This window comes from Halomonas sp. ATBC28 (genome assembly GCF_005937175.1).
GTDB lineage: Bacteria > Pseudomonadota > Gammaproteobacteria > Pseudomonadales > Halomonadaceae > Vreelandella > Vreelandella titanicae.
In genome coordinates, this window is the sequence record NZ_VCQL01000005.1 from 169,759 (window position 1) to 227,429 (window position 57,671).

General features: G+C 54.7%; 48 protein-coding genes and 2 tRNA genes (2 of these 50 only partly in view). 36 read left to right on the plus strand and 14 right to left on the minus strand.

Going from position 1 to position 57,671, the window contains the following annotated elements; all coding sequences use genetic code 11:
* Positions 1 to 431, minus strand: the 5' portion of a protein-coding gene (locus E0L35_RS07355; protein ID WP_171051130.1) for a CoA pyrophosphatase. The gene continues 241 nt to the left of window position 1, outside the view; the window shows 431 of its 672 coding nt (coding positions 1-431); the start codon lies at positions 429 to 431; its stop codon lies off the left edge, out of view.
* Positions 432 to 525: 94 nt separating this feature from the next.
* Between E0L35_RS07355 and E0L35_RS07360 the strand changes: the two genes are divergently transcribed.
* Positions 526 to 1,083 (plus strand): NUDIX hydrolase, encoded by a 558-nt coding sequence (locus E0L35_RS07360; protein ID WP_041157854.1) that lies wholly within the window; start codon positions 526 to 528, stop codon positions 1,081 to 1,083.
* 20 nt (positions 1,084 to 1,103) lie between these two features.
* Here the strand turns inward: E0L35_RS07360 and E0L35_RS07365 are convergent, their stop codons facing one another.
* Positions 1,104 to 1,415, minus strand: a complete 312-nt coding sequence (locus E0L35_RS07365) for a hypothetical protein (RefSeq protein ID WP_022520501.1) — start codon at positions 1,413 to 1,415, stop codon at positions 1,104 to 1,106.
* A gap of 141 nt (positions 1,416 to 1,556) precedes the next feature.
* Here E0L35_RS07365 and E0L35_RS07370 point away from each other — a divergent pair, with 141 nt between their 5' ends.
* The 12 genes from E0L35_RS07370 (at position 1,557) to E0L35_RS07425 (ending at position 14,146) form a co-directional block, all read left to right on the plus strand.
* On the plus strand, positions 1,557 to 2,507 hold the full coding sequence (locus tag E0L35_RS07370; RefSeq protein WP_022520500.1) for a sugar-binding transcriptional regulator: 951 nt from the start codon (positions 1,557 to 1,559) through the stop codon (positions 2,505 to 2,507).
* A 192-nt stretch (positions 2,508 to 2,699) separates the two neighbouring features.
* Positions 2,700 to 4,019 carry a sugar ABC transporter substrate-binding protein gene (locus tag E0L35_RS07375; protein ID WP_138799957.1) on the plus strand — a complete coding sequence of 440 codons (1,320 nt, stop codon included), beginning with the start codon at positions 2,700 to 2,702 and terminating at the stop codon, positions 4,017 to 4,019.
* A 70-nt stretch (positions 4,020 to 4,089) separates the two neighbouring features.
* Positions 4,090 to 4,980 (plus strand): sugar ABC transporter permease, encoded by an 891-nt coding sequence (locus E0L35_RS07380; RefSeq protein WP_009287276.1) that lies wholly within the window; start codon positions 4,090 to 4,092, stop codon positions 4,978 to 4,980.
* A gap of 29 nt (positions 4,981 to 5,009) precedes the next feature.
* Complete coding sequence (locus E0L35_RS07385) at positions 5,010 to 5,876, plus strand: carbohydrate ABC transporter permease (RefSeq protein ID WP_035538561.1); 867 nt, start codon at positions 5,010 to 5,012, stop codon at positions 5,874 to 5,876.
* A gap of 12 nt (positions 5,877 to 5,888) precedes the next feature.
* Positions 5,889 to 7,040 (plus strand): sn-glycerol-3-phosphate ABC transporter ATP-binding protein UgpC, encoded by a 1,152-nt coding sequence (gene ugpC, locus E0L35_RS07390; RefSeq protein ID WP_138799958.1) that lies wholly within the window; start codon positions 5,889 to 5,891, stop codon positions 7,038 to 7,040.
* Positions 7,037 to 7,720, plus strand: coding sequence for an HAD-IA family hydrolase (locus E0L35_RS07395; protein ID WP_138799959.1), 684 nt, complete (start codon positions 7,037 to 7,039; stop codon positions 7,718 to 7,720). The genes ugpC and E0L35_RS07395 overlap by 4 nt, the downstream gene beginning before the upstream one ends.
* Before the next feature lie 13 nt (positions 7,721 to 7,733).
* Positions 7,734 to 8,519, plus strand: coding sequence for an L-iditol 2-dehydrogenase (locus E0L35_RS07400; protein WP_053856844.1), 786 nt, complete (start codon positions 7,734 to 7,736; stop codon positions 8,517 to 8,519).
* 7 nt (positions 8,520 to 8,526) lie between these two features.
* Positions 8,527 to 9,147 (plus strand): nucleoside triphosphate hydrolase, encoded by a 621-nt coding sequence (locus E0L35_RS07405; RefSeq protein WP_022520494.1) that lies wholly within the window; start codon positions 8,527 to 8,529, stop codon positions 9,145 to 9,147.
* Positions 9,148 to 9,262: 115 nt separating this feature from the next.
* Complete coding sequence (locus tag E0L35_RS07410; protein ID WP_138799960.1) at positions 9,263 to 10,750, plus strand: mannitol dehydrogenase family protein; 1,488 nt, start codon at positions 9,263 to 9,265, stop codon at positions 10,748 to 10,750.
* Positions 10,750 to 12,237, plus strand: coding sequence for a xylulokinase (xylB, locus tag E0L35_RS07415; protein WP_022520492.1), 1,488 nt, complete (start codon positions 10,750 to 10,752; stop codon positions 12,235 to 12,237). The genes E0L35_RS07410 and xylB overlap by 1 nt, the downstream gene beginning before the upstream one ends.
* A 20-nt stretch (positions 12,238 to 12,257) precedes the next feature.
* On the plus strand, positions 12,258 to 13,211 hold the full coding sequence (tal, locus tag E0L35_RS07420) for a transaldolase (RefSeq protein ID WP_022520491.1): 954 nt from the start codon (positions 12,258 to 12,260) through the stop codon (positions 13,209 to 13,211).
* A gap of 92 nt (positions 13,212 to 13,303) precedes the next feature.
* Positions 13,304 to 14,146 carry a fructosamine kinase family protein gene (locus E0L35_RS07425; RefSeq protein ID WP_022520490.1) on the plus strand — a complete coding sequence of 281 codons (843 nt, stop codon included), beginning with the start codon at positions 13,304 to 13,306 and terminating at the stop codon, positions 14,144 to 14,146.
* Positions 14,147 to 14,149: 3 nt separating this feature from the next.
* Here the strand turns inward: E0L35_RS07425 and cynS are convergent, their stop codons facing one another.
* Genes cynS through E0L35_RS07445 form a run of 4 tightly spaced genes read right to left on the minus strand, consistent with a single transcriptional unit; the run spans position 14,150 to position 17,859 of the window.
* Positions 14,150 to 14,590: a cyanase gene (gene cynS, locus E0L35_RS07430; RefSeq protein WP_022520489.1), complete on the minus strand. Its 441-nt coding sequence runs from the start codon at positions 14,588 to 14,590 to the stop codon at positions 14,150 to 14,152.
* Positions 14,583 to 15,542 (minus strand): ABC transporter ATP-binding protein, encoded by a 960-nt coding sequence (locus E0L35_RS07435; RefSeq protein ID WP_022520488.1) that lies wholly within the window; start codon positions 15,540 to 15,542, stop codon positions 14,583 to 14,585. Before E0L35_RS07435 ends, cynS begins: the two co-directional genes overlap by 8 nt.
* Before the next feature lie 42 nt (positions 15,543 to 15,584).
* Positions 15,585 to 16,445 carry a nitrate ABC transporter permease gene (ntrB, locus tag E0L35_RS07440; protein WP_022520487.1) on the minus strand — a complete coding sequence of 287 codons (861 nt, stop codon included), beginning with the start codon at positions 16,443 to 16,445 and terminating at the stop codon, positions 15,585 to 15,587.
* Between the two features lies 1 nt (position 16,446).
* A complete protein-coding gene (locus E0L35_RS07445) occupies positions 16,447 to 17,859 on the minus strand; it encodes a CmpA/NrtA family ABC transporter substrate-binding protein (protein WP_022520486.1) in 1,413 nt (470 codons plus the stop codon).
* A 311-nt stretch (positions 17,860 to 18,170) separates the two neighbouring features.
* On the opposite strand from E0L35_RS07445, the gene E0L35_RS07450 reads away from it, so the two are divergent.
* The 5 genes from E0L35_RS07450 (at position 18,171) to E0L35_RS07470 (ending at position 27,188) form a co-directional block, all read left to right on the plus strand.
* Complete coding sequence (locus E0L35_RS07450; protein ID WP_249362102.1) at positions 18,171 to 20,096, plus strand: sigma 54-interacting transcriptional regulator; 1,926 nt, start codon at positions 18,171 to 18,173, stop codon at positions 20,094 to 20,096.
* A gap of 228 nt (positions 20,097 to 20,324) precedes the next feature.
* Entirely contained in the window at positions 20,325 to 21,794 is a 1,470-nt protein-coding gene (locus E0L35_RS07455) for a TolC family outer membrane protein (protein WP_022520484.1), read from the plus strand.
* A gap of 76 nt (positions 21,795 to 21,870) precedes the next feature.
* Entirely contained in the window at positions 21,871 to 23,142 is a 1,272-nt protein-coding gene (locus E0L35_RS07460; RefSeq protein ID WP_022520483.1) for an efflux RND transporter periplasmic adaptor subunit, read from the plus strand.
* Positions 23,142 to 26,327, plus strand: coding sequence for an efflux RND transporter permease subunit (locus tag E0L35_RS07465; RefSeq protein WP_022520482.1), 3,186 nt, complete (start codon positions 23,142 to 23,144; stop codon positions 26,325 to 26,327). The genes E0L35_RS07460 and E0L35_RS07465 overlap by 1 nt, the downstream gene beginning before the upstream one ends.
* Positions 26,328 to 26,501: 174 nt before the next feature.
* The gene (locus tag E0L35_RS07470; RefSeq protein WP_022520481.1) at positions 26,502 to 27,188 is read left to right on the plus strand and encodes a hypothetical protein; all 687 of its coding nucleotides are present in this window, start codon (positions 26,502 to 26,504) and stop codon (positions 27,186 to 27,188) included.
* 56 nt (positions 27,189 to 27,244) lie between these two features.
* Here the strand turns inward: E0L35_RS07470 and E0L35_RS07475 are convergent, their stop codons facing one another.
* Together E0L35_RS07475 and E0L35_RS07480 are read right to left on the minus strand one after the other, a co-directional pair.
* Entirely contained in the window at positions 27,245 to 28,189 is a 945-nt protein-coding gene (locus E0L35_RS07475; RefSeq protein WP_022520480.1) for an alpha/beta hydrolase, read from the minus strand.
* A gap of 75 nt (positions 28,190 to 28,264) precedes the next feature.
* The gene (locus tag E0L35_RS07480) at positions 28,265 to 28,876 is read right to left on the minus strand and encodes a TetR family transcriptional regulator (RefSeq protein WP_022520479.1); all 612 of its coding nucleotides are present in this window, start codon (positions 28,874 to 28,876) and stop codon (positions 28,265 to 28,267) included.
* Positions 28,877 to 29,090: 214 nt separating this feature from the next.
* Here E0L35_RS07480 and E0L35_RS07485 point away from each other — a divergent pair, with 214 nt between their 5' ends.
* On the plus strand, positions 29,091 to 30,122 hold the full coding sequence (locus tag E0L35_RS07485; RefSeq protein WP_022520478.1) for a succinylglutamate desuccinylase/aspartoacylase family protein: 1,032 nt from the start codon (positions 29,091 to 29,093) through the stop codon (positions 30,120 to 30,122).
* A 207-nt stretch (positions 30,123 to 30,329) separates the two neighbouring features.
* Positions 30,330 to 31,802, plus strand: coding sequence for a catalase (locus E0L35_RS07490; protein WP_022520477.1), 1,473 nt, complete (start codon positions 30,330 to 30,332; stop codon positions 31,800 to 31,802).
* Positions 31,803 to 31,852: 50 nt separating this feature from the next.
* Here the strand turns inward: E0L35_RS07490 and dusA are convergent, their stop codons facing one another.
* Both dusA and E0L35_RS07500 read right to left on the minus strand, forming a co-directional pair.
* Positions 31,853 to 32,890, minus strand: a complete 1,038-nt coding sequence (gene dusA, locus E0L35_RS07495; protein WP_249362103.1) for a tRNA dihydrouridine(20/20a) synthase DusA — start codon at positions 32,888 to 32,890, stop codon at positions 31,853 to 31,855.
* Positions 32,891 to 33,088: 198 nt separating this feature from the next.
* Positions 33,089 to 33,895: a sulfite exporter TauE/SafE family protein gene (locus E0L35_RS07500; protein ID WP_138799961.1), complete on the minus strand. Its 807-nt coding sequence runs from the start codon at positions 33,893 to 33,895 to the stop codon at positions 33,089 to 33,091.
* A 220-nt stretch (positions 33,896 to 34,115) separates the two neighbouring features.
* On the opposite strand from E0L35_RS07500, the gene E0L35_RS07505 reads away from it, so the two are divergent.
* Entirely contained in the window at positions 34,116 to 34,712 is a 597-nt protein-coding gene (locus E0L35_RS07505) for a hypothetical protein (protein ID WP_022520474.1), read from the plus strand.
* A gap of 5 nt (positions 34,713 to 34,717) precedes the next feature.
* On the opposite strand, the gene E0L35_RS07510 is transcribed toward E0L35_RS07505, so the two are convergent.
* On the minus strand, positions 34,718 to 35,242 hold the full coding sequence (locus E0L35_RS07510; protein ID WP_022520473.1) for a helix-turn-helix domain-containing protein: 525 nt from the start codon (positions 35,240 to 35,242) through the stop codon (positions 34,718 to 34,720).
* A gap of 300 nt (positions 35,243 to 35,542) precedes the next feature.
* Between E0L35_RS07510 and gltX the strand changes: the two genes are divergently transcribed.
* From gltX to E0L35_RS07525, 3 genes are all read left to right on the plus strand, one after another.
* On the plus strand, positions 35,543 to 37,027 hold the full coding sequence (gene gltX / locus E0L35_RS07515) for a glutamate--tRNA ligase (RefSeq protein ID WP_022520472.1): 1,485 nt from the start codon (positions 35,543 to 35,545) through the stop codon (positions 37,025 to 37,027).
* Between the two features lie 134 nt (positions 37,028 to 37,161).
* Positions 37,162 to 37,237, plus strand: a tRNA-Ala gene (locus tag E0L35_RS07520).
* A 48-nt stretch (positions 37,238 to 37,285) separates the two neighbouring features.
* Positions 37,286 to 37,361 (plus strand) — tRNA-Glu (locus E0L35_RS07525).
* A gap of 620 nt (positions 37,362 to 37,981) precedes the next feature.
* On the opposite strand, the gene gltA is transcribed toward E0L35_RS07525, so the two are convergent.
* Positions 37,982 to 39,268 carry a citrate synthase gene (gene gltA / locus E0L35_RS07530; protein ID WP_009287293.1) on the minus strand — a complete coding sequence of 429 codons (1,287 nt, stop codon included), beginning with the start codon at positions 39,266 to 39,268 and terminating at the stop codon, positions 37,982 to 37,984.
* 501 nt (positions 39,269 to 39,769) lie between these two features.
* Between gltA and sdhC the strand changes: the two genes are divergently transcribed.
* The 9 genes from sdhC (at position 39,770) to sucD (ending at position 51,590) form a co-directional block, all read left to right on the plus strand.
* The gene (gene sdhC, locus E0L35_RS07535) at positions 39,770 to 40,147 is read left to right on the plus strand and encodes a succinate dehydrogenase, cytochrome b556 subunit (protein ID WP_196518187.1); all 378 of its coding nucleotides are present in this window, start codon (positions 39,770 to 39,772) and stop codon (positions 40,145 to 40,147) included.
* Complete coding sequence (gene sdhD / locus E0L35_RS07540; protein ID WP_022520469.1) at positions 40,141 to 40,488, plus strand: succinate dehydrogenase, hydrophobic membrane anchor protein; 348 nt, start codon at positions 40,141 to 40,143, stop codon at positions 40,486 to 40,488. Before sdhC ends, sdhD begins: the two co-directional genes overlap by 7 nt.
* Before the next feature lie 4 nt (positions 40,489 to 40,492).
* A complete protein-coding gene (sdhA, locus tag E0L35_RS07545) occupies positions 40,493 to 42,265 on the plus strand; it encodes a succinate dehydrogenase flavoprotein subunit (protein WP_022520468.1) in 1,773 nt (590 codons plus the stop codon).
* A gap of 27 nt (positions 42,266 to 42,292) precedes the next feature.
* Positions 42,293 to 43,003, plus strand: a complete 711-nt coding sequence (locus E0L35_RS07550) for a succinate dehydrogenase iron-sulfur subunit (protein WP_009287296.1) — start codon at positions 42,293 to 42,295, stop codon at positions 43,001 to 43,003.
* 388 nt (positions 43,004 to 43,391) lie between these two features.
* Positions 43,392 to 46,226 carry a 2-oxoglutarate dehydrogenase E1 component gene (locus E0L35_RS07555; protein WP_027959716.1) on the plus strand — a complete coding sequence of 945 codons (2,835 nt, stop codon included), beginning with the start codon at positions 43,392 to 43,394 and terminating at the stop codon, positions 46,224 to 46,226.
* 38 nt (positions 46,227 to 46,264) lie between these two features.
* Entirely contained in the window at positions 46,265 to 47,839 is a 1,575-nt protein-coding gene (gene odhB / locus E0L35_RS07560) for a 2-oxoglutarate dehydrogenase complex dihydrolipoyllysine-residue succinyltransferase (protein ID WP_027959715.1), read from the plus strand.
* A 126-nt stretch (positions 47,840 to 47,965) separates the two neighbouring features.
* Positions 47,966 to 49,405 (plus strand): dihydrolipoyl dehydrogenase, encoded by a 1,440-nt coding sequence (gene lpdA / locus E0L35_RS07565; RefSeq protein ID WP_022520465.1) that lies wholly within the window; start codon positions 47,966 to 47,968, stop codon positions 49,403 to 49,405.
* A 146-nt stretch (positions 49,406 to 49,551) separates the two neighbouring features.
* On the plus strand, positions 49,552 to 50,718 hold the full coding sequence (gene sucC / locus E0L35_RS07570) for an ADP-forming succinate--CoA ligase subunit beta (RefSeq protein ID WP_009287299.1): 1,167 nt from the start codon (positions 49,552 to 49,554) through the stop codon (positions 50,716 to 50,718).
* Positions 50,718 to 51,590, plus strand: a complete 873-nt coding sequence (gene sucD, locus E0L35_RS07575) for a succinate--CoA ligase subunit alpha (protein WP_009287300.1) — start codon at positions 50,718 to 50,720, stop codon at positions 51,588 to 51,590. The genes sucC and sucD overlap by 1 nt, the downstream gene beginning before the upstream one ends.
* Positions 51,591 to 51,680: 90 nt before the next feature.
* Here the strand turns inward: sucD and E0L35_RS07580 are convergent, their stop codons facing one another.
* Together E0L35_RS07580 and E0L35_RS07585 are read right to left on the minus strand one after the other, a co-directional pair.
* Positions 51,681 to 52,706: a lysylphosphatidylglycerol synthase transmembrane domain-containing protein gene (locus E0L35_RS07580; protein ID WP_022520464.1), complete on the minus strand. Its 1,026-nt coding sequence runs from the start codon at positions 52,704 to 52,706 to the stop codon at positions 51,681 to 51,683.
* Positions 52,684 to 53,802 (minus strand): glycosyltransferase, encoded by a 1,119-nt coding sequence (locus tag E0L35_RS07585; protein ID WP_035538532.1) that lies wholly within the window; start codon positions 53,800 to 53,802, stop codon positions 52,684 to 52,686. The genes E0L35_RS07580 and E0L35_RS07585 overlap by 23 nt, the downstream gene beginning before the upstream one ends.
* A gap of 115 nt (positions 53,803 to 53,917) precedes the next feature.
* Here E0L35_RS07585 and E0L35_RS07590 point away from each other — a divergent pair, with 115 nt between their 5' ends.
* From E0L35_RS07590 to E0L35_RS07600, 3 genes are all read left to right on the plus strand, one after another.
* Complete coding sequence (locus tag E0L35_RS07590) at positions 53,918 to 54,274, plus strand: PHB depolymerase family esterase (RefSeq protein ID WP_027959714.1); 357 nt, start codon at positions 53,918 to 53,920, stop codon at positions 54,272 to 54,274.
* Between the two features lie 317 nt (positions 54,275 to 54,591).
* Entirely contained in the window at positions 54,592 to 56,217 is a 1,626-nt protein-coding gene (locus tag E0L35_RS07595; protein WP_022520461.1) for a methyl-accepting chemotaxis protein, read from the plus strand.
* Between the two features lie 815 nt (positions 56,218 to 57,032).
* A protein-coding gene (locus tag E0L35_RS07600) for an SDR family oxidoreductase (protein WP_022520459.1) crosses the window boundary here: on the plus strand, positions 57,033 to 57,671 show its 5' portion. The gene runs 462 nt beyond the window's last position; the window shows 639 of its 1,101 coding nt (coding positions 1-639); its start codon is at positions 57,033 to 57,035; its stop codon lies off the right edge, out of view.

Sequence of the window (57,671 nt, forward strand, 5' to 3'; positions counted from 1 at the left end):
GTATGGGTGCGGTGATCTTCTAGAAAGTGACTTAGCGGCACTTCAAAAATAGCGTCTAGCTCGCCGGGGTCGGCAATCAGCGGTAAATCCGGCGGAATAATGCCCACCCAGGGGGTAACGCGAATACCGTGCAGCGAAATAACGTCCGACAGCCGCCCCAGGGGTTGCACCAGAGCGGGGTCGAGGGCAATCTCCTCTTCTGCCTCGCGCAGTGCCGTGGCGTAAAGGTCGCTATCAAAGGGCTCGCGCTTGCCGCCTGGGAACGCCACTTGGCCGCTATGGGTGCTCAAATGGCTGGCCCGCCGGGTAAACAGCAAGGTAGGCGCTGGGCGCTCGACAATCGGCAACAGCACGGCGGCCTCGGGCATCACGATGTGATCCAAGCGTTGAGGAGTCAGCTGTTGCAGCTGTTTACGCAGTTTCTCTAACATGGGGTATCCCGTTACTTTGTTCTCTTTTACCCAGCAGCGGTCATTGACGTCAAGCGCGTCGAGGCTTCTATTCACTAGCCGTTGAGAATACGCGATGAACTTTTGCAGCCAGTGTGGTGATAAAGTACGTTTTGCCGTCCCGGAAGGCGATGACCGGCCTCGCTACTTGTGCGATGCCTGCGGCACGATTCACTACCAGAACCCACGCATCGTGGCCGGCACGCTGCCCGTCAGCGGTAGTAAAGTACTGCTCTGTAAGCGGGCGATTTCACCGCGCAAAGGCTACTGGACACTGCCCGCCGGCTATATGGAAAATGCCGAATCAACCCAGCAGGCAGCTTCCAGAGAGACCCGTGAAGAGGCCTGTGCCGAGGTCGAACTGGCCAACCTCTACACCCTGATTGACCTGCCGCATATCAATCAGGTGTATATGATTTTTCGTGCCGAGCTAGTCGGCGGCTTCAGCGCCGGGTCGGAAAGCCTTGAAGTCGCGCTGTTCGAAGAGCATGAAATCCCTTGGGATGAGCTGGCCTTCATGACGATTGAACGCACCCTCAAGCATTTTTACGCCGACCGCCCCCGCAATGAATTTCCGCTGCATATCAGCATGGTAACGCCAGAAGATCGTGAGCGTTACTTTGGTAGTGCGTAATACTTTATTTAAAAGTCTGGTTATAGGTCGGCGAGTTGCCACACATCATAAGCGACTTCTTCGTAGGGGTGGGCAAGCTTCAAGGCCGCGATGGCGCCGTGAATGTGCGCTTCATCGCAGAGCAGTTCGACTTTGAACTCTTCGACCTTTTCCAAGCTGCCCACCGAGCCGATGTGCGGGTGGGCGCCTTCCGTTGGGCGAAACTGCCCCGTGCCTCGGGTTTGAAAACAGGCGTGTTCGTACGCTCCTATACGCCCGGCTCCGGCTTCGAATACCGCCTGCTTAACGCTTTCGGCATCTTCTACGGGGACAAAAAATGCGAGCTTATACATACTGTACCTCCAAACGATCAATCCAGTGTGAAACGTTGAACTCTGGCTATGTTAGCGGATAGGCGACTACTGGTCGCGGGCTTGGCTTTGTATGATGATGCTTTTATGACGTTTACCCACGACTGTTAGATGAGCCATCCTATGGATAAATTTGAGGTAAAGCTGGATCAGGCGGCCAGAGCCGCGTGGATGTCCTATGTAGGTGGAATGACTCAGGATGAGATCGCCAGCCAACTGGGTGTCTCAAGACCCGGTGTGCAGCGTTTATTGGCGTTGGCTCGCCAGGAGGGGTTAGTCAAAGTACATATTGATCATCCTATCTCTAACTGTATGGCGCTGGGCAGCACGCTGCGTGATCACTTTGGCTTGACCTTCTGTGAAGTGGTACCTGCCGATAGCCACGCAGCCGACGGCGCCGCCTCCTACCTGGCAGTCGCCGCTGCCGAGCGCATTGCGCAGCTGGTTGAACGCAGCGAACCGTTGACTCTGTCGCTAGGCACCGGGCGTTCGGTGCGGGCAGCGGTGGAAGCACTTAGTCGTGTTGAGCGGCCCCAGCATCGCTTTGTGTCGCTGGTGGGTAATGTCGCCCGAGATGGTTCGGCCAACCGCTACGATGCAGTAATGGTGATGGCGGATAAAACCGGTGGTGAGCGCTTTTTACTGCCCGCGCCGGTGGTGGCAGAGTCGCTGGCTGAAAAAGAGGCAATGCTGGCCCAGCGTCTCTTTACGGCGATTGCCGATGTGGCGCGGCAGTCAGAAGCTGCCTTTATCGGCGTTGGGCGCATCGACCGCCAGGCCACGCTGTTTCAAGACCATTTTATTAGCGAAAGCGAGCTGGATGAACTGCTGGGACTGAAAGCGGTAGGGGAGTTGCTAGGCTGGCCGCTGAACCGTGACGGCGAGGTGATCGACTGTTCGATTACGCGGCGAGTTACCAGCCTTCCCCTGGAACGTTTTGGTAAGCATCATATGGTGGCGATTGCCGGTGGCCGCGAAAAAGCCCCGGCGATTCACGCCGCGTTGCGCGGCGGCTGGCTGAAGGGCTTGGTGACTGACGAAGTGGCTGCTCGGCAGATCGTTGAAGCACTCTAGGGCTTTCAAACCGCTCTAGGTCTTTAAAACCTAAGTGGGTGCACTGCAACATGCGTTAGGGGTAATGAATTAGCGTAAAGTCTAAGCTAATCGGCTTTGCTTTTTTTGGGCTTACGTACGATCATTTGTTCGATAGATGATCAATAAGATCAAGGCGACAACAATGCCAATACCAGCCCATAGGAGTGCTTTATGCGACTCGCACGTCACTTGCCCGTTACCACGCTAGCGGCCGCCATTACCATATCGGGCCATGCCCAGGCGCAAACCGAAATTACCGTGGCTACGGTCAATAATAACGATATGGTGATCATGCAGAGCCTCACCGAGGCTTTCGAAGAAGCTCACCCCGATATCACCCTGGACTGGGTGGTGCTCGAGGAGAACGTGCTGCGTCAGCGGATGACCACCGATATTGCCACCGATGGTGGCCAGTTCGACGTGATGACCATCGGCACTTACGAAGTGCCTATCTGGGCAGAGCGTGGTTGGTTGTCCCCCCTGGATAACCTGCCCGACGACTATAACGAAGACGATCTACTGACCTCAGTGCGCGATGGTTTGAGCTTGGATGGCACGTTGCATGCGCTGCCTTTCTACGCCGAAAGCTCAATGATGTACTACCGTCAGGATCTGTTTGAGAAAGCGGGTATTGAAATGAGCGATCAGCCCACCTGGGAAGAGGTGCGTGAGTGGGCGGGCGAGCTGCACGGCAGTGAAGAGGGGGTAGCAGGGATCTGCCTGCGTGGTAAACCAGGTTGGGGCGAAAACATGGCCTTTGTTTCCACACTGGTGAATACCTACGGCGGTCGCTGGTTTGACGAAGAGTGGAACCCTGAACTCAACTCTGAAGCCTGGGTCAACGCTATCCAGTTCTATGTCGATCTGCTCAACGACTACGGCCCGCCAGGCGCTAGTTCCAACGGCTTTAACGAAAACCTGGCGCTGTTCTCCCGCGGTAATTGCGCGATGTGGGTAGATGCCACCTCGGCAGCGGGCAAGCTGTATGACGGCAATGAGTCCGATGTGGCGGACAGCTTAGGCTTTGCCCCAGCACCCGTGGCAGAAACACCCAAAGGCTCACACTGGTTGTGGTCCTGGGCGCTAGCTATCCCAGCCTCTTCAGAGAATCAGGAAGCGGCGCTTGAGTTTATTACCTGGGCGACTTCACAAGAGTACATTGAGCTGGTCGGGGAAACCGAAGGCTGGACCAGTGTCCCCCCCGGTACTCGTGAGTCGACCTACGCCAATGAGCAGTACACCGAAGCAGCCCCCTTTGCAGACTTCGTGCTGAAGGCTATTCAAGACGCCGATCCTACCGACTCCACCCTGGAACCCAATCCCTATGTGGGCGTGCAGTTTGTGGGCATTCCAGAGTTCCAGTCGATCGGCACTCAGGTAGGCCAAACCATTGCCGCGGCGTTGACCGGTGACACCACGGTGGAGCAGGCGCTAGACAGTGCTCAGCGTGCCACCGAACGCACCATGCAGCGTGCCGGTTATCTAGACTGATGTGACCCGCAGTGCCTGCCTTGGCTAACCCGGCAGGCATTGCCCCCACACTGTTTCTGCAGGTATTTCCATGAATAAAACACGTGCTTCTGGCCGGACGGTCGGCGGGCTACGGACGCTTTCGCTTCAAGCGCCTGCTGTAACGTTGCTATTGCTTTGGATGATTGTGCCACTGGGTATGACGCTATGGTTCTCCTTCCAGCGTTATAACCTGCTAATGCCCGGTATGACTGGCTTTGCCGGGTTGGAAAACTATGAATACCTTCTCACCGACCCTGCCCTATGGGCCGCTATGGGCAACACGCTGTTGCTGGTGGGATGGGTACTGGCGATTACCGTGGTGGGCGGTACCCTGCTGGCGGTGCTGTTTCAGCAGGAGTTTGCGGGACGCGGGATCGCTCGTGTGCTGGCGATCTCACCGTTTTTTGTAATGCCCACCGTGAGTGCCCTGGTGTGGAAAAACATGATGATGCATCCCTCTAACGGGGTGCTGGCGTGGCTGTCTGAGTCCATTGGCCTGCCCGCTGTCGATTGGTTCTCCTCGCTACCGCTGACGTCGATTGTGATCATCGTTGCATGGCAGTGGCTGCCATTTGCACTGCTGATCCTGCTCACTGCGATGCAGTCGCTGGATGAGGATCAGGTGGAAGCGGCGCGGATGGACGGTGCAGGGCCGGTGGCGATTTTCTTCTTTATCACTCTGCCGCATCTAAAGCGTGCCATCAGCGTGGTGATCATGATTGAGATGATCTTCCTGCTGACCATCTTTGCCGAAATTTTCGTCACCACCTCCGGTGGGCCTGGCTTGGCGACGACCAATCTGGCTTACCTGATTTACATTCGTGCGTTGCTGGATTTTGACGTAGGCACTGCTTCCGCCGGTGGGGTGATTGCGATCATTCTCGCCAATATCGTGGCGATCTTCCTGGTTCGTATGGTAGCCAAGAACCTGGAAGATTAGACCGGCACTTGTGTCTTGGGAGTACTTCGATGACAACATTAAGTTCCAAAACCGCAGCGCCACGCTCGGTGTCAGGGTGGCGGTCGGCGCAAAGCAAGCGCATCTTGCTGACACTTTTGGGGTGGTCGGTGGCGCTGGTGATCTTCTTTCCGATTTTCTGGATGATCCTGACTGGCTTTAAAACAGAAACAGCGGCGATTGCCGACCCCTCGCTGATTTTTTCGCCCACCTTAGAGAGCTACCAGGATGTGCACGCGCGTTCCGGCTATGCACGCTTTGCGCTCAACAGCGTTGCGGTGGCATTTGGCTCAACGTTCTTCGCGCTGCTGATTGCGATTCCTTCAGCCTACGCCATGGCCTTTTTGCCCACTAAACGCACCAAAGGCACGCTGCTGTGGATGCTCTCCACCAAAATGCTGCCCTCAGTGGGCGTGCTGGTGCCGATTTATCTCATTTTCCGCGACGTTGGTCTGCTCGACACCCGCACCGGGCTAATCATCATCTATACCCTGATGAACCTGCCGATTGTGGTGTGGATGCTCTACACCTTCTTCAAGGATATGCCCAAAGACATTCTTGAAGCAGGGCGTATGGACGGCGCCTCCACCTTCCAGGAAGTGTTCTTTCTGCTGCTGCCACTCACGCTGCCGGGTATCGCCTCAACGGGCCTGCTATCGGTCATTTTGAGTTGGAACGAGGCGTTCTGGAGTCTCAACCTAACGACCTCAAGTGCTGCGCCGTTAACCGCCTATATCGCCTCATTCTCAAGCCCTGAGGGGCTGTTCTGGGCCAAGCTGTCTGCCGCTTCCACCATGGCCATTGCGCCGATTTTGATACTCGGTTGGATGACACAAAAACAGATGGTGCGTGGTCTGACCTTTGGTGCCGTCAAGTAAAGGATCTTCCTCATGGCAACACTACAACTACACAATATTACCAAGCGTTTCGGCGACACCGAGGTCATCAAGGGTATCGACCTTGAGGTCAATGACCGAGAATTTGTGGTCTTCGTTGGCCCCTCCGGCTGCGGTAAATCGACCCTGATGCGCATGATCGCCGGGCTTGAAAGCGCGACGGATGGCGATATCTTGATCGACGGTCAGCGTATCAATGACGTTGGCCCTGCAGACCGTGGCCTCGCCATGGTGTTTCAAAGCTATGCGCTTTACCCGCACATGACGGTAGAGGGCAATATGGGCTTCAGCATGCGCTTGGCCGGAGTGCCCAAGGAGGAGCGTCGCGCCAAGGTGCTGGAGGCGGCCAAGATTCTACAGCTAGAGCCGCTGTTAGACCGCAAGCCCAAAGCGCTCTCCGGCGGTCAGCGCCAGCGGGTGGCTATTGGCCGTGCGATTGTGCGTAACCCCAGCATCTTTCTGTTCGACGAGCCGCTCTCCAACCTGGATGCCGCGCTGCGAGTGCAGATGCGTATTGAGCTGGCGCGTCTGCACGATGAGCTGGACGCCACCATGATCTACGTCACCCACGACCAGATCGAAGCGATGACCATGGCGGATAAAATCGTTGTGCTCCACGACGGCGTGGTCGAGCAGGTGGGCTCGCCCATGGCGCTCTACCATCATCCGCGCAATCGCTTTGTAGCAGGTTTTATCGGCTCGCCGAAAATGAACTTTCTGCCGGTAACGCTGACCAGCGTTTCGCCTGAAGGCGTGGGGATTCGTATGCCCGGCGGCGGTGAACGCAGCGTGCCGGTGGACGGTCAGCACCTGGAGGCCAACGCCCCTCTTGAGCTGGGTGTTCGCCCGGAACACTTAGTGCTCGAAGAGCAGGGGCCCCTGAGCGGCGAGATCAAAGTGCTGGAGCGGCTAGGTGGCCAAACCTCGCTCTATGTCCAGATGGACGACGAACTGATCACGATTATGGCCGATGGCGACGTGGCCTATCGGGTCAACGATACGGTGCATTTCGGCTTCGCCCCCGAGCGCGCCCACCTGTTTGACGCTGGCGGCCTGGCCTTGCCCAGCTTGCAACAGCATCCCTTGGCAGGGCTAACCCGACACGATAACCGCGCGCCCGGTTCGCCTTCTGAGGAGCCTGCATGAGGACACTCATCTTTGACTGCGATGGCGTGCTGGTCGACAGCGAGGCTCTTGCGGAAGGCACACTGGTGGAGTACCTCTCCCACTGGCTGCCCGATCTGAATATTGACCAGGAATTAGGCCAAGCGCTGGGGATGACCACGGCGGCTATTCTTGCTCATCTCGAAGCATTAAGCGCCCACAGGCTGCCATTGGATGCCACCGAGCAGGTGGATACCGCTATCGAGGCCCGCTTGGCGCAGGAGCTTAAAGCTATAGACGGCGCCGACAAGGCGGTTCGTGGCATTACCTTGGAAAAGGCGGTGGTTTCCAACAGTCGACGCAGTCGCGTATTGGCATCACTGGCAAGCACAGGGTTGGCCGATGCGTTTGGCGAGGTGCCCATTTTTACCGCTGATCAGGTAGCACACCCCAAGCCCGACCCCGCACTCTACCGATTGGCGGCCTCTCACTTAGGCCAAATGCCGCGGGACTGTCTAGTGGTAGAAGATAGCGTGGCCGGGGTGACGGCCGCCCGTGCCGCGGGAATGTGCGTGATTGGGTTTGTCGGCGCCAGTCATGTGGATGTTGATCAAGCGGCGCGCCTTACTCAAGTCGGCGCCTGGCGTATTTTAGAGCATATGCACGGCCTGGAAGCCCTGGTGAACGAGTGGCAAGCCAAGGCTTCCAGCTTTTCGCCTTAACGAGAGCATGACGATGAAACTAAACAACAAAATCGCGGTGATTACCGGCGGCGCGCGGGGTATCGGCTTGGCTATTGCTCAGCGTTATTTAAGTGAAGGCGCCAGCGTAGTAGTGGCCGATATTGATCGGGCCGCTATTGATGATGCTTTAGCGACGCTGCAGCAGCAGGCGCCTGCCGAAAAAGTGATGGGGGTCGAGCTGAATGTCTGCGATCAGGCCTCGATTGATGCCATGGTTAAAGCGGTAATAGAGCGTTTTGGCGGCATCGATATTTTGGTCAATAACGCTGCCATCTTTGATATGGCGCCGGTGCTTGAGGTGACCGAGGAGAGCTTCGATAAGCAGTTTGCGGTCAATACCAAAGGCATGTTTTTTACCCTGCAGGCGGTTGCCCGTTCGATGGTGGCCCGTGGTCAGGGGGGCAAAATTATCAATATGGCCTCCCAGGCAGGTCGCCGCGGTGAAGCCCTGGTAAGCGTTTACTGCGCCAGCAAAGCGGCTGTCATCAGCCTTACCCAATCCAGTGGTTTGGATCTCATCAAACACCGCATCAACGTTAACGGCATCGCCCCTGGCGTGGTGGATACGCCAATGTGGGAAGAGGTCGACGCGCTGTTTGCCCGTTTTGAAAATCGCCCGCTTGGCGAGAAGAAGCGCTTAGTGGGCGAGGCGGTGCCGTTTGGGCGAATGGGCCTGCCGGAAGATCACACCGGCGCGGCGGTGTTTTTGGCCAGTCACGACAGTGATTACGTGGTCGCCCAGACACTCAATGTCGATGGCGGCAACTGGATGAGCTGAGGTGGCCATGACCCCTGATCTTGATGCCTTAGCACAACAGATTATTCATGCCGCCGAAGGTGCCACGCGCTACCTGGTCGCGCTGGCAGGGCCGCCGGGTGCGGGGAAATCCTATCGCAGCGCCCAGCTCTGCGATGCGATTAATCAGCACCTGCCGGGCCAGGCCGGACTGGTGCCCATGGACGGCTACCACTTCGATAACGCTGTGCTGGGCGAGCAGCAGGTGCCGGTAAAAGGCGCGCCCCATACCTTCGATATAGAGGGGCTGCGCTGCGACCTTGAACGCATCCGCCAAGCGGCTCATCCGGTAGCGGTACCGGTTTTTGACCGCCCGTTGGATCTCGCCCGTGCCGGTGGACGACTGATCACCCTTGAACAGCGTATCGTCATTGTCGAGGGCAACTACCTGCTGCTTGACCGCTCCCCCTGGCGCGAACTGCGACCGCTGTTCGATTGGACGCTATTTCTAGACGTCGATGATGTCGTGCTAGTCGATCGATTGATCAATCGCTGGCTTGAGATGGGCCAGGATCGCACTGGTGCGCTGCAGCGCACCCACCACAAAGACATGCTTAACGCTCAATTAGTGAAGAGTTGCTGTTTGCCGCCTGATCAGCGCTGGCGCTAGTACTTTGTGTTAGCCCCTTTGTTTTAGAACATTTGTTTTAGCCCATTGATAGCGTCATTTGTTACCTGCCTTTATTCACCCCATCGCGCCAAGAAGGCCTTGGCTGGAGAGTCCCATGACCCGTCTTAATAATCACAACCTGGGCAAGCTAACCGACGATGTTGCCAAACCTCAGTATGACCGCCAAACGCTCACACCCGGTATCGTACATATTGGGGTTGGGGGCTTTCACCGCGCCCATCAAGCAATGTATTTGGATGCACTGATGAACCAGGGCGAGGCGCTGAATTGGGGCATTGTCGGCGTAGGAGTGATGCCTGGCGACAAACGCATGCAGCAGGCGCTGGCAGCGCAGGATTACCTCTACACCCTGGTGGTGAAACACCCTGATGGCCAGTATGAGCCGCGGGTCATTGGCAGCATGGTGAATTACCTGTTTGCACCGGAAGATACCGAGGCAGTGATTGAGCAGATGGCTGATCCGGCGATTCGCATTGTTTCGCTGACGGTGACCGAAGGCGGCTACAATTTTCACCCGGTGAGCGGCGAGTTCGATCTCAATAATCCCCAGGTGCGCGCCGATCTTGCTAACCCCACCCAGCCCACTACCAGCTTCGGGCTGGTAGTGGAAGCGCTTGTCCGCCGCCGTGCGCGGGGCATTGCGCCGTTCACCGTGATGTCCTGTGATAATATTCAAGGTAACGGCGATGTCGCTAAACGTATGTTCGGCGCCTATGCCCAGGCGCGGGACGCCGAGCTAGGCGCCTGGCTTGCCCGTGAGGTGGCGTTTCCCAACGCCATGGTGGATCGCATTACTCCGGTGACGTCGCCCACGGATATTGATGAACTGAGTCAGCGCTTTGGCGTAGAGGACGCCTGGCCGGTAGTCTGCGAACCCTTCACCCAGTGGGTGTTGGAAGATCACTTCCCCCTTGGGCGTCCGGCGTTTGATAAAGTGGGTGTCCAAGTCGTGGAGGATGTCGAACCCTACGAACTGATGAAGCTGCGCCTGCTCAACGCCAGCCACCAGGCGCTGACCTATTTTGGCTATTTAGCCGGATACCGCTACGCCCATGAGGTGTGCCAAGATCCGCTATTCGTTGATTTTTTATTGGGCTATATGCGCGAAGAGGGCACGCCGACCCTGGCGCCGGTGCCGGGGGTTGATTTGGAAACCTACCGCCTAACGCTGATTGAGCGCTTCGCCAACCCACAAATCAAAGATACCCTGGCACGGCTCTGCGCCGAGAGCTCTGACCGCATTCCTAAATGGCTAGTGCCGGTGATTCGCCAACAGTTAGCACAAGGTGGTGAAATAGAGCGCAGCGCCGCCGTAGTGGCCAGCTGGGCACGCTACGCTGAAGGGGTGGACGAGCAGGGCGAGCCCATCGAAATTGTTGATCGCTTGAAAGCGCCGCTCATGGCGATTGCTGCGGAGAACCGCCAGCGGCCAGCGGCTTTTATCGAAAACCGCGAGCTGTTTGGCGACTTAATCGACAGCACCCGTTTTGTGGAAGCCTATTTAACTGCGCTAAGTTCACTGCACGAACGTGGCGCACGCGCTACGCTAGAGGGTCTGGCGTCGTCCAAAGGAACAGTGTGATGTATATCGGGGTAGATTGCGGTACCCAGAGTACCAAGGTAGTGGTGGTAGACGTTGAGCGGGGCAAGATTCTGGCTGAAGCAAGCCGCCCTCATCACCTGGACGAGGGCGAAAATGGTCGCCGAGAGCAGGCACCCGCAGAGTGGTTAGCTGCCTTGAAGGCGGCGTTTTTTGCCGCGTTGGATAAAGCTGCTGTATCGGCTAGCCAAGTGCGCGGCATTGGTGTCTCTGGTCAGCAGCATGGCATGGTCGCGCTCGATGGCGAAGGCGTGCCGGTCTATCCCGCAAAGCTGTGGTGCGATACCGAGACCAGCGCCCAGAACGCTGATTTAGTTGCTCGACTGGGTGGCGAGGCAGGCTGCTTAGAGAAGCTGGGGTTGGTGCTGCAAACCGGCTATACCGCGTCTAAAGTCGCTTGGCTGCGCGAGCATCAGCCGGATGCGTATCGGCGCATCGAGAGCCTGCTACTGCCACACGACTACCTCAACTTCTGGCTTACTGGCGAGCGCCTCACCGAGGCGGGTGACGCCTCCGGTACTGGCTATTTCGATACCCGCAAGCGTTGCTGGCAGCTCGATGTTTTTGCTGAAATTGCTCCTGAGTTAGACCCTCATCGGGTACTTCCTCGCGTGCTGGAAGCCCATGAGTCAGTAGGCGTTGTGCGCCCGGCGGTGGCCCGCGAACTTGGGTTGGGTGATCAAGTGGTTGTCTCCTCCGGCGGTGGTGACAATATGTTGGGCGCCATTGGCACCGGCAATATTACCCCGGGGCTCATCACGCTGAGTTTAGGCACCTCCGGCACCGTTTGTGCTTACTCGGCGATGCCTGTTGAGTGCGATAGCGCCATGGTCGCCAACTTCTGTTCCAGCACTGGCGGCTGGCTGCCGCTGATCTGCACTATGAACGTCACTTCGGCCACCACGCGGGTACGCGAGCTGTTTGGCTTGGATCTGGCCGCGTTTGGCGAGAAAGTGGCCAGTGCGCCGATAGGCGCCGAAGGCGTTACCGTATTACCGTTCTTCAACGGCGAGCGGGTGCCGATGCTGCCCGACGCCTCCGCGGACTTCCTTGGCCTGACCAGCCTGAATACCACCCAGGCTAATTTGTGTCGGGCCGTGGTGGAGGGGGCCACTTTCGGGCTACGCTATGGGCTGGAATTGTTGGGTGATTTAACCGCTGGAGCCAGCCAGATTCGTTTGATCGGTGGCGGCGCTAACAGCCCCGTATGGCGGCAGATGGTAGCGGATATTACCGGTACCCAAGTGATTTGCCCCGAGATAACCGATGCAGCGGCGCTTGGCGCGGCCATACAAGCGGCTTGGTGTGACCAGCGTTCAGAGGGCGTAACTCTGGAGGCTCTGTGTGAGCGGCTCGTCCATTTGGATGCCAAGTCGTTGGCCAACCCACAACCAGAAAATGTGGCCGCCTACCAACCGATTTATGCGCGATATTGCGCAGCACTTGAACAACGCCATGGCGGCGCTTAAAAGCATATCAAGGAGATTTTATGACCAGCCAGCTGCAACAGTTAAAGCAACATTCGCTTGTCGTCGCCGATACCGGTGATCTTGAGGCTATCCGTCGCTATCAGCCGCAGGATGCCACGACCAACCCCTCACTGTTGCTCAAGGCGTTTAGCTTGTCCGGTTACCAAGCGCTAATCGACGAAGAGCTGAGCAGCGTAAAAGCCTCTGGCGGCAACCGTGAAGAGCAGGTCAAACATGCCGTTGACCGCCTGGCGGTGGCCATGGGCAGCGAGATTTCCGCCGTTGTGCCGGGGCGTGTTTCCACCGAAGTGGCGGCTCGTTTGTCGTTTGATACCCAGGCCAGCATTGCCAAGGCCCACGAGTTAATCGAGCTGTACGATGCCCGCGGCGTGTCCCGCGACCGCGTGCTGATCAAACTGGCGTCTACCTGGGAAGGCATTCGTGCCGCCGAGGTGCTCGAACGCGAAGGTATTCAGTGCAACCTGACGCTGCTGTTCAGCGATGCCCAGGCCCAGGCGTGCTTTGATGCCGGGGTGTTTCTGATCTCACCCTTCGTAGGCCGCGTGACCGATTGGTACAAAAAAGAGACCGGCAACGATTACACGCCGGAAAATGACCCTGGCGTTAAGTTTGTGCAAGGCGTTTGCCAGCGTGCCAATCAGGGCGGTTACAACACTGTGGTAATGGGCGCAAGCTTCCGTAATACCGGGCAGGTACTTGCCCTGGCAGGCTGCCCGCGGTTGACCATTTCGCCTGCATTACTGGAAGAGCTGGATGCCACTGAAGGCAGCGTTGCTGCGCAAATTCAAGCCGGCGAAGGCAGCGGCAAGCCTACCGAGCCGCTCAGCGAAGCCGCCTTCCGCTGGGGCCATAATCAAGACGCCATGGCCAACGACAAGCTGGCCGATGGCATCCGCCGCTTCCATGATGACCAGCTGGAGCTGGAAAGCCTGATCGATAAGCGGTTAGGCTGAGAAATAAGCGAGTTCATAGCTTAAGCGCGTCAGGGTTAGGGTGCGCCCTAACCCTGACGCCGTGACACAATCGGGTACAGGGAGAAAGTCGTATGGATGCCACCCTGAGCCAACTGTTGGAATCTATCGAATTAACCCCCGTCGGCGATTTGCAGTCGCTTAGTGGGGGTGACATTGCTGCCGTTTATCGCCTGGAGACCCGGCAGGGGCCGGTGGTGATTAAGCACGACGACGCAGCGCGGTTGCGCGGTGAAGCCGCAGGCCTGCGTGCGTTGCGTGGCGCCTGTTCATCGCTGGTAGTGCCAGAGGTGTTAGGTTTGGCAGAAGGCTGGCTGGTCATTGAGTCATTGGACACCGTGCCCGGTGGGCCGAAGAGCGAAGCCGCGCTTGGCGAAGGGCTGCGCGGTTTGCATAGCGTAATTGGTGATGCCCACGGCTGGCATCAGGATAACGCCTGCGGGCTTACGCCCCAGCCGAACGCCTCGCTCAGCGATGGCCGAGCCTTTCAGCGCGAGCGCCGCTTACTCCCCCTTTGTGAAGCGTGCCTCCAGCGGGGGCTATTGAACGGCGAGCTGCGCAGTCGTATCGAGCGCTTGGCCCACGATTTGGAGAGTTGGTTGCCCGATGCACCGCCCAGCTTGCTGCACGGAGATTTGTGGTCAGGGAATGTGCTTTTCACTTCCAAAGGGCCGGCAATTATCGACCCAGCAGTATATCGCCACTACCCGGAAGTGGATGTGGCGATGCTGACGCTATTTGGCTCTCCAGGGGAGGCCTTTTTTAACGCCTACTGGAACGGCGACGCCCCGGCCGACTGGCCGAGGCGTGAAGCGTTGTTTCAGCTTTACCCGCTATTAAACCACCTGCTGCTGTTCGGTGCCGGTTACCGTTCGGCGGTTGAGCGCAGCGTAGCGAGGGTCGAGTCTTTCACTTGAGTCTTACCAAGACTTATAGGGCAAAAACTTGCCGTTCATGGTGAGCAGTACCCGGTCGCCTTTGGGGTCTTCGATTTTGTCGACCTCCATAGTGAAGTCGATGGCGCTCATGATGCCGTCACCAAATTTTTCTTGCACTACGTCTTTCAGGGTCTCGCCGTAAACACCAACGACTTCATACAGGCGGTAGATGAACGGGTCTTGGGGAATCGCTTCATCCCAGGCTTTGGTGGGGAAAGCTACCAAAGCATCGGCGACATTGCTCTCTACGCCCAAGGTATCGCAGAGTTTATGTGCTACATCTGGGCTGGCGCTGTTCATGCCGTAGCAGGCGGAGGCCACCCAAACCGGTGACATACCCACGGCTTTACCAATATCGTCCCAGCTCATTTTTTTACGCGCTTTAGCGGCGAGCAGGGTATGACGCATTTCGAGCTTATCCATGACGAATCTCCTTAGGGGTAAACTTCACTAGTTTTTCTTCATGACCAGCGGCTGGGGTTGCCTCTGGTGGGTGAGTGGGCGCATCAACCGCTGCGTCCAGGTTGACTGGGTTAATCGATGGTGGGTACCGCATGCCTTGGGGTTCATTTTCCTGAACGCGAAGGTCGCCTGATCGGTTAACCAGAAAGTCGACCAAATAATTGCGGATGGTATAGAAGTGGGGATGCTTAATGATCTCGGCGCGGTTACGCGGCCGAGGCAGGTCGATCTCCACCGCCTCTGCAATACGTGCCTCTGGGCCGTTGGTCATTAAGAAGATACGGTCTGCCAACAGGATCGCTTCATCCACATCGTGGGTAATCATGAACACCGTTTGCTGGTCTTGAGTCCAGATTTTGACCAGCTCGTCCTGAATAACGCCTCGGGTGAGCGCGTCTAACGCCCCAAACGGTTCATCCAGTAGCAGCAGCTTTGGCTTGGTGGCAAAGGCGCGGGCAATACTCACCCGCTGGCGCATGCCGCCGGAAAGCTGGGAAGGCTTGCGATCAACGACTTCTTTCAACCCCACCAGCTCCAGGTACTTCATGCTGTGCTCGGTGACTTCGCGCTCGCTCCAGTTTTTCCAGCGGGCACGAACCCCAAAGCGCACGTTTTCCAAGGTGGTGAGCCAGGGCAGCAGGCTGTAGTTCTGGAATACCACGCCGCGCTCAAGTCCTGGGCCATTAATCTCTTTGCCTTCCATTACCATGGAGCCATCGGAGAACTGATCCAGGCCTGCCAGGGCATTCATAATGGTCGACTTACCGCAGCCTGAGTGGCCAATGATGCAGACGAACTCACCCTTTTGCAGTTGAAAGCTAACGTTCTCAAATACCGTTAGTGGTGGTGCTGTTTTTGTAGCGCCAGGAAAGCGCTTGGCGGCCTGCTGCACTTCAACAAAAGCGTGACTCATAGTTAACTCCTCTCGGTTGCTCTTTGTGTTCGCTCTCTTACTCTATTCGGCGTAGGTCACAAAGCGCGTCACATAGGCCAGGGACATGTCCAGCAGCATGCCGACGACACCGATCATTAAGATGGAGAAGATCACACTGGTGAGATCCAAGTTGTTCCACTCATTCCACACGTAGTAGCCAATGCCGGTGCCGCCAACGAGCATTTCAGCGGCCACTATCACCAGCCAAGCAATACCGATGGAGATCCGCATACCGGTTAGAATGGTTGGCGCCGCGGCGGGCAGAATGACTTTGAACGCGGTTTTCAGCGACGAGAGTTCATGGGTACGGGCGACGTTGACCCAATCTTCTCTCACCCCGGCGACCCCGAATGCCGTATTGAGAAGCATGGGCCATATAGAGCAAATGAAGATGACGAAAATCGCTGAGGCTTCGGAATCCTGGATGATGAATAACGCCAATGGCATCCATGCCAGCGGCGAAATAGGGCGCAATACCTGAATATAGGGATTGAGCGCCTTATACATCAGTGGCGACATGCCAATCAGAAAGCCGAGTGGAATCGCAATGGCTGCTGCCAGCAGGTACCCCGTAAGCACACGATACAGAGAGTAGCCAAGCTGAATACCAATCCCCTTATCGTTAGGGCCCGCATCATAAAAAGGGTTGGATAACTCTTCCCAGGCACGAACCAAAACTTCAGAAGGAGGGGGAACCTTGGCGGTTTCATTAGCACCGGCCATTAGCTGTTCGTACTCGCTTAGCTCACCAGCTCCACCGGTCAGAAGGGGAACATGATTAAGGCCTTCCCATATACCCAGGCCTAGAACCAAAAGCACCACAGCGAGCACACTGGCGCGTACGTTGAGACTGAAATTCCACTCAGTAGTTGTGCGATCCATGTTAGCTCCTCCCGATTGCAAAGCTCTCGAGGTAGGCTTCGGGTTGCGTGTAGTCAAAGGTTTTACCCATGATTTGGTAATTACGCGCGTTCTGTTCGGGGGCGTCGTAGCCCAGCTCGCGCATTACTTCTCGGGCATCAGTGGCGAGGTAGACGTCTCTTGCTACCTGCTGATAATCCACGTCCCCTTCGATGTAGCCCCAGCGCTTCATTTGGGTAAGGATCCATACCGCCATTGACTCCCAGGGGAAGGGGTCGAAATCGATGCGGTCAGGCACTCGTTGAACCTCACCCAGGCCATCGGCAAAGGTGCCGGTCAGCACCTGTTCGATAACGGTTACCGGTTGGTTGAGGTAGTTAGTGGGCGCAATCGCCTCGGCGATCTCAGAACGGTTGGCTGGGTCTGATGAGTACTGGGTAGCGTCGATAATCGCCCTCAAGAGGGCGCCGTAGGTATTAGGGTTTTCACGCGCAAATTGTGCGCTAGTGGCAAAGGCGCAGCAGGGGTGTCCGTCCCAAATATCCTTGGTCAGAAGATGGATAAAGCCGATGCGTTCAAATACCGCCCGCTGATTAAAGGGGTCAGGTGACAAGAAGCCGTCGATATTGCCCGCCCGAAGGTTGGCCACCATCTCCGGCGGTGGAATGACTCGGATTTGAATGTCCTGATCAGGGTCAAGGCCATGCTCAGCCACGTAGTAGCGTAGTAAGAAATTATGCATGGAGTACTCAAAAGGTACGCCGAAGGTAAAGCCTTTCCATTGCTGAGGGTCGCGTTTATCTTGATGGTCGTTGTGCAGCACGATGGCTTGCCCATTGATGTTCTCAACGGCAGGCATGATGAAGTGTTCGGGGTTGGAGCCAGCACCAAGGGTCATAGCCAGTGGCATTGGGGTAAGCATGTGCGCCGCATCGTATTCGCGGTTCAGCGACTTGTCTCGAGCCACGGCCCAGCCAGCGGTCTTGATAACGGATACATCCAAGCCATAGCGCTCGTAGAAGCCCATGGGGTGCGCCATGATGATTGGTGTGGCGCAGGTGATGGGGACAAATCCGATATTAAGCTGGGTTTTCTCCAGGGGGCCTAAATTTTCTTTAATCGCTGCTTTAATGGCATCCATGGGAAGCAAACTTGCTAATGCTGCTGCGGCCGTGCCGCCGCCAATCAACTTCATAAATTGACGACGATGCATGTCGCTGTGGCCGAACATACCGCGAACCAAGGCACTCTCCACCATACGATCCATCATTGCTTCAGTATCGGTGGGCGCTGAAGAGGGACCTGCCTGGACAGGCGTAATGGTGGTGTTACCTGAAGGCTGGCAGTCGTGACAATCACAGTGCCGCCCATGAATGAGAGATTGACGGTGGTCGAACGGGTTGCCGAGACTGCTGTGGTCGTTGTTGTCTTTCATGGACGTTCACCTCACAGGAGCAAAAAAACAGATGGCTGCGCCGTCTTGGTGCGTAATGGTTTAAGCATGCGGCGCTAACAAAGGCATTGCGAATTGCGTGCCAGTTAGGGCTTATTATCTTTAAGTGTTTGTTTATTAATTTATTATTTTAATTTTTAAAACTTTGAGAGGGGGCCTTTAAAAGGCACGAAAAATCGTAAATAACGATATTTCGTTGTTTATTTAACGAAAACTCGTAAGTGGCGCGGGAATTGAAAGCTAAAGAGAAGGATCATCTCTAAACATTGAGGTAATAGCCAATGGTAGGGCGAGTGGCTGCGCAGACCGAAGCTTCAGCACTTATGGGTGAGTATTCACCGCTTGCAATGATTGTTGTCGACCCGATTGCAGATCAGCTGCTAGCGGCTAATCCCGCTGCCTGCGAATTGTTGTGTATTGAAAGTGCACTTTCCTTAACGTCACCGTTTAGCCATCGTTTGAGTGCTTCACTGCCGCTATGGGTGAGTTTTACCGATGAGACACTGGTGCAAAAAACGGCCTGGTCGGATGACCTGGTGATGCTAGACATGCTGCGCCAGCCTTACCGGGTAGAAGTCTACGCCCAGCATATCGAAGGCTCTTCGCAGCTGTTATTTACACTGATTGATCGCAATAAAGCCGAGCAGCGGCGTGCAAAAGCAGAGTTAGGACGCCAGCACCGCCAGGGCGAGGTGGGCTGGCAGCGTGTCGAGCAAGTTTTCGAGCAGATTGAGAAGCAGAACCAGCTAATTCTGGGCGCAGCAGGCGAGGGCATTTACGGTTTGGATGCCGAGGGCAAAACCACCTTTGTTAACCCCGCCGCTGAGCGCATTCTGGGCTGGAGTACTGAGGATATGGTGGGTCATGACGCGCACCTCATGTTCCACCATACCCACGCTGACGGCAGCCACTTTCCAGTGCAGCAGTGCCCTATTCATGCTTCGTTTAGCGACGGCCAGGTGCATCACGTTGATAACGAAGTGTTCTGGCATAAAAATGGTGAAGCGATTCCTGTTGAGTACACCAGCACGCCGATTTTCGAGATGGGTCGTTTGGTCGGGGCGGTGGTGCTATTTCGCGATATTCGCGAGCGCAAGCGCGCTGAGCAGCAGCTGCGTGATGCCCTCGCTGAGGTAGAGTCACTCAAGCAGCGTTTGGAGCTAGAGAATGAGTACCTTCAAGAAGAGATAAAAGCGGAGCTTAACCACCGCGATATTGTCGGCAACAGCCCGGCGGTGGCAAAGCTGATCCAGCAGATTGAGCTGGTTGCCCCCACAAGTGCCAACGTACTTATCAGCGGCGAGTCGGGCACCGGCAAAGAACTGATTGCCCGCGCCATTCATGCGGGTAGCACGCGCAGTGATCGGCCGTTGATCCGCGTCAACTGTGCGGCTATTCCGAGAGACCTGTTTGAGAGCGAGTTTTTTGGTCATGTAAAAGGGGCGTTCACTGGCGCGGTACAGGATCGTCCAGGGCGTTTTGAGCTTGCCCACGGCGGCACGCTGTTTTTGGATGAGGTCGGTGAAATACCCCTGGAGCTACAGAGTAAGCTGCTGCGGGTGTTGCAGGATCAGCAGTTTGAGCGCGTCGGCGACAACCGTACCCGAGAAGTCGATGTGCGAGTGATTGCCGCCACCAACCGCGAGCTGCGTGACATGATTGACGCTGGCCATTTTCGCGAAGATCTCTATTTTCGCCTCAACGTGTTCCCAATCGATTCGGTACCGTTACGCAAACGAATAGAAGATGTGCCACTACTGGCACGGCACTTTTTACAGCGTGCCTGCCTGAAATTTAATAAGCCGGGAGTGCGCATTCCCCCGGCCCAGTTGGAAATTCTGCAGCGCTACCCCTGGCCGGGCAATATTCGTGAACTGGAGAACATCATCGAGCGCCAGGTCATCGTGACCCAGGATCGACGTTTGATGTTTGACGACCTGTTGCTAGGGGAGCCGCTGCCTACGACAGGCCTTACTAACCTGATGTCTACGGCGACCCAAGCCAGCGGGGAGCGACGTGAAGTAGCGCTGCTTACCGAACATGCGCTGAGTCAGCGCCAGCGGGAGAGCACGATTGCCGCTCTGGAGCAGGCGGGAGGTAAAGTTTCAGGGGCAGGTGGAGCGGCGGAACTGCTTGGCATAAAGCCCACGACGCTTGCTTCACGGCTAAATAAATGGGGCATCGACACACGGGAATTTCGTAAAAGAGCGCCGCATTAATCGCCAACGCATCATGCTTTGGACTAAGGTAAGCTGGAAGCGACTTGACAATAGGCTGTTCACACATTTTTCGATTGTTCAAGGCTAGCATACATACATGAATGTAACTATAATGCTCATCTTTCTGAGTGGCACCGTACTTTGAGTGGCACCGTGCTTTGATTGAATAAGTGCGCTGAGTGATTTAGTGCGTTCGCCAACCTGACGCTGATATCTAGAGGCAATCCCATGCGACTGGCACACTGGGCAGTCAATGCCCCTTTACGACCCTTACTATTAGCGGTATTCACCGCTTCTTTTGTATTGCCTGCTCAAGCTGCCGACCTCATCACGATTACCCGTGATGCGTTAGACAATAACGCTGCACTTGCCTCGGCACGCTCAGAATATTTGGGCGTTGAAGCAGGTAGAGATATTGCTCGAGGTGGCTTACTTCCCCAAATCAACGCGTCGGGCACTGTGGCGCATAATGAGCAGTATGAAAGCCAGGGTTCGACCCAAGCGGGAACAGGAATAGGTACTGGCACGGGGGGCGCGAGTGCCGGTGATGACCGTTACAACACCGTATCGCTCACCCTGGAAGCCACCCAAGCGCTCTATGATGAAGTGACCCGCCGACAAGTCACCCAGGCCGAGCGCCAGATTGACCAGCAGGTATACCTGCTGGCAGCCACTGAACAGCAGTTGCTAATCGATACAGCTAGCGCCTATTTCGACATTCTGCGTGCTTACGAAGTCCTAGAAGCGCGTTTTGCCCAAGAGCGGGCCATTGGCCGTCAGCTTGAGCAGGCGGGTGAGCAGTTTGAGGTCGGTTTGATTGCGATTACCGAAGTTGAGGAAGCCCGCGCCACCTTCGACCAGTCCCGGGCTGATCGCATTGCCGCAGAGAGCAACCTGCAGGTGGCTTTTGAGGCATTAGAGCAGTTAACTGGCCAGCGTTACGCCAGCATTGAAGCGCTGGGCGACAGCATGCCGATTGCACTTCCTGAGCCCAGCAGTCGTGACTACTGGGTAGAGCAAGCCCTTGAGCTTAACCCTCAAGTCTTGGCGCAACAGGCAGGTATTGAGGTATCACGTAGCGGTGTGGAAATTGCCCGTGCGGGACGGTTGCCCACCCTTCAAGCCTTTGGCAACTATCAGTATGGCGACAGTGATATTGATAACACCACCGGGAATGACTCCTCTAGCCAGGTGGGCATACGCGCTAATTTACCCGTCTACACCGGCGGCAGTACCAGCGCCAGCATCCGCCAGGGGACTTATCAACTGGAAAGTAGCCAGTATGATTTCGAGTCCCAGCGTCGTTCGTCGATCCAGCAGGTTCGCTCGCTATATACCCAAGTCAGTAATGATGTGGAGACTGTCGAAGCCCGCGAGCAGGCGATCGTCTCTAACCGCAGCGCACTTGAAGCCACTCGCGCCGGGTATGAGGTGGGCACCCGTAACATCGTGGATGTTTTGAACGCCGAGCAAAATCTGTATAACGCCATCGCCAACTACGCCGAGGCTCGCTACGACTATGTCGTCAATCTGCTTTCGCTGCGTCAGCAGGCTGGGCGCCTGGATGTGGATGCCATTGAGGAAGTCAATGCTTGGTTAACCGGTGATGAGGTGAACTTTACCTTGCCAGAGAGCGGCGGCAACGACCGCTATGAGCCCGCGCTCAACATCGGTGCACCGCCCCAGCCTGGCATGTAATTGCCCGTCGGTTGGAAGTGATTCAGGTGTGCACGTGCTATCGGTCACCTTAAAAAGATATATGGGAATTTAACGTATGAAGAAGATGATTCACTCACGCCGAGCGAGTCTGGTGACGCTAGTAGCTGCGCTGGCACTTTCAGCCTGTGGTCAAGAACAAACCGAGGCACCTCAACAGGGTGCCCAGCAAGAAGCCCCGCCCCATAAGGTCGAAGTGGCCGAAATGGCGCGTCAAGATATACCGCTGGATAAGTCTTATCCCTCACTGCTGCGCAGTGATGATGAAGTCACTTTGGTTGCCCGTGTAAATGGGTTTCTGGAGGAGCGCCACTTTGAACCCGGCCAGTTGGTGGAAGAGGGCGATCGTCTTTACACCATCGAGCCGGATCTTTACCAGGCAACGGTCAATCAGCGTGAGGCCGATTTACAGAGCGCCCGGGCGGAGCTTGCCCGCGCTCAGCGTGATGCCCAGCGCTTCGAGCAGCTGTTAAGCCAAAACTCGGTGAGTCGTCAGCAGTATGACCAGGCATTGGCTGACCAGCGGGTCGCCCAGGCGAGTGTTGCGCAAGCAGAGGCTGCCTTGACCAGCGCCAATCTGGATTTAGGCTATTCCCGGGTGACGGCCCCTGTCTCGGGTATGATTGGTTTGAGCCAAATTAACGTGGGCAATCTGGTTACCTCCGGTACCGAACTGGCGACAATCACCCCTCTGGATCCACTAGAAGTGCGTTTTCAGCTTCCTCAGCGTGACGCCTTTGAGCTTCGCCGCCAATTGAGTGAGGGTGGTGATACGTCTGATATTCGTGCTCGTTTAAGCATCCCAGGCGTGAGTGGGGGTAGCGATTCTGAACTGGAAGGTCATTTAGACTTCCTGGGGTCACGGGTGGATAGCGGCACTAGCACCGTGCAAGCGTCCGCAACGTTTGAAAACCCCGATGCGACCATATTGCCCGGCCAGTTTGTACGTGTACGTATTGAGGGCTTGAAGCGTTTTGACGTGATGGCAGTGCCAGAGATAGCCGTTACCCAAGGGCTAATGGGCCCGCAGGTGTTTGTACTGGATGACGAGGACAAAGCCCGTGAAAGGACTGTTTCATTGGGTGAAGTGGCTGGCCCGTGGCAGTTGATTCGTGAGGGTCTAGAGCCGGGGGATCGTGTGGTGGTCGGCGACCCTGCTGGTTTAGAGCCAGGCATGGCGATTGACCCTCAACCGTTTAGTGGTGATGCGGAGGCAGTGGTCGAAGAAGCCGAGCAAGAAGAGGCGCAGCAACAGGCCGAAGCGGCGCAAGAGATGGAAGCGGGGGCAGCCGATGGTCAGCCCGCTGAAGGAGAAGAGGGTGCGCAATAATGAACTTCTCTAACTTCTTCATCAGCCGCCCGATATTTGCCACGGTGCTGGCCATTATCGTGACGTTGGTGGGCGTTATGTCGATGCGCATACTGCCCATTGAACAGTATCCCAGCGTGGTTCCCCCAACGGTATCCGTTCAAGCGCAGTTCCCCGGCGCGGATGCTGAAACCGTGGCGCAAACGGTCGCGGCACCGCTTGCAGAAGCCATTAACGGCGTTGAGGACATGCTCTACATGACCTCCAACAGTTCTGATAACGGCGTTATGAGCCTGAGCGTGGCCTTCAACATCGGCACCGATGGCGATATTAATACCATCAACGTTAACAACCGTGTTCAAGGAGCGCTTTCACAGCTCCCTGAGGCCGTGCAGTCTCAAGGTGTGACCGTTGAACTGCGTTCAGACTCTATTTTGATGCTGTTAGCGTTAACCTCACCTAACGGTGACTACAATAACGTCTATATGCAGAACTACGCCACTTTGAATATTCTTGACGAACTGCGTCAGGTGCCTGGGGTGGGTAACGCAGAAGTGTTGGGCGGTGGTGAATTTGCCATGCGGGTCTGGATGGACCCCGATAAATTGGCCCAGTACGACTTGACGCCTAGCGAAGTGGCGAGTGCGATTAGAGTGCAAAATACTGAAATCCCTGCGGGTAGTCTGGCTGCTACACCCCAGAGCGATCCACGGGCTTACACCTATACGATTACCGCTGGCGGGCGTCTGAATAATGTCGACGACTTCCGCAACATTTACCTACGCACTAATCCTGATGGGTCATCGCTGCGCTTAGAAGATGTGGCACGCATTGAACTTGGCGCTTCTTTTTATGGTATCGACGCGCGTTTGAACGGCTCGACCATGACGCCGATTATTATCAATCAGCAGCCTGGTGCAAACGCTTTAGCCACCGCAGATGCCGTGCGCGCGACCATGGATGAACTGCAGGGGCGATTCCCACCCGGGCTTGAATATGTTACCCCCTACGACACGACGCTATTCATTGATGCCTCAGTTAGTACCGTCGTAAAAGTGTTTGTCGAAGCCTTCCTGATTGTTATCGTCATTCTGTTTATTTTCCTACAGAACTGGCGCTTTACCGTGATTGCCATGTCAGTGGTGCCGGTATCGGTCATAGGTACGTTCGCATTTTTCTATCTGTTCGGTTTCTCGATCAACCTGTTAACGCTGTTTGCGCTGGTGCTATCGATAGGGATAGTGGTCGACGATGCCATTCTGGTGGTGGAGAACGTCGAACGCGTGCTGAGTGAAGAAGATGATATCAGCGTACGCGATGCCACCATCCGGGCAATGAAGGAAGTTGGCGGACCGGTTATCGCAACGTCGTTAATCATGGCGGCCGTGTTTGTACCCGTGGCCTTTTTGGGTGGTTTTACAGGGCAAATTTACCAGCAGTTTGCACTTACCATAGCACTCTCTGTTGGGCTTTCGGCGGTAATGGCGTTGACCTTTACGCCAGCCCTGTCAGCTATTTTTATTAAACATAAAATTGCCGGTGCCGGTCAATCTAAGTTCAAGCGTGCGGTGAATACGCCGCTGCGCCTATTTGATCGTATGTTTGCCGGTATTACCGCCGTTTATATGTGGCTGGTAAAAGGTCTGGTGCGTTTTTGGGTGCTGGCGCTTGCGCTGACGGTGGCGACAGGCGTTGGCTCCTACTGGCTGTATGCCAATACGCCTTCAACGCTGGTGCCGGAAACCGACCAGGGTGTCGTGTTGGTGAGCGTATCGCTGCCAGACGCCGCATCGCTTGACCGCACCCAGCGCTACATGGCGAAACTCAGTGCTGAGGTTGAAAAAATCCCCGGTGTCGAATACTCCTCTGCTGTGGCGGGTTACGACATTCTTTCGGGGGCTGTGAATACGGCGCGTGGTGTTATGTTTATCAACATGCGCCCTTGGGAGGAGCGTGACCTGACGGCGGATGGTCTTGTTAGGCAGATTATGGGGCTGGGCGCCAGCATTGATGGTGGCTCAGCGATGGCGTTTAACGTGCCGCCCATTATGGGGCTTTCGACGACAGGCGGCTTTACCGGCTACTTGCAGTCCTTTGATGGCGCAACCACACGTGAGCTGTACGAGGCTTCGCTGCAAATTATGCAGAAGGCTAATCAGCATCCTGCCTTGAACCAAGTATTTTCAACCTTCAACGTTAACGTGCCGTCTTACCGCGCGAACATTGATCAGCAGAAAGCATTAAGTTACGGCGTGGCGCTGGAGAACATTACGTCGACGCTTGCTAATACCTTTGGTAACGGCTTTGTGAACTACTTCAGCTACCAAAACCGTAACTTCCAGGTCTATCTGCAAAACGAAGATGAGTTCCGCAAAACGCCCGAGGATCTCAGCAGTGTTTATGTGCGCGGCGGTAATGGTGAGCGCATCCCGCTGTCGGAGTTTGTCGAGCTTGAGCGTCAAACGGGAGCAGCCGTGGTATCGCGTTTCGGCGTGTATGCTGGTGCCCAGTTCCAGGGTGGTCCTGCCACCGGCTATAGCTCTGTTCAGGCGATTGAGGCGATGGAGGAAATCGTTCAAGAGACACTAGGCGCTAATTGGGGTATGGGCTGGACCGGGACGGCTTACCAGGAAGCAAACCAGGGCAATGCGGCAACGTTGGCTATCGTCTTCGGGTTGTTAATGGTCTTCTTGATTCTGGCTGCTCAGTATGAAAGTTGGTCGTTACCGCTGGCGGTATTGACCGCGACACCCTTTGCTTTCCTGGGTGCTATCGGCGGGATTGCATTGCGCGGCTTGGACACCAGCGTGTATGTGCAGATCGGTATGTTGGTGGTCATTGGCCTTGCGGCGAAGAACGCTATTCTGATTGTTGAATTCGCCGAACTGCAGCGCAAAGAGCAGGGTAAAACCATCCGTGAGGCGGCGATTTCGTCGGCTGAGCTGCGTTTCCGCCCGATTGTGATGACGTCGTTAGCATTTATCTTCGGTACCTTGCCGCTGGCGTTAGCCACTGGTGCCAGCGATGTGAGCAGCCACCATATCGGTACCACGGTCGCTGTGGGCATGCTTGCCGTTGCTACTCTGGGTAGCCTGTTTATCCCCACTTTCTACGCCATGATTGCGACAGCCTCTGATTGGTTGGGTCGCAAAATGAAGGGGAAAAAGCATGCTTCCAATCAGCCAGCGCTGGAGCATGACCACTAAGTTTTAGCCCCTAGCGGATAAACCAATGTGTAAAGAGATGGGTGCCACCTTCGGGTGGCACCCTTTTTTTGTCGTGATGACCTAAGTCAAAGTAAAAGTGGCGCTGGAAAGCTAATGTCGACTAAGCTGAAAGTACAATACATCCCTGGCTAAGTACCGGGGGAGGAGGACGCCATGAACGAGCTACTGCACGCAGCGACGCAATTCCCGAGCATTGTATTTACGTTTCTACTTGGGTTATTAGCGCTCTACTGGCTATTAGTGATTATCCGTTTAGCCCCCTTAGATCTCTTTGAGCGCGATAGCTTAAAAGAGGATCATTTGGCTAGCACGTTAGTCTCTTTAGGCTTTGCGGGCGTACCAGCGACGCTGGCATTAACGGTCATTCTAACCATTGCGGCGGCACTCACCGTCGCGATCGAGCTACTAGTGTTGCGCTGGCTGCCGCTCGGTTTAATACGTATTCCGGTCGGCGTGGTGGTGCTCTGGGCCACGTTGGTGGTTGCCTCGCCCGTGGCGGCTGCGCTTTGTAATGCGTTACACCGCGTGCTGCATCGCTACCGCCCCTTTACCCGGCGGTGTTTGCTTGGCCAAACGGTAGTGGTGACCGAGCGCCAGGGGGAGGGCGAACAGGCGTTTGCGGTAATTGATGATGAGCCTAACAGCACAGTAAAGCTGCTCAGCAAACGCGACGCCTTACCTGTACAGGGCGAGCGCCGGGTATTGGTGAAGTACCTGCCTAAAGAGGGGGCTTACCGCAGTGTCACTGAGCAAGAGTATCTGGAGACACGTGTTCGTTTGAATAAACTGCGGTTAAGCAAAAAACATCACCCTGCTAGCCATTACTCGGCCTCTCACTGAGTTATCACGCGCATTGAGGGTCGCCGCCGGGATGCCCAAGGCTTGGGCATCCCGGTTTATTTCCACCACCGCCGCCACTGATGCGCCAACCACTGCACTGGGTGCTGCCAGATGTAATGCCAGCCAGTGCCGGGTTGCGATGACTTGCCTGGAATTGGGTGTGGTACGGGGTGGTTTAAAAAGCGGCGAATGGGATCGACCTGTGCAGATTGATCCAACATGGGGGCGTGGCCGCAGTTCGGTACGGTCAGGGTGACAAGTGTGGGCTGTGCTTCGGCCATGCGGGGCAGCGTTTCGGCATCTAACAAGGTTGATTCTTCGCCGCGAATAACCATCACCGGGCAGCGAATACTCGCCCAGTCGGCCCAGGTGTCGCGCGGTGTATCGTGCACAAACTGCTCGCCGATGCGTGGGTCAAAGTGATACGTCCAGCTACCATCTGGCAACCGACGGGCACTGTTAAGCGCTAGTTCACGCCAAGCAGACTCCTTAGTGATACCGAAACTTGCGTAGTGCTGGGTGAGTTCTTGATGGAGCTCGCTAAAGCTAGAAAAACGGTGGGTAACGCCAAAGTAGCTGGAAAGGGCAATCAGCCCCTGTTTGTTCAGTTCAGGCCCTACATCGTTCAGGATTAGCCGAGAAATACGTGCGCTGTGTTCTGAATCAGCAGCGATCAGCATGCCTAACAGGCCACCCATCGATGTGCCCAGCCAATCAACGTGATCAAGTTTAAAGTGATCTAATAGAGCGATGGCGACCGTCACGTAATGGCTATAAAGGTAGTCGTGAGCCGGAAATAACGACCAGCTTGATAACCCACGGCCTGGTGTATCGGGTGCAAGAATACGCCATTCGCTGCCCAGCTCACGCGCCAGTGCACTAAAGTCACCGCCGTGGCGAGCAAGTCCATGCCAGGCGATAAGCGTGCGGGGGGCGGAAGGGTTCCAAATGCGTACGGCAACTTCTAATTCGCGTACGCGAACAAACTCCAGGGTATCCATAGAATGCTCACACGGCTAGACATAGCGCCAGTAGTAGCATATTTGCTGCATTGCAGCGAGGGATGGGGGAGGTGTTTAACGCTGCATCATACGAATAGAGGTATCGATCAGCTCGCCGCCGCGTTCACGTATTGCAAAAGCGTCAGGATTACGCAACCAGTCATGGAAAAGACCACCCAACATGGATTGCATTAGCCGTGTTGCTATTTCCGGGCTTAAATCTTCGCGCAGTAGTTGCTGCTCTTTAGCCTGTACAAATACCGCCAGCATTTCCTGATAACACTCGTTACCGATCTCTTCTTGCATATCAAGCGGGTTAATATCGCTGAAGAACTCGCAGCGGTGCAGTAAAATCGACAGTATCCGTTGGTACGACGGTTGTTCGAGGCGCACTAAGCCCGCATGGCAGGCAAGACGTATCGCTTCTAACGGTGATAGGGCAGTGTCCGTTTTGTCGACTTCATCCATTAACGACTGGAAGGGCATGCGTACCTGTTCAACCAATGCCATGAACAGGTCGCCTTTATTCTTGAAATGCCAATAGACGGCACCGCGGGTGAGGCCCGCATGGCGAGCAATTTGCTCAAGCGATGTGCGTGCCACGCCTTTGGCAAAAAATACCTCTTCTGCAGCTTCAAGCAGCGCTTCGCGAGTAGCAGCAGCTTCAGCTTTGGTCTTTCTTGCCATGGAAACGGAACCTCGTTATCAACTCTGTATGGTCATATTTTAACCTAAGCGAGTGAGTTTTTACATTCAAAACTGTATGGATAATTGACTCAACGCATAACGTAAGTTAACAAATTCGTCATTTTGCCAGTGAAAGCGTATAAACAGGCAATGTTACTAGCTTTGAATCTTACTAACATCGCGAAAATAACCGATTAAAAACAGGACATAAAGCATGGCGCGAGCTCCTTTTCAGTTGGGCGAACATACCATTATGCCCGGCCAACGCTTACAAGTGGATGTGCCGGTGGCGCGTTTATATACCCATACGCCGCTGCATATCCCTGTGGAAGTGGTTCACGGCCGTAAGGATGGCCCCGTGCTGTTGGTGTGTGGTGGTATTCACGGTGATGAAATCAACGGGGTGGAAATTGTTCGCCGGGTGCTACGCGCAAAAGCGATCAATAGCATTCGCGGCACTTTAATCGCTGTGCCGGTGGTGAATGTGTTTGGTTTCTTACAGCAAACACGTTACCTGCCTGATCGGCGCGATCTTAATCGCTGCTTTCCAGGCAGTGAATCGGGTTCGCTAGGCGGGCGCATTGCCGCGCTGTTCCGCGAACAAATCGTCGATCACGCCACCCATATTATTGATCTACACACAGGCGCCATTCATCGCACTAACCTGCCACAAATCCGCGCTCAATTGCGCCCAGGCAGTGAAACCGAGCGTATGGCCGATGCCTTCGGTGCGCCCGTGGTACTCAATGCGGAACTGCGTGAAGGCAGCCTTCGCCATTACGCCCAGACTCGCGGCATTCCGGTATTGACCTATGAAGCAGGTGAAGCGCTGCGTTTTGACGAGTGGGCGATTGCCCCCGGCGTGCGCGGTGTGCTGCGGGTAATGCGGCGCCTAGGCATGCTGACCGGCGAGCAGCGCCGCCGCACGCCAGCACCCGCTGAATTGGCCAATGGGTCAAGCTGGGCGCGCGCGCCGATTGACGGCATTTTGCGCCCCAAGGTGCGCCTGGGCGCCCGCGTTGCCAAAGGCGAAGTGCTGGGCAAAGTGGCTGACCCCTTTGGTAACGACGAGGGCGAAGTGCGTGCTGTGGCGGATGGCATCGTGATTGGGATGAGCCGCTTGCCATTGGCCAACGAAGGCGAAGCGCTGTTTCATATTGCCCGTTTTGATGAAATTGAAGAGGCCGAAACCGCCGTTGAAAGCTTTAATTCCAGCTTAGTGCCGCCCACTGATTCGTTCTCTTAAGTGCTTATTCATAAATAAAAACTATTGAGCTGATAGGCAAGCGATAGCCTTCACGAATGGCAAGTTAGTGACTCGTTGACTATACCTATTATGGGCTTTGTTAGCGGCTATGAAAATGACAACAATGAGGATAAATAGCCAAGCTTTCATCGTACTAGAACGAGTGGCGATCATACGCCACGTCTGCCGTGACATGGAGGAAAAGCGATGACGAGCGATAAACCAAAACACACCACAACGGATGCGGGTATACCGGTTACCAGTGATGAGCACTCACTCTCAGTAGGCCCTGATGGGCCGATTGTTCTGCATGATCACTATTTGATGGAGCAGATGGCTGCCTTTAACCGGGAAATGATTCCGAATCGTCAGCCCCACGCAAAAGGGAGTGGCGCCTTTGGTCACTTCCAAGTAACTCACGATGTTAGCCAATACACCAAAGCTGACTTTCTCCAGCCGGGCAAGAAAACCGAGATGTTGGCTCGTTTCTCGACGGTGGCCGGTGAGGCGGGTAGTCCGGACACTTGGCGCGATCCTCGTGGCTTCTCGCTAAAGTTCTACACCGAAGAGGGCAACTTCGACATGGTGGGTAATAATACCCCTGTGTTCTTCGTTCGCGATCCGCTTAAATTCCAGCACTTTATCCACTCACAAAAGCGTCGAGCGGATAACGGCTTGCGTGACCACGATATGCAGTGGGACTTCTGGACGCTTTCTCCGCAATCTGCCCACCAGGTAACCTGGCTAATGGGCGATCGTGGCATCCCTGCCAGTTGGCGCCACATGAATGGCTATTCAAGCCATACCTATATGTGGGTCAACGCTGCAGGCGAGCGCTTCTGGGTGAAGTACCACTTCAAGACTGATCAGGGCATTAAGTGCATGACCCAGGAACAGGCTGATAAGATGGCGGGCGCGGATGCCGACTACCATCGCCGCGACCTGTTCGATGCTATCAAACGTGGAGATTATCCAACCTGGACGCTGCAAGTTCAGATCATGCCGTTTGAAGATGCCAAGACCTACCACATCAACCCCTTCGATTTGACCAAGGTGTGGCCGCACGGCGACTACCCGCTGCAAGAAGTCGGTAAGATGACGTTGGATCGTAACCCCGTCGATTTCCACAGCCAAATCGAACAGGCAGCGTTTCAGCCCAGCAACTCTGTACCGGGCACAGGTTTCTCGCCAGATAAAATGCTGTTGGCGCGGGTCATATCCTACGCTGATGCGCACCGCGCGCGTTTAGGGGTGAACTACCAACATATCCCCGTTAACGCGCCCAAGGTCCCGGTTAACAGCTACAGTCAGGGTGGTCAGATGCGTATTAACCACTCCACCGACCCGGTGTACGCACCTAATAGCAAAGGGGGCGCGCACGCCAACCCTGAAAAGTACCCTGAGGATGCGGTATGGGAGACTGACGGCGAGTTGGTTCGCGCCGCCTACACGCTGCGCCCGGGTGATGGCGACTTTAACCAAGCCAATGACCTGGTCAATAAGGTAATGGATGATGCTGCCCGCGACAGATTGGTAAACAACATTGTTGGCCACGTTTCCGACGGTGTTGAAGAGCCGGTGCTATCACGGGTATTTGAGTACTGGAAGAACGTCGACCAAACGATCGGCGAGCGTGTCGAGCAGGGCGTAATGGCGAACCGTCGGGAAAACGGTCAGTAAGCTTACGCTATTAGAAAAACGAACCCGCTACGCTTGCGTAGCGGGTTTTTTTATACAACGCACTCGGGTTCGTTCACCAAGCTAAGCGCGTCATCAAATAGGCGCAATCCTGCGCCTTCTTTATGCGCATGTTCTGACAAATGACGCCGAAAACGCCTGCCACCAGGGCAACCCTGAAACAAGCCAAGCAGGTGGCGGGTAATATGATTCAGCTTCGCGCCTTCATCCAGGCGCTGCTGAATATACGGCCGGAATGCAATTGCGGCATCCAAGCGGCTTGCCGCCGGGCCTTGCTCTCCAAACAGCTGCTCATCGACGCCCGCGAGCAGCCACGGGTTTTGATACGCCTCACGCCCCACCATCACGCTATCCACATGGGTAAGCTGCGCTTGGCACTCCGCCAGCGTTTTAATTCCACCGTTAATGCCAATATGCAATTCAGGTCGGCTCTGCTTTAAACGATGAACGCGGGGGTAGTTAAGCGGCGGCACATCGCGATTCTGCTTAGGCGACAGCCCCTGCAGCCACGCCTTACGGGCGTGAACGGTAAACACCTCGCAGCCTGCGTCAGCAACGATAGAGATAAACCGCTCAAGGTCGGCATCTTCATCCTGGTCATCGATACCAATACGGCACTTCACCGTGACCGGAATAGAAACCTCTGCCTGCATCGCCCGCACTGCCTCGGCTACCTTTTCGGGGTAACCCATCAAGCACGCGCCAATCATATTGTTCTGCACGCGGTCGCTCGGACAGCCTACGTTCAGGTTGACCTCATCATAGCCCCACGCCTCTGCAATAGCCGCGCACTCCGCCAGCTCACCGGCGTCGCTGCCGCCTAACTGCAGTGCAAGCGGATGCTCCACCTCGTTATAGCCCAAAAAGCGCTCACGGGGCGTCCCGTGCAAAATCGCACCGGTAGTGACCATCTCGGTATACAGCAGCGCACGCTTGGTTAAGGTGCGTGCTAGCGCTCTGTAATCGCGGGTTGTCCAATCCATCATGGGCGCTACGGAGAAAGTTCTATCCAGCTCCGGGCGGGCAATGCCAGACTTCATACGGGTTTGCGCGGTTGTGTTATCATTCATAACTGTTCATATTTACAGTGGTTGAGCGGCGTTTTACATGGTTCGTTGGTACATATTTGGTACTTGAGCCGCTTTTGATTTGGTACATCTGAGAGGCAAGTATGGCAACGATTCGCAAGCGCCGTAAAAAGGACGGCAGTTTCTCATATACTGCCCATTTTAGCATTCCGAGAAAGGACCTTACGCTAAAGCCTGGGTTTAAGCAGTAAACACCGCATACACCATCTGCAGTGCCAGCCCCATCAGCATAAACGCGAATACTCGTTTGAGAAGTTTGACGGGCAGCCTATGCGCTAATTTTGCTCCGATGGGAGCCGTTAGGATACTGAAGGGCGCCATGAGCAGTAGCGCGGGCAGGTAAACGTAGCCGAGTGCTGCACTGGGCAGTCCTTGGATAGACCATCCGTTGATTATGTAGCCAAGTGCACCAGCAACTGCGATAGGGAGTCCTACGGCTGCGGAGGTGCCAATTGCGCGGGGTAGTTTGACGTTGCACCAGGTGAGGAAGGGCACTGTTAGTGAGCCACCGCCAATGGCGACGAGCGCTGAAATACCGCCGATGCCTAGGCCCACACCGCTTACGCCGATAGGGCCGGGTAAGCTGCGGCTCGGTTTGGGCTTGATGTTTGCTAGCATCTGGAGCGACATTAGCACCATAAAACAGGCGAAAAAGATGGCAAGGCCGCGGGTGGGGAGCAGCGCAGCTATAAAGGTCGCCAAAAAGGTGCCGACTAATATGCCTGGGGTAATAAAGCGCACGATGTCCCAGCGAACGGCCCCGTGCCGATGGTGGGAGAGCAAGCTAGCGGTAGAGGCGGGAATAATGGCCGCCATGGCGGTGCCTAAGGCCAAGTGGGCAAGGTGCTCGTGGGGTACGCCTTGGAGTACAAAAAGAGACGTTAGAATCGGCACCATAATGCCGCCGCCGCCAATCCCCAATAAACCTGCCATCAAACCTACAAAACCGCCCAGTGCTACATAGGCCAACCACCAAATGATGTCCAAAGCCGCTGCTCCTAAAAGTGTCTTGTTAGCATGATAAGCACATTGTACCGGAAGCGGTGCCTGTAGCGGGGCCAAAAACAACTATTCCACTGTGGTAGCGGCTATGCAGTGGTAAGCTGCTAGGAGCCTGTCAGACTTAACGTTGATCTACTGCAAGTCCGTGCTTTTCGCAATGATCGGTCAAGCCTGACAGGCTCCAGGGCAATATTTTGGAGTGCGTATGCGCAATGTATTAAGCAGTGTTGGCGTGTTGATGATATCCGCTGCGCTACTGGCAGGCTGTGGCGGAACAGACGAGCCGAGTGAGTCAGCGTCAACCGTAGAGCAAACGTCAGTTCCTGAACCGACAGTTGCCGAGATAGAAGTTGTTGAAGCGGAAGAAGTGGCGCCACTTGTCGTCGAGATGTCTGCGCATGTATCGCTGCGCAGCGATCGGCGTTTAATGGTGGAAGGTGAAAGCAACTTACCTGACGAAACGCTGGTGCAGATTATTGTCGAGCGAGAGATTAGCAGCGTGCGTTGGCGCGAGCGGACACGTATAGAGGATGGCGTGTTTGCAGCGGGGCCATTTGGCCCTGGCAGCGGCTTACCTGACGGTGGCTATATAGTACGGGTTGAGGTTTCCGAAGGCAGTGTGCAGCCGGAGGCCGTTCAGGCACGTATAGGCCACGAGGGCCAGCACCTGGCGGGAGAGCTGGTAAGCCAATCCCGCCATGGGCTGGGCCAAGTGGCCACCTACTCACGTCGCTTCTTGGTGGGGAGTGAGCCAAGACAAACGCGTGACCAGGTGGAGGTGCTAGAGAGTCCGGGGAGGTAGACGCTTTAGGCAGGATGCCAATGGGCTAACAGTACTGCATGAATCGATGTGTCGCTTGGGGCTTTGGCGAAGTGCTCAATGACGAAACGATCGTCGCGTTGCACTACATAGTGGCCCGCTTTGTGAAACACATGTGTTGGCCCAAGCAGCAGAAGGTCACCAGCATTAACGGGTGAAAAATCTGTATCTTGGCCGGGTGTTGCCATCACGCACGGTGCTTTCCAGTCGATGTGCAGCGGCAGATGACTGGGCACTTTAATGGTCGTTGCCTGTACCTGTTCCCAGGGGAGGGGACCAGTATGGGTCAACGTTAATAGCTCGGGGGCGCTATCACCTTCCAATAGAGTTGCCAGGGAGCAGTCGAGTGCATCAGCGAGCGCCACAAGGCGTTCGTGACCGATCTGTTTGATCGCCCCAGATTCCCAATAAGAAATGGTGACATCTGACACGCCAACTTTGCGTGCGAGAGCAGCTTTGTTGAGCTTGGCCCTAAGCCGCAGTTGCTTGATACGTGAGCCTAGCGATTCCATTTCGTCTTCCTGATGATGAGCTAACAAGCTCGTTGAATGTCTTCCACTATAAATTTCTCTAATATAGATAGTGGAGCTATGAACATACTTTATTGGTCTATCTCAAGCTTGGGGTATGCACCCAAGATGTTGCTGCAGTGCCATACTAAGCGATTGTGCTTTAGCGCGCATTAGTGGACAAATAACGTTGAGTTAATTTCTCTGACGCTTTCTTGCGCTAGTCGTTCCCTGCGCGACGCTGTTGGTTGCGCCTAAGGTGCGTATAATATCGCCATGCATTTTTGCCAATAGGACGTTTTCATGACCGTACGTACTCGCATTGCACCTTCTCCCACAGGAGACCCCCACGTTGGCACGGCCTACATCGCGCTTTTTAACCTATGTTTTGCGCGTCAGCACGGCGGCCAATTCATTCTTCGTATTGAAGACACTGATCGGGTGCGCTCTACTCCTGAGTCGGAGCAGATGATTCTCGATTCACTGCGCTGGCTGGGTCTTGAGTGGGATGAAGGCCCGGATGTTGGCGGCCCCCACGGCCCTTATCGGCAAAGCGAGCGTGGCGATATATATGCTCAATACGCCCAGCAGTTGTTGGATGCCGGGCATGCATTTAAGTGTTACCGCACCAGTGAAGAGCTTGATGAACTGCGTGAAACCCGCAAGGCAGCGGGCTTGCACCTGGCATTGAAGCCTGCTGACTTAGCATTGGAGAGCCAGGAGCAAGCACGCCGTGAACAGGAAGGCTGGCCTTATGTAGTGCGCATGAAGGTGCCTGCCGAAGGCGTTTGTGTGGTCAACGATATGCTGCGCGGTACGATTGAAGTGGAGTGGGCGCAGGTGGACGCGCAAATTCTGCTTAAATCAGACGGCATGCCCACTTATCACCTCGCCAATGTGGTCGACGATCATCTAATGGCGATCACCCATGTGCTGCGTGGGGAAGAGTGGATTAACTCCGCACCAAAGCACCAACTGCTGTATGAGTATTTTGGTTGGCAAATGCCGCAACTTTGTCACATGCCGTTGCTGCGCAACCCCGATAAATCCAAACTCTCTAAGCGCAAAAACCCGACCTCCATCAATTATTATCGTCGGATGGGTTTTTTACCCCAGGCCGTTACCAACTACTTGGGGCGGATGGGGTGGTCGATGCCTGATGAGCGCGAGAAATTCAGTCTACAAGAGATGATGGCGGAGTTTGACGTTCAGCGTGTCTCGTTAGGTGGCCCTGTATTTGATCTGGAGAAACTGACCTGGTTAAACGGTGTGTATATCCGTGAAGACCTGGATGATGATGCACTGTTGAGCGCACTGCGTGACTGGGCTTTCAATGAAGCTTACGTTAAGCAGATACTGCCGCAGGTGCGACCACGGGTAGAGACGCTCTCCCAGGTAATGCCGTTGGCAGGGCACTTCTTCTCTGGTCTTCCGGCGCTAACAAAAGCGTCGTTTGATAGCGTGAAGCTCGAGGAAGAGGAGCTGGTCAAACTGCTTCAGTTCCTTGTTTGGCGATTCGAGGGCGTTTCGGCTTGGCATAAAGAGGCGCTGTTGAACGAGGTGAAAACGCTGGCTGAGCACTTTGACTTGAAAATGAAAGCCTTTCTGGCGCCGGTGTTTATTGCCATTACCGGCAGCGCGTCCAGCACCTCAGTGATGGACGCCATGGCGATTCTGGGTTCAGACGTTACCCGGGCACGCCTGCGTAGTGCGATAGAGGTATTGGGCGGCGTCTCGAAAAAGCAGGCCAAGCGCTTTGAAAAAGAATTTCGTGAGATCGCTTCGTGAAATAGTTTAGTAAAATCAGCTAACCGCGCATGAGATAGCGCTAGCGCCAATTTCTCATCCTTAGGAAATTGGCGTTTTTTCTGTTGACGAAGGCCAGCGGAATCAGTATTATACGCTCCGTCTTCGCGACATGTGGGGCCTTAGCTCAGCTGGGAGAGCGCAACACTGGCAGTGTTGAGGTCAGCGGTTCGATCCCGCTAGGCTCCACCAATTAGTAGTACTTGTTATCAGTACCTTTCGCGAAGCAGCTCGATATACGTCCCATTCGTCTAGTGGTCTAGGACACCGCCCTTTCACGGCGGTAACAGGGGTTCGAACCCCCTATGGGACGCCACTAATTCAGTATCCCTCCTAATCGTTTATTTCTCTGGCAATGAGTCTTCTCATTTGCTGGCTTTTTGTATTCCCGCTGTTCACAAAAGAGCTACAAATCGACAATTTTTGGACGATTTTGTGCTTGACTTGTCCACTTTTGCGATTCTGGCTTAAAGGTTGTGCACAACCCCTTGTTGTTGACGCAAAAAATCTTTAACAGAACTTAAGTCTTTAAAAAACAATGACTTAAAGGAGGTTAAAAAATAACCAATTTAAGGCTGGCCCACTGCCCATGGCGATTTCGGGACGTTTTGAAGTGGTTGTGAACAGGGTTATCCACAGATAGTGTGGAAAACCTTGAGCAGGATCCAGAAGCAAAAAAGTCAAGCGATAATGGAGTCGAATTAGGCGTTTTTGAAGTCCTTCAATGTTGCATCCGGCTATCGCAGCGTCCTAGGCTCAGAAGGGGCAAGGGGGGTCTCTAAGGGGAGAGCTTGCTTAAGGCACCTGGTAGGTTAGTGAATGGTCGCGAGCGCATGTGGTGGTGCGTTGGTGGTCTATGAACCAGAGCGTTAATCAGCCCATACGCAAAAGGCCACCCGAAGGTGGCCTTTGATCGTACTGTCAAGCGGGGATGGTTTATTTTTTCGGATAGTCACGCTGGTCGTGGCCAATATAGAGCTGGCGCGGACGACCGATTTTGTAGCTTTCGCTGAGCATTTCGTGCCAATGCGAGATCCAGCCAATAGTGCGCGATACCGCGAAGATCACGGTGAACATATTGGTGGGGATACCCATGGCTTTCAAAATGATGCCTGAGTAGAAATCAACGTTCGGGTACAGCTTCCGCTCGATGAAGTACTCGTCTTCTAGGGCAATTTGCTCAAGACGCTTGGCGATTTTAAGCTGAGGGTCGTCGGCCATGCCGAGCTCTGCAAGTACTTCGTCGCAGGTCTCTTTCATTACCTTGGCGCGCGGGTCAAAGTTGCGATACACGCGGTGACCAAAGCCCATTAGCTTGAACGGGTCGTCCTTATCCTTGGCTTTATCAACAAAGCGCTGGATGTTCTCTTCGGAGTCTTCACCGATTTCGTCGAGCATAGCCAGCACGGCTTCGTTGGCGCCGCCGTGAGCGGGGCCCCAAAGTGCCGCGATACCTGCGCTAATACAAGCGAATGGGTTGGCCCCCGTGGAGCCTGCCAAGCGTACAGTCGAGGTAGAGGCGTTCTGCTCGTGATCCGCATGCAGCATGAAGATGCGATCCATGGCTTTCGCGTATACCGGGTTGATTTTGTACTCTTCGCAAGGGTTGCTGAACATCATGTAGAGGAAGTTCTCTGCATAGGTCAGATCGTTGCGCGGGTAGTTAAAGGGCTGACCCACATTATACTTATGGGACATTGCCGCCAGGGTAGGCATCTTGGCGATCAGGCGGATCGCGCTGATCACGCGATCTTCCTCTTGAGTGATGTCCATGTGGTCGTGGTAGAAGGCCGCTAAGCCGCCCACTACACCGCACAAAATAGACATCGGGTGGGCATCGCGGCGGAACCCTTTAAAGAAGTTGTTGATCTGATCGTGAACCATGGTGTGGTTACGAATGCGCGATTCAAAATCCGCGTACTGCTCGTCGTTGGGTAACTCACCAAACAGCAGGGTGTAGCACACTTCTACGAAATTGGACTCTTTGGCCAGTTGATCAATCGGGTAGCCGCGGTGTAGCAGCACGCCCTTGCCGCCATCAATATAAGTGATGGCAGACTGGCAGGAAGAGGTGGCCATAAAGCCGGGGTCGTAGGTGAACAGGCCTTCAGCGCCTAAACCGCGTACGTCGATGACGTCGGGGCCAAGTGTGCCGGAATACATGGGTAGCTCGATCGGTTTATCCAGACCGTCTACCGTCAATGTCGCTTTCCTGTCAGCCATGCTGGCCTCCTTTCGAATTCGGGTTGGGACGTAAAGTCATTGCTGCGCATACCGCGCCGGCGAAAAGGCTTGCCCACTATAGAAGTGTGCGACATTTTGTCAATTAGCCTAAGCGCTAGCTGCAGGTTGTACAAATGTTGTTGCTTTGAATAGTTTTTGTATACGATGAAAAAGCCTACATTATGGCGAAGCGTCAGAAGATTGACGATAGGCTAACATGATATGTTAACAGGCTTATCAAATTGCTAATCTACTGTCACTATAACCATGCTGCAGCGCAAAATCGACTCAGGATGCGGACAATTTTCTTGCACCATAGTCGAGTTAGGGCTGAGTTCGGTTTGTAAGCGAGGGCGAAGGTTCTTATAATCCACGGCGCGCGACCGGCAGGTAGGTGGTCGTGCCCGACTTGGCAACGGCCGAGCCCCTTCCAGCAACCACCGCCCGCTCGGGCCATGCCCGACCTGTCGCAGAGCGGGCCAAGAGAGTGTGTACAAAGCCGTGAATAGCAAACGACCCGTAAACCTAGACCTTACTACGATACATTTCCCACTGCCGGCGCTGACGTCGATCACACACCGCATCACGGGTGTCATCCTGTTCGTTGGCCTGATTTTCGCTTTTTGGGCGCTGGGCAAGTCCTTGTCATCTCCTGCGGGTTTCGACGCCGTTAGCGATGCACTGGCCAATAATTTTTTGGCTAAGTTGATTGCTTGGGGGTTGTTATCCGCACTGGCATTCCACTTTGTAGCAGGTATCAAGCACCTGCTGATGGATGCCGATATTGGGGTAACCCTTGAGGGTGGCGTTAAAAAAGCGCAGATCACCGTCGTGGTCAGCGCTGTTCTGATTATTCTGGCAGGAGTTTGGGTATGGTAACTAACATTACAAGTTTTGGCCGTAGTGGGCTTTCTGACTGGCTGATGCAGCGCGTTTCTGCTGTTATTTTGGCCCTCTACACGGTCTTTATCGTTGCCTTTCTGCTGTTTAATCCGAACCTTGATTACTACACGTGGAGCGGTCTGTTCAGCCAGACGTGGATGCGGATTTTCTCGCTACTGGCGTTTGTCGCCTTAGCCGCACACGCCTGGATTGGTCTGTGGACCGTCACCACCGACTATCTCAAGTCCACTCGCCTGCGCGTGGGTGTCCAAGCTGTCATCATCTTGGGCATTTTCGTGTACTTGGTGTGGGGCATTCAAATTCTGTGGGGAGCTTGATTACATGTCTAATCTGCGTAGCCTGACGTTTGACGCCATTATCATTGGTGGCGGTGGCTCTGGCCTGCGAGCCGCTCTAGAGCTGGCGAAGTCCGGCAAAAAGACGGCCGTGTTATCGAAAGTTTTCCCGACCCGTTCTCACACCGTTTCTGCCCAGGGTGGTATTACCTGCGCGATTGCGTCCGATGACCCGAATGATGACTGGCGCTGGCATATGTACGACACCGTTAAAGGCGGCGATTATATCGCTGACCAGGACGCGGCGGAGTATATGTGTTCTGAAGGTCCGAAAGCGGTATTCGAGCTCGAGCATATGGGCCTGCCGTTCTCGCGCTTAGATAACGGTCGCATTTATCAGCGCCCGTTTGGCGGTCAGTCGAAGAACTTCGGTGAAGGTGGCCAGGCGGCTCGTACCTGTGCCGCTGCTGACCGTACCGGCCACGCGCTGTTGCACACCCTTTACCAGAATAATTTGAAGAACAATACCGTGTTCCTCAATGAGTGGTACGCGGTGGATTTGGTCAAGAATGCCAGCGGTGATGTGGTCGGCTGTATCGCCATGTGTATTGAGACGGGCGAAGTGGTTCACATTAAGTCCAAGGCCACGGTATTAGCCACTGGTGGTGCAGGCCGTATTTATGCTTCCACAACCAATGCGTTGATCAACACCGGTGACGGCATTGGCATGGCGCTGCGTGCGGGCTTCCCGATGCAGGACATGGAAATGTGGCAGTTCCACCCGACCGGTATTTACGGTGCGGGCACGCTGGTCACAGAAGGCTGCCGCGGTGAGGGTGGCTACCTGATCAACAAAGACGGCGAGCGCTTTATGGAGCGTTATGCACCGAATGCCAAAGATTTGGCGGGCCGTGACGTTGTAGCCCGTTCGATGGTCATGGAAATTCTGGAAGGTCGTGGCTGTGGCGAGAAGGGCGATCACGTCTTCTTGAAGCTTGATCACCTGGGTGAAGAAGTACTTGGTAAGCGCCTACCCGGTATCGTTGAGCTCTCCAAGACGTTTGCTCACATCGATCCGGCAAAAGACCCGATCCCGGTCGTACCGACCTGCCATTACATGATGGGCGGTATTCCGACCAATATTCATGGTCAGGCGATTACCATGGACGAAAGCGGTAACGATCATATCGTTAACGGCCTGTTTGCCTGTGGTGAAGCAGCGTGTGTTTCTGTTCACGGTGCTAACCGCTTGGGCGGTAACTCGCTACTTGATCTAGTGGTCTTCGGTCGTGCTGCAGGCATGTTTATTGAAGGCGCGCTGAACGAAGGCATTGAGTACCTGGACGCTTCCGAGTCTGACATTGAGTCGGCCATGAAGCGGATCACGCGCTGGAATGAGTCTGAGGGTGGTGAAAGTATTCCTGAGCTGAAAGCTGAGCTTCAGGAAATCATGCAGACCTCCTTCGGCGTATTCCGCGAAGAGAAAAACATGCTGGAAGGCGTCGACAAGCTAGCGCTACTGCGCGAGCGCATCGCCAATGCCTACTTGCCTGACAAGTCCAATGCCTTCAACACTGCTCGTGTAGAAGCACTGGAACTTGATAACTTGATGGAAGTGGCTGAAGCGACGGCGATCGCTGCCCTAGAGCGTAAAGAGAGCCGCGGCGCCCACTCGCGTTACGACTATCCAGACCGTGATGACGTCAACTGGCTGAAGCACTCGCTCTTCTTCCCAGCGACGAAAGAGCTGAAAAAACGCGACGTTAACTTCAAGCCGAAAACCGTTGATACGTTCGAGCCTAAGGTTCGTACCTACTAAACGCCGCATAGACGAGAGGGAGTCACTATGTCCAATCTTCAGGTATCCGTATACCGCTACAATCCGGAAACCGACTCCGCACCTTACATGCAGGAGTTTCAGGTCGATACTAAAGGCCGCGATGTGATGGTGCTGGATGTTCTTCATATGATGAAGGAGCAAGACAGCGGTTTGGCGTTTCGTCGCAGCTGCCGTGAAGGCGTCTGCGGTTCAGACGGCATGAACATGAACGGCAAAAACGGCTTGGCATGTATCACGCCGCTGTCAGACGTTGTCAAAAACAACAAGCTGACCCTGCGCCCGCTGCCGGGCCTGCCGGTTATTCGCGATATGGTCGTGGATATGGGGCTGTTCTATAAGCAGTACGAGCGTATTCAGCCGTACCTGCAGAACGATACGCCTGCACCGGCCATTGAGCGTCTGCAGTCGCCAGAAGAGCGCGACAAGCTAGATGGCTTGTATGAGTGTATTCTATGTGCATGCTGTTCAACGTCTTGCCCGTCGTTCTGGTGGAACCCCGAGAAGTTTGTCGGCCCGGCCGGTTTGCTGCAGTCTTACCGCTTCCTGGCCGATTCACGTGACACGGCTACCAGCGAACGGTTGAGCAACCTGGAAGATCCGTTCTCGGTGTTCCGTTGCCGTGGCATCATGAACTGTGTAGCGGTGTGCCCAAAAGGGCTCAACCCTACCCGGGCAATTGGTAAAATTCGCGAAATGTTACTCGCTGATGCTACCTAAGCCTATGACATCTTAGTAAAAAAGCGCCTGCCACTTAAGTTGGGTGATAATGCCACTTAAATCATGGCGCTTCGCTTGTTATCATAGGGTTTGTCAGGCGGTGCGGCGTCACGTCGCACTGCTGATCAGACAAGTTTGAAAGCCGGTGCCTGGGGTACCGGCTTTCGAGCATGAACTGAAGACGAAACATCGTATGACCGCTAGAAACACAGTATGACCGCTAGATGCGACATAAAGTGTGAGATGAAGAATAGCTAGACGAACAGGGTTTCCGGCCGTTGGCCGGCGCCGCCGGCAAATGTCCCGCCCCGCCGGCAGGGCAATAGCGATGTCGCCGCATGTTTGCGACGATACCGATACCACCCCATCAGTGCAGGGTGACCGAGAGATGCAACAAGGCATAATGGAGTTGATGTGGCGTTCCTCTCACGTTAGTGGCGGCAATGTTCACTACGTGGAAGCGCTTTACGAGCAGTACCTCGCCGATCCTGAGTCTGTCCCTGACGAATGGCGCAGCTATTTTGATGAGTTGCCGCGCCCCGAGGGCAGTGCCTCCCACGATGTTCCACTTAGCCCCGTGCGTGATCAGTTCTACCAGTTGGGGCGCGAAAGTCGCCCGGGCCGGGTAGTCGCCGCTGCCGATAGCGGTGAAAACAAAAAGCAGGTAAAAGTCCTGCAACTGATCAACGCTTACCGCTTCCGTGGCCATCAAAAGGCCAATATCGACCCGCTAGGGCTGCGTAATCCCACCCCCGTCCCCGATCTCGATCTGTCCTTTCATCAGCTTTCAAAAGCTGATCTGGATACCGAGTTCCAAACCGGTTCTTTCTTTTTAGGTATCGACAAAGCGCCACTGCGTGACATCGTAGATGCGTTGGAGCGTACTTACTGCCGCTCCATCGGCTGCGAGATCATGCATATCGTCGATACGGAAGAGAAACGCTGGCTACAACGGCGTTTTGAGTCGGTACGCAGTGCGCCTGATTTCAGTGCCGACGTGCGCAAGCACGTGCTGGAGCGTTTGACGGCCGCCGAAGGCTTGGAGAATTACCTGGCATCCAAGTATCCAGGTACCAAGCGTTTCGGTCTTGAAGGCGGCGAATCGTTTGTGCCGATGATGGACGAGCTTATCCAGCGTGCTGGCGGTTATGGCACCAAGGAAGTGGTCATCGGTATGGCGCACCGTGGTCGACTCAATCTGCTAGTCAATATTCTGGGTAAAAACCCTGCTGACTTGATTGATGAGTTCGACGGCAAGAAAGTCATCGAACGTGGCTCAGGTGATGTGAAGTACCACCAGGGTTTCAGTTCGAACGTCATGTCCCCGGGCGGCGAAGTCCATTTGGCGATGTCGTTTAACCCGTCGCACCTGGAAATTGTCGCGCCTGTCGTAGAGGGTTCGGTGCGTGCCCGCCAAGATCGCCGTAACGACGAAGAGGGCAGTAAAGTACTGCCGATCAACGTCCACGGTGATGCGGCGTTTGCCGGTCAAGGCGTGGTGATGGAGACATTCCAGATGTCTCAGACCCGTGCTTATAAAACCGGTGGCACCGTCCATATTGTGATTAACAACCAAGTGGGCTTCACCACCTCGCATCCGCTGGATGCACGCTCTACCGAATACTGCACTGATATTGCCAAGATGGTTCAAGCGCCTATTTTTCATGTCAATGGCGATGACCCGGACGCAGTGCTGCACGCCACCCAAGTCGCTCTCGACTATCGCCAGCAGTTCAAAAAAGATGTGGTGATCGATCTCGTTTGCTACCGTCGCCGTGGCCACAACGAAGCTGACGAGCCGTCAGGCACGCAGCCGATGATGTATTCCAAGATCAAAGATCACCCTTCTGCGCGCTCGCTGTACGCCAAGCGCTTGGTTGATCAGGGCGTGCTCTCTGAAGAGTCCGCTAAAGCGATGATCGAAACCTATCGTGATGACCTCGTGGCAGGCAACCACGTTGCCAATGCACTGGTGCAAGAGCCCAACGCTTCTCTATTCGTTGACTGGGCGCCTTACCTGGGTCACGAATGGTCTGGTGATGCCGACACGACGTTTGATATGAAGCGTCTGCAGCAGTTAGCGGCTCGCATGTGTGAAGTGCCGGACGGCGTCGAAGTGCAGCGTCAGGTGGCCAAGATTTATGAAGACCGGCGTAAAATGCAGGCTGGTGGTTTGGCACTTAACTGGGGTTTTGCGGAAACACTAGCCTACGCCACGTTGCTAGAGCAGGGGCATCCGATCCGGATTACCGGGCAAGACGTTGGGCGCGGTACTTTCTCCCACCGTCATGCGGTGGTGCATAATCAGAAAGATGGCACTACCTATGTTCCGCTGCAGAATATGGCCGATGGTCAGCCGCGTTTCACCATTCATGACTCCTTCCTTTCGGAAGAAGCGGTGTTGGCATTTGAGTACGGCTACTCAACCACTGCGCCGAATGACTTGGTGATCTGGGAAGCTCAGTTTGGTGACTTCTTTAACGGCGCCCAGGTGGTCGTGGATCAGTTCATCTCGTCGGGTGAAACGAAGTGGGGCCGGGTGTGTGGTTTAACCATGCTGTTGCCACACGGCTACGAAGGCCAGGGCCCGGAGCACTCTTCGGCGCGTTTGGAGCGCTTCCTGCAAATGTGTGCTGAGCACAATATGCAGGTCTGCGTACCCACCACGCCCGCACAGATTTATCATCTACTGCGTCGTCAGGTGATTCGTCCGCTGCGCAAACCGCTGGTGGTGATGACACCTAAATCGCTGCTGCGTCATAAAGAAGCGATTTCGAGCCTTGAAGATCTCGCTCACGGTAAGTTCCACATGGTACTCGCCGACCAGGCAGATCTGGCGCCGAAGAAGGTCACACGCGTTGTGCTATGTGCTGGCAAGGTCTACTACGACTTAGCCGCTTGGCGCGCTGAGAATGAGCGTCATGACACGGCAGTTGTGCGTATTGAGCAGCTATACCCCTTCCCGAAAGAAGAGCTTCTGGAAGCGCTGCAAGACTATACCAACGTAGAAGATATTGTGTGGTGCCAGGAAGAGCCGCTTAATCAGGGAGCTTGGTACTCCAGCCAGCACAATATGCGTGCAGTGGCCGACATGCTGAAAGATGGCCTTGGTCGCGAGTTGAAATTTGCAGGACGTCCTGCCTCTGCTGCTCCAGCAGCTGGCTATATGTCCGTCCACACTGAACAGCAGCGCCAGCTGGTGGAAGACGCTTTTAATTTATAAGCGACCACCGGATTTAGAGAACATATAAGGGAAACGACATGGCTACTGAGATCAAAGCGCCAACCTTTCCGGAATCCGTTGCCGAAGGCACAGTGGCGGCGTGGCATAAAAAGCCGGGTGACAGCGTTGAGCGTGACGAGCTGATTGTTGAGATCGAAACCGACAAAGTGGTGCTGGAAGTCGTCGCACCGGAAGCGGGTACCCTGACGGACGTAATGGCCGAAGAGGGCGATACCGTTCAGTCAGAGCAGGTGCTAGGCAAAATCGGTGAAGGCAGCGCGTCTGGCAGCCAAAAAGAAGAGAAATCTTCTGGCGATGACAGCGCTGAAAAATCCGAAGAGAAATCTGAAGGTAAGAAAGAAGAGAAAAAAGCCAGCGGTGGCGGCAAGCAACACGACGTAAAAGCCCCCAGCTTCCCTGAGTCGATCCAGGAAGGCACCGTGGCGACCTGGCACAAAAAGGTCGGTGAAGCGGTCAAGCGCGATGACGTGCTGGCCGACATCGAAACCGATAAGGTTGTGCTGGAAGTGGTCGCTCCGGCCGATGGCGCCCTGGCTGAAATTAAAGCCGAAGAGGGTAGCCAGGTTGAATCTGAAGCGATTCTTGCGACCTTCACCGAAGGGGCCGGTGGCGACAGTGGAAGCGAAAGCGGTGGCGATTCAGCGTCCGCTAAAGCAGACAGCAGCGATGGCGATGGCGCCGACGAGAAAGTCGGTGACAAAATCCTCGCTCCGGCCGCACGTAAAATGGTTGCCGAGCATGACCTGGACGTTGCCAAGATTGAAGGCACCGGCAAAGGTGGCCGCATCTTGAAAGAAGACGTTCAGAAAGCGGTCAAAGACGGTTCTGCCAAGAAAGCAGCAAAATCGTCTGCACCAGCGAAAGCTGCCGCTGCACCAGCTGCCGAGGGTGAGCGCATCGAGAAGCGCGTACCGATGAGCCGTCTGCGTCAGACCATCGCCAAGCGCCTGGTTCAGGCGCAGCAAACCGCGGCGATGCTGACTACCTACAACGAAGTGGACATGACCGAGATCATGGCCCTCCGTGCGCAGTACAAAGAGACGTTCTTAAAAGCTCACGACATTAAGTTGGGCTTTATGGGCTTCTTTGTAAAAGCGGCTTCAGAAGCGCTCAAGCGGTTCCCGGACGTTAACGCCTCTATCGACGGCACCGACATCGTTTATCACGGTTATCAGGATATCGGCGTTGCGGTATCCACTGACCGTGGTTTGGTTGTACCGGTACTGCGTGACACCGACAGCATGAAAATCGCTGACGTCGAGCGCAAGATTGTCGACTTCGGCAAGCGTGGTCGTGACGGTAAGCTGGGCATGGACGACATGATCGGCGGCACCTTTACCATCACCAACGGCGGTACCTTTGGCTCGTTGATGTCCACCCCGATCATCAACCCGCCGCAAACTGCCATTCTGGGCATGCACAAAATCCAGGATCGTCCGATGGCCATCAACGGCAAGGTCGAGATTCGCCCGATGATGTATCTGGCGCTCTCTTATGACCACCGTATGATCGACGGCAAAGACGCCGTTCAATTCTTGGTCACCTTGAAAGAATTGCTGGAAGACCCGGCACGTCTACTGCTGGATATCTAAAAAAGCATAAGCGTCATATTGGTTTAGTACGCTTCTGCTTAACCAGGATATATCTGCAATCGTACACAGCCTTCCGCCCGGTTCGAGTTAAAGCGGGCGGAAGGCCAGCAAGCTAGAGGAGCCAACATGGCTGATAAGTTTGATGTGATCGTTATTGGTGCCGGCCCTGGCGGTTACGTCGCCGCCATTCGTGCCGCACAGATGGGCCTAAAAACGGCCTGTGTCGAAAAATGGGTTAACAAGGAAGGTAAAACAGTTCACGGCGGCACTTGCCTAAACGTGGGCTGTATTCCCTCGAAGGCCTTGCTGGAAACCTCGCACAAGTTTGTTGAGGCCCGTGACCATTACGCCGAGATTGGTATTGAAATCAGCGATGTGTCAACGAACATTGCCAAGATGCTTGAGTTCAAGGATCAGGTCATCGCCAAGAACGTCGGCGGTATTAGCGCGTTGTTCAAAGCCAATGGTGTTACCGCCCTTGAAGGCACCGGTAAAGTAGTCGCGTCTAAGCAGGTCGAAGTTACTGGCCATGATGGTGAAAAAGCCACCTATGACGCTGACAACATTGTTATCGCAGCGGGCTCTGTGCCGGTTGAGATTCCACCGACCCCGATGACCGAAGGCTTGATCGTTGACTCTAGTGGTGCACTTGAATTTACCGAGGCACCTAAGCGTCTGGGTGTGATTGGGGCTGGCGTCATCGGTCTCGAACTGGGCAGTGTGTGGAGTCGCCTGGGCAGTGAAGTCACTATGCTTGAAGCCATGGACACCTTCCTGCCGATGGTGGATACCGCCATCGCCAAGGAGACCCAGAAGCTACTCAAGAAGCAGGGCCTGGATATCAAACTCGGCGCTCGTGTGACCGGTTCGGAAGTCAAAGGCGAAGAAGTCGTTGTGAAGTACAGCGATGCCAACGGCGAACAAGAGATGACCTTTGACAAGCTCATCGTTTGTGTTGGCCGTCGCCCCTACACCAAAGGCGTAATTGACGAAGGCGTTAGCGTTGAGTTGGATGAGCGTGGCTTTATCTTTGTCGATGACCAGTGCCGTACCAACGTCCCGGGCATTTATGCTATCGGCGACTGTGTACGCGGCCCGATGCTGGCGCATAAAGCCTCTGAAGAAGGCGTTATGGTGGCCGATATTATCGCTGGCCATAAGGCTGAGATGAATTATGACGCTATTCCTAGCGTGATCTATACCGCACCAGAAGTGGCTTGGGTCGGTATTAACGAGCAGGAAGCCAAGGCTGCTGGAATTGAGATTAAAACGGGTTCTTTCCCGTTTGCAGCTAACGGTAGGGCGCTCGCCAACAACGCTTCAGATGGCATGGCTAAGATCATCGCTGATGCGGAAACTGACCGCATTCTCGGTATGCACATTGTGGGTCAACACGCTGGCGAATTGATTGCCCAGGGTGTGATTGCCATGGAGTTCGGCTCCAGCGCTGAGGATTTGGCATTGACGTGTTATGCGCACCCAACGACTGCTGAAGCAATTCATGAAGCAGCGCTTGCGGTAGATGGTCACGCGATTCATATGGCCAATCGCAAGAAGCGTAAGTAATTTAGTTAAACAACGAAGCGCCACCTTTTAAGGGTGGCGCAAACTTTCGGCTTTGTCTTAATCTACAAAGATCGAAAGAACGGGGATGGCCAGTTTTTTAGAAACTGATCATCGTTCGAGTCACATGCAACCAATGGCATGAATCGATGAATCTTCACGAGTATCAAGGTAAACAGCTGTTTGCCGACTATGGTCTACCAGTGTCTAAAGGCTTTGCAGTCGACACGCCCGAAGAAGCGGAAGAGGCTTGCAAAAAAATCGGTGGTGACATGTGGGTGGTTAAAGCCCAGGTTCACGCCGGTGGCCGTGGTAAAGCGGGTGGCGTTAAGCTGATTAAAGACCCGGCTGAAGCCAAAACATTTGCAGAGCAGTGGCTGGGTAAAAACCTGGTAACCTTCCAGACTGACGAAAAAGGTCAGCCTGTTGCCAAGATTTTGGTTGAGACCTGCACTGACATCGCCGATGAGCTGTATCTCGGTGCCGTGGTTGACCGTACTACCCGTCGTGTGGTCTTCATGGCCTCCACCGAAGGTGGTGTCGAGATCGAGACGGTTGCAGAAGAGACGCCGGAAAAGATTCTCAAAGCCGAAATCGATCCGCTGGTCGGCGCGCAGCCGTACCAAGCGCGTGAGCTAGCCTTTGAGCTGGGCCTGAAGGGCGACCAGATCAAGCAGTTCACCAAGATTTTCCTGGGTCTGTCTCAGTTGTTCCACGACAAAGACCTGGCGCTGTTGGAAATTAACCCGCTGGTCGTCACTGAAGAAGGCAATCTGCACTGCCTCGACGCCAAACTGGGTCTGGATAGCAACGCTCTATACCGTCACCCTGACCTGCAGGCCATGCGTGACCCTTCGCAAGAAGATCAGCGTGAAGCCGATGCGGCGAAGTGGGAACTTAACTATGTCGCGCTTGATGGCAACATCGGCTGCATGGTTAACGGCGCAGGTTTGGCCATGGGCACCATGGACATCGTCAACCTGAGCGGCGGCAAGCCCGCTAACTTCTTGGACGTTGGTGGCGGCGCCACCAAGGAGCGCGTGGCAGAAGCGTTCAAAATCATCCTCTCTGACGACAATGTTAAAGCCGTACTGGTTAACATTTTCGGCGGTATCGTTCGTTGTGACATGATTGCTGAAGGCATTATCGGTGCCGTTGAGCAAGTGGGTGTCAACGTACCGGTTGTCGTACGTCTGGAAGGTAACAACGCCGAGCTGGGTGCTGAAAAACTAGCATCTAGCGGTTTGAACATCATCGCGGCTACCAGTCTGACCGACGCGGCTCAGCAGGTCGTTAAAGCGGCGGAGGGCAAGTAATGAGCATCCTGATCGATAAGAACACCAAGGTCATCTGCCAGGGCTTTACCGGTGGCCAAGGCACGTTCCACTCCGAGCAGGCGATTGCCTACGGTACGCAAATGGTCGGTGGTGTTACGCCGGGTAAAGGCGGCCAGGAGCACCTCGGTCTGCCCGTTTTCAACACCGTGAAAGAAGCGGTAGCGAAAACCGGCGCGGAAGCCAGCGTTATCTACGTACCGGCGCCGTTCTGTAAAGACTCGATCCTTGAAGCGGCGAATGCTGGTATCAAGCTGATTGTGTGCATCACTGAAGGCATCGCCACGCTAGACATGCTCGAAGCCAAAGTGAAGTGCGACGAGCTGGGTGTACGTCTGATTGGCCCGAACTGCCCAGGTGTTATCACCCCCGGCGAATGCAAAATCGGCATCATGCCGGGTCACATTCACCAGCCGGGCCGCGTAGGTATCGTATCTCGTTCTGGTACCTTGACCTATGAAGCCGTCAAGCAGACCACTGATCACGGTTTTGGTCAGTCTACCTGTGTGGGCATCGGCGGCGACCCGATTCCGGGCTCTAACTTCATCGACATTCTTGAGATGTTCGAGAAAGACCCGAAAACCGAAGCTATCGTCATGATCGGCGAAATCGGTGGCACGGCTGAAGAAGAAGCGGCGGCTTACATCAAAGCTAACGTTTCCAAGCCCGTGGTTTCCTACATTGCCGGTGTTACTGCACCTCCTGGCAAGCGTATGGGCCACGCGGGCGCGATCATCTCTGGCGGTAAAGGCACCGCTGACGAGAAGTTTGCTGCTCTAGAAGACGCTGGTGTTAAAACCGTGCGCTCTTTGGCTGAAATCGGTGATGCGCTGAAAGAAGTGACTGGCTGGTAAGCCATTGACGTTTAGCTGCACGTTATAAGGGCGCCCCTCGGGGCGCCCTTATTCATTTCTGCACATTTAATGTTGTTCTGGCTAATGTTGCTATGGCGTCGGTGAGCGACGCAGCATGCGATAGCTATACAGTACAAAGAGCGGCGCGCCTGCCGCCAAATATAAATGGTAGCTGACCAACCGCCACACCAGTACCGCTGCTGCGGCCTGCTCGCGCTCCATCAACGGTAACAACAGGCTTCCTACGCCCACCTCCGCAGCACCCGCGCCGCCGGGCAGAAAACTAAATTGGCTGGCTGCCATCGCCAGCATCTGGGTCAAGAATGTCCACATCCAGTCCGCATGGCCACCTACTCCCAGTACTGCCAAATAGAGCAAGCTGTAGCGCATGAGCCAGTGCGCCGTCGTCAGCGCTAGCATGGTGATCAATATACTGCGCGGGAGCTTAAGGGTGACCTTTAACGCATGCCGACAGCGCAAGAGGCGCCGTACGAGCCAGCGTCGCTGATATCGGCTTGGCCATGGCGTGTTCACGCCGGGTGAACGCAATAGGCTGGGTAGATAACGCATTACGACAATCACCAGCGCTGCCATGAACGCTAATCCTACCAGTGCCCACTGCACGAGCGACTGATGTGGCCATTGGGTGTCGCTTAGCATTGAAAAGAGCACCAGGCCGCTCAGCATGGCCAGGAAGAACAGTAAATCGCAGCCTTGATCAATCAGGAACACCGCCGCGCCCTTGGCAGGCGGGAAACCGCGCCGCGCAAGCAACAACAACAGGGTTGCTGGGCCACCGCTGCCGCCTGGGGTGGCGCACAGGGCAAACTTGGACGCCAGCTCGATACCCAGCGCGCCGCGCTGGCCGAGCCTGCCCGCACGGCCACCCAGCATCAAACGTAGCCTTGCTGCATTCAGGTTCCAGCACAGAAAGGCCATCACCAGCATCAATAACAGCAGCCCAAGTGGGAAGTGTTTGACGCGCTGCAGTGCTTCAGCGCCACCCAACCAAGCAGTGAGCACTAGCGGTGCAATCAGCGCTAAGGCAATCATCACACCATGGATGGGTCGCCACTTCAGTAGCTGACGGCGACTAGTGGTGTTGGTGGAGTGCATACGGTTGGCTGCCGTGGCAAAGCTGCTGATAGTGCTCCAGCAGGGAATGCATGACACCATCCCAGTTGAAATGGCGCTCTACATGGCGGCGCGCATAGCGCCCACTGGCGGCGACATCATTACTGAACAGTGCCACACACGCCTCCGCCATGGCAACGGGGTCGAGCGGTTTGCATAAAATACCCGCCCCCAGCGGCACGTTTTCTGCCAGCGCCCCTGCGTTCGCTGCTATTACTGGAATGCCGCTTGCCATCGCTTCCTGAGCAATTAAGCCGAAGGTTTCTCGGGTGCCCGCATGTAACAGCGCATCGCTACTGGCTAGCGCCTTCGCGACCTCGTGGGCGCCACAACAGCGATCAACGATGGTGACATTACTGGGTACGTGATGTGGCATGCCGGGCCCCATCAGCAGCAAATGGTAATCGCTGCCTAGCTGACGCATCGTCGTAAGCAGCACATCAATATTTTTCTCGCGGGAATTGCGGCCCACAAAGATCAGCAGCTTTTTGTCGCTGGGTATACCCATGGTTTGGCGAAACGCAGAGTCACACTGCTGGGGATTGAATTGCGCCAAATCGACGCCCAATGGCTGAACGCGAACGTTATTGACGCCCCAGTCATTCAGTCGATTCGCCATGGCGTTACAGGGTGCCAGCACGCTATCAAACTGGCTATAAAGCGTCGTGACATAGTGGGTTAAGCGTTTCTCAACGTAGCGCCCAAAGCGATCACCCATCAGGCGCGGAAGATCAGAGTGATAAAAGCCCACCACAGGCACGCCGAGGCGTTGCCCCGCATCGAGCGCCGCCCAGGCCGTTACATAGGGGTCGCCAGCCTCTATCAGATCGGGCTTCAGATCAATCAGTGCATCACGCCACGGAGAACCGCGTAGCGGAAAGCGGTAACCTTGCCCCAAAGGAAGGTGTAACGCCGGTAGCGTGTGGTGGTCGCCAAGACTATCCCGCTCCGCCCCCGGCACCAGCAGGCTGGTGCGCAGCTGTGGAATACGCGAGAAAACACGGTGTTTGGCCTGCAAATAGGTACGCACACCGCCGCTGGCGGGGGCATGAAACATCGTCACATCGGCAATGTGCAAGCTAACCTCCAACCCCAAAGAGTGTCATCGTTTCACCATAAAGGAGAAATAAGTCAGTTCAGAGACAACGGAGCCCGTTTGTGTCTATGTGGCAGGGCTCTCGGCAGGCGCCACCATGGCGACCACTCTGGCGATGATCTACCCCGATATCTTTGCGGCGGTAGGCGTGCACTCTGGGCTGCTCCACGGCGTGGTCAAGAGTTTCCCCGATGCCTTGGGGGTCATGCAGGGAGGCACAGGGCCCCTCGCTGGCGGTAACAAAGCAAAAGGAGCCGGGTGGGCGTCGGATGTGCCAGCGATTATGTTTCATGGCGACCGCGACACCACCGTGCTCCCCCGCAACGCGGATCGCGTGGCCGCCCAGTACAGCACATCGCGTCAAGCAGGAGCGACGGTAGTGCAAGGCAACGTTCCAAGGGCCGCGGCTACACCTGTACCACCCACCGTGATGCTTCGGGTAAGCCATGCTTAGAGCAGTGGCGTATCCATGGGGGCATGGCTTGGTCAGGAGGTAGCAAAAAGGGCAGCTATACCGACCCTCAAGGCCCTGACGCTGCCCGGGAAATGCTGCGGTTCTTCTGTCAGCATCGGCAGATAGTGTCATAGAACTGGCCGATATCTGCTCAGGTTATGTCTAGTCTGTCAGTAAGTTAGCGCAGGTGAGACGCGCTGGTATAGTAGATACTCTTTGATTATGTATAAAAGTTGACAATAGTTTGCAAAGGTTGAGTTACAGTTTTCATTCTTGTTGCCTAAAATCCTAGCTCTTTCACTTGTTAGGATTTGGCAATGCTTTCACGGTTCAAGATCGGTACACGGCTCGCACTGGCTTTTGGCTTGGTCTCGCTATTTCTTTTGGGCACTTTAATAGCGGGAATTATGGGCATCACCTTCACCAAGGATACTGCCCAAAAAACCTTGGACACGGACGTAGCACTCGCAAGCAATGCCGCAGAAATTCAGCGGCTGGCATTGCAAGCGCGGCGTTTTGAAAAAGATATCTTCATCAATATCGACAATAGTGATCGGGTAGCGGCTTACCAGCAAAGTTGGACGGCGACCATCGAAGCAATACAGGCCGCCTTCCAGGCGGGTAGCCAAATTGCCGATAAGGATAGCCTCGATGCTTTGTACCAACAGGCAGGAAGAGCCCTCCAGGGGTATGAAGAGGGTTTTTTGTCAGTCTATCGCCAAATTGAACTAGGCAGTATTACCGAAACCTCTCAAGCCAATCTGGCTTTCGGTGAGCATAAAGAGAGTATCTACCAGCTTGAGGAGTTGGCTGATGAAATTAGCCTAGTGGCTGCTGAAGGGGTCAAGACGGCTAACGAGGCGATAAATGCCGAGTATCGTTTGGCTATTTGGCAGCTTTGTATTTTCGCGGGGGTGGCGTTGTTGATGGCGCTGGCGCTGGCAATTGCTATTACGCGTAGCATTGTATTGCCTTTGCGGAGAGCGGTTGAGGTTGCTAGGCGCGTTGCGGAAGGAGATTTGCGACACGATATCGTAACCACAGGACGTGATGAAACGGCTCAGTTATTAACCTCCATGGCCGAAATGAGTAAAGAGCTCACTACCTTGGTCGCATCACTACGTGACTCTAGCGAGAATGTCTTGAACGGAGCCAATGAGATTGCCCAAGGTGGGCAGGAGCTCGCCGCTCGTACTGAGCAGCAAGCAGCTGCCTTGCAGGAGACGGCTTCAAGTATGGAGGAGATGACGGCAACGGTTCGCCAGAATAGTGATTCAACCAAAGAGGCTGATACGCTGGCCCATAATGCTTCGCAACAGATGCAAAGCAGTGGTGAAGAAGTTTCCCGAAGTGTGGAATTAATGCGCGAAGTGACAGCCGCATCGCTAAGCATGGATAAGATCGTTGAGGCCATCGATACGATTGCATTTCAAACCAATATCCTGGCTTTAAACGCCTCCGTTGAAGCGGCGCGTGCTGGTGATAAAGGCCGTGGATTTGCAGTGGTCGCTACAGAAGTTCGTGCGCTAGCAAGCCGCAGTGCCGCTTCAGCAGGTGAGATTCGTAGTATGCTCGACGATACGCGTAGCAAAATAAAGCTATGTTCTGACCAAGCGGAGCGAGGCGCTGCGACCATAGGTGAGACGGAAGCGGTGATCCAGCGCCTCGCTATGCTGATGGTCGAGGTCTCCTCTGCCACTCGGGAGCAAAGCAGTGGTATTGAGCAGATCAATACTGCTATTACTGAAATGGATTCTACCACTCAGCAAAACAGCACCTTGGTTCAGCAGTCGACTAATGCAGCATTTTCCCTGGAAGATCAGGCTGGGCGACTTCGCGAGCTGGTAGCTGCCTTTCAAATAGATGAAGCTGTTGTGAAAAAAGCAACAGAGTACAAGCCTGCAATGGCCTTATCCTCGGCTGCAAGACAAGCAGAGTTCTAATAATCTGATAACAACAGTGGCGCCTCAAAGGCGCTGCTGCTTTTTAATGGGCTAATAAAGTTTTTCACTAGGTTGTGCCATCAGGAAGTGGTCCTCTTCGCGCAGCGAACTGACAAGCGTATAACACTCTAATTCTTCGGTCTGGGTACGCTCTTTTTTGTCATCAATCACTCCTCTGCCGTAGTCAATGGGAACAAACACCACTGGCATCAACGCCGAGGCTTTATCATAGGCTGGGTGAGCTGCTAGTAAGACTGATTGATGGCAGATTTTATAAAAAGTATATAGAGAAATAAAAAGCAATGTTTGAAAAAAGCACTCTTTTTTTTGCTTTATTACATGAAAAAAAATAGTACTGCAGACTAGATTTTTAACCCGCCTCTATTCTTGACAGTAAAAGCGGTGTCACTTATCTTTAAAATGTAATCTTTGGTAATTTTTATGTTTCTTATTGTAATATGTGTGGATGTGTGGCTTTTCATGAGGGCTACCGGAAGAAATTTAATTATAAAGATCATAATACATTGATTTTTTAATACATTAAAAATCTAGTGCTGGAGTGTAGTGTTGTTAGTTTACATGTGATTTTTACTTATATAAGCAGTAGTCACATTGTCCGGCTTAAGTGTTTCTGATTGGGAAGTGGCAATTTTTTTATTGCTTTAAAGTATCCTTGTGTTACCTGCTATACACTTTTTAGTCCAGAAATATGCAATGCAACAAGTAGGCATGAATAAAAACATCGGAATTAAATAAGCTTGAAAATAAGAGCGTAGGGAAACTCGTTTAATTGACGATAATGGCGAGGTGGTATTTTGAAAATCTTGGTCATAGGGAACATGGGCTATGTTGGCTCCGTTGTGGTGCGGGAGCTAGCCTTACGTCACCCATCCGCCACTCTTCATGGGTATGACACTGCCTACTTCGCACACTGTTTGACGAATGCCGAACTTCTTCCTGAGCGCTATCTCGACCAGCAGTTTATGGGGGATGTGCGAGATATTCCGGCTGATTTTTTTGAAGGTTATACGGCTGTAGTTCAACTGGCGGCGATTTCCAATGACCCCATGGGAGACCGTTTCGCCGCAGTGACAGCTGAGGTCAATCAGCAGGCGACGGTTGAGATTGCCAAGGCAGCGGCTCAGGCGGGGGTGGAAAACTTCGTTTTTGCCTCAAGTTGCAGCATTTATGGCATCGCTTTAGGGGCTCCGCGCAGTGAGTTGGATCCCGTGGCTCCCGTTACCGCCTATGCCTGCTCGAAAATAGCAGCTGAAGAAGCGTTAGCCGGCATTGGGGGCGACATGGTGATTACCAGTTTACGCTTTGCGACTGCTTGCGGAATGTCAGAGCGTTTACGGCTGGATCTGGTGCTCAATGATTTCGTTGCCTGTGCCCTAAGTCAGCAGCATATTACCGTGCTTAGCGATGGGTCTCCCTGGCGGCCCTTGATCGAC

Coding starts and splice junctions, on each gene's coding strand:
- E0L35_RS07455 (WP_022520484.1), top strand. CDS start 20,325: ATGCGACTGGCACACTGGGCAGTCAATGCCCCTTTACGACCCTTACTA.
- E0L35_RS07595 (WP_022520461.1), top strand. CDS start 54,592: ATGCTTTCACGGTTCAAGATCGGTACACGGCTCGCACTGGCTTTTGGC.
- sucD (WP_009287300.1), top strand. CDS start 50,718: ATGAGCATCCTGATCGATAAGAACACCAAGGTCATCTGCCAGGGCTTT.
- E0L35_RS07445 (WP_022520486.1), bottom strand. CDS start 17,859: ATGAAAGACAACAACGACCACAGCAGTCTCGGCAACCCGTTCGACCAC.
- E0L35_RS07480 (WP_022520479.1), bottom strand. CDS start 28,876: ATGGCAAGAAAGACCAAAGCTGAAGCTGCTGCTACTCGCGAAGCGCTG.
- E0L35_RS07370 (WP_022520500.1), top strand. CDS start 1,557: ATGGATAAATTTGAGGTAAAGCTGGATCAGGCGGCCAGAGCCGCGTGG.
- E0L35_RS07365 (WP_022520501.1), bottom strand. CDS start 1,415: ATGTATAAGCTCGCATTTTTTGTCCCCGTAGAAGATGCCGAAAGCGTT.
- ugpC (WP_138799958.1), top strand. CDS start 5,889: ATGGCAACACTACAACTACACAATATTACCAAGCGTTTCGGCGACACC.
- E0L35_RS07510 (WP_022520473.1), bottom strand. CDS start 35,242: ATGGAATCGCTAGGCTCACGTATCAAGCAACTGCGGCTTAGGGCCAAG.
- E0L35_RS07460 (WP_022520483.1), top strand. CDS start 21,871: ATGAAGAAGATGATTCACTCACGCCGAGCGAGTCTGGTGACGCTAGTA.
- E0L35_RS07385 (WP_035538561.1), top strand. CDS start 5,010: ATGACAACATTAAGTTCCAAAACCGCAGCGCCACGCTCGGTGTCAGGG.
- E0L35_RS07375 (WP_138799957.1), top strand. CDS start 2,700: ATGCGACTCGCACGTCACTTGCCCGTTACCACGCTAGCGGCCGCCATT.
- sucC (WP_009287299.1), top strand. CDS start 49,552: ATGAATCTTCACGAGTATCAAGGTAAACAGCTGTTTGCCGACTATGGT.
- E0L35_RS07405 (WP_022520494.1), top strand. CDS start 8,527: ATGACCCCTGATCTTGATGCCTTAGCACAACAGATTATTCATGCCGCC.
- sdhD (WP_022520469.1), top strand. CDS start 40,141: ATGGTAACTAACATTACAAGTTTTGGCCGTAGTGGGCTTTCTGACTGG.
- E0L35_RS07435 (WP_022520488.1), bottom strand. CDS start 15,542: ATGAGTCACGCTTTTGTTGAAGTGCAGCAGGCCGCCAAGCGCTTTCCT.
- E0L35_RS07400 (WP_053856844.1), top strand. CDS start 7,734: ATGAAACTAAACAACAAAATCGCGGTGATTACCGGCGGCGCGCGGGGT.
- E0L35_RS07580 (WP_022520464.1), bottom strand. CDS start 52,706: ATGCACTCCACCAACACCACTAGTCGCCGTCAGCTACTGAAGTGGCGA.
- E0L35_RS07555 (WP_027959716.1), top strand. CDS start 43,392: ATGCAACAAGGCATAATGGAGTTGATGTGGCGTTCCTCTCACGTTAGT.
- gltA (WP_009287293.1), bottom strand. CDS start 39,268: ATGGCTGACAGGAAAGCGACATTGACGGTAGACGGTCTGGATAAACCG.
- E0L35_RS07380 (WP_009287276.1), top strand. CDS start 4,090: ATGAATAAAACACGTGCTTCTGGCCGGACGGTCGGCGGGCTACGGACG.
- E0L35_RS07490 (WP_022520477.1), top strand. CDS start 30,330: ATGACGAGCGATAAACCAAAACACACCACAACGGATGCGGGTATACCG.
- dusA (WP_249362103.1), bottom strand. CDS start 32,890: ATGAATGATAACACAACCGCGCAAACCCGTATGAAGTCTGGCATTGCC.
- ntrB (WP_022520487.1), bottom strand. CDS start 16,445: ATGGATCGCACAACTACTGAGTGGAATTTCAGTCTCAACGTACGCGCC.
- odhB (WP_027959715.1), top strand. CDS start 46,265: ATGGCTACTGAGATCAAAGCGCCAACCTTTCCGGAATCCGTTGCCGAA.
- tal (WP_022520491.1), top strand. CDS start 12,258: ATGACCAGCCAGCTGCAACAGTTAAAGCAACATTCGCTTGTCGTCGCC.
- E0L35_RS07465 (WP_022520482.1), top strand. CDS start 23,142: ATGAACTTCTCTAACTTCTTCATCAGCCGCCCGATATTTGCCACGGTG.
- E0L35_RS07590 (WP_027959714.1), top strand. CDS start 53,918: ATGGCGACCACTCTGGCGATGATCTACCCCGATATCTTTGCGGCGGTA.
- E0L35_RS07505 (WP_022520474.1), top strand. CDS start 34,116: ATGCGCAATGTATTAAGCAGTGTTGGCGTGTTGATGATATCCGCTGCG.
- E0L35_RS07410 (WP_138799960.1), top strand. CDS start 9,263: ATGACCCGTCTTAATAATCACAACCTGGGCAAGCTAACCGACGATGTT.
- E0L35_RS07360 (WP_041157854.1), top strand. CDS start 526: ATGAACTTTTGCAGCCAGTGTGGTGATAAAGTACGTTTTGCCGTCCCG.
- sdhA (WP_022520468.1), top strand. CDS start 40,493: ATGTCTAATCTGCGTAGCCTGACGTTTGACGCCATTATCATTGGTGGC.
- xylB (WP_022520492.1), top strand. CDS start 10,750: ATGTATATCGGGGTAGATTGCGGTACCCAGAGTACCAAGGTAGTGGTG.
- gltX (WP_022520472.1), top strand. CDS start 35,543: ATGACCGTACGTACTCGCATTGCACCTTCTCCCACAGGAGACCCCCAC.
- E0L35_RS07425 (WP_022520490.1), top strand. CDS start 13,304: ATGGATGCCACCCTGAGCCAACTGTTGGAATCTATCGAATTAACCCCC.
- E0L35_RS07475 (WP_022520480.1), bottom strand. CDS start 28,189: ATGGATACCCTGGAGTTTGTTCGCGTACGCGAATTAGAAGTTGCCGTA.
- E0L35_RS07550 (WP_009287296.1), top strand. CDS start 42,293: ATGTCCAATCTTCAGGTATCCGTATACCGCTACAATCCGGAAACCGAC.
- lpdA (WP_022520465.1), top strand. CDS start 47,966: ATGGCTGATAAGTTTGATGTGATCGTTATTGGTGCCGGCCCTGGCGGT.
- E0L35_RS07395 (WP_138799959.1), top strand. CDS start 7,037: ATGAGGACACTCATCTTTGACTGCGATGGCGTGCTGGTCGACAGCGAG.
- cynS (WP_022520489.1), bottom strand. CDS start 14,590: ATGGATAAGCTCGAAATGCGTCATACCCTGCTCGCCGCTAAAGCGCGT.
- E0L35_RS07485 (WP_022520478.1), top strand. CDS start 29,091: ATGGCGCGAGCTCCTTTTCAGTTGGGCGAACATACCATTATGCCCGGC.
- E0L35_RS07470 (WP_022520481.1), top strand. CDS start 26,502: ATGAACGAGCTACTGCACGCAGCGACGCAATTCCCGAGCATTGTATTT.